General features: G+C 65.0%; 48 protein-coding genes, 1 tRNA gene and 1 pseudogene (2 of these 50 cut by a window edge). 22 read left to right on the top strand and 28 right to left on the bottom strand.

What is annotated here, in order from left to right; all coding sequences use genetic code 11:
• Window positions 1-741, top strand: the 3' portion of a protein-coding gene (soxA, locus tag AABA84_RS33310) for a sulfur oxidation c-type cytochrome SoxA (RefSeq protein ID WP_212247822.1). 39 nt of this gene lie to the left of the window's left edge; only the last 741 of its 780 coding nucleotides appear in the window; its start codon lies off the left edge, out of view; it ends in the stop codon at window positions 739-741.
• A 102-nt stretch (window positions 742-843) separates the two neighbouring features.
• Here soxA and AABA84_RS33305 read toward each other — a convergent pair whose 3' ends face one another.
• Window positions 844-2,406, bottom strand: a complete 1,563-nt coding sequence (locus AABA84_RS33305) for a hypothetical protein (RefSeq protein ID WP_212247820.1) — start codon at window positions 2,404-2,406, stop codon at window positions 844-846.
• Between the two features lie 261 nt (window positions 2,407-2,667).
• Between AABA84_RS33305 and AABA84_RS33300 the strand changes: the two genes are divergently transcribed.
• A complete protein-coding gene (locus AABA84_RS33300) occupies window positions 2,668-3,672 on the top strand; it encodes a helix-turn-helix domain-containing protein (RefSeq protein WP_338314240.1) in 1,005 nt (334 codons plus the stop codon).
• Between the two features lie 78 nt (window positions 3,673-3,750).
• On the opposite strand, the gene AABA84_RS33295 is transcribed toward AABA84_RS33300, so the two are convergent.
• Together AABA84_RS33295 and AABA84_RS33290 are read right to left on the bottom strand one after the other, a co-directional pair.
• Entirely contained in the window at window positions 3,751-5,433 is a 1,683-nt protein-coding gene (locus tag AABA84_RS33295; RefSeq protein WP_338314239.1) for a regulator, read from the bottom strand.
• Between the two features lie 10 nt (window positions 5,434-5,443).
• Window positions 5,444-6,142: a cysteine hydrolase family protein gene (locus tag AABA84_RS33290; RefSeq protein ID WP_338308401.1), complete on the bottom strand. Its 699-nt coding sequence runs from the start codon at window positions 6,140-6,142 to the stop codon at window positions 5,444-5,446.
• 417 nt (window positions 6,143-6,559) lie between these two features.
• On the opposite strand from AABA84_RS33290, the gene AABA84_RS33285 reads away from it, so the two are divergent.
• The gene (locus AABA84_RS33285) at window positions 6,560-7,840 is read left to right on the top strand and encodes a glycoside hydrolase family 75 protein (RefSeq protein WP_338314238.1); all 1,281 of its coding nucleotides are present in this window, start codon (window positions 6,560-6,562) and stop codon (window positions 7,838-7,840) included.
• Window positions 7,841-7,846: 6 nt separating this feature from the next.
• On the opposite strand, the gene AABA84_RS33280 is transcribed toward AABA84_RS33285, so the two are convergent.
• Window positions 7,847-8,800: a hypothetical protein gene (locus tag AABA84_RS33280; protein WP_338314237.1), complete on the bottom strand. Its 954-nt coding sequence runs from the start codon at window positions 8,798-8,800 to the stop codon at window positions 7,847-7,849.
• A gap of 166 nt (window positions 8,801-8,966) precedes the next feature.
• Between AABA84_RS33280 and AABA84_RS33275 the strand changes: the two genes are divergently transcribed.
• Window positions 8,967-12,443 (top strand): indolepyruvate ferredoxin oxidoreductase family protein, encoded by a 3,477-nt coding sequence (locus AABA84_RS33275; RefSeq protein WP_338314236.1) that lies wholly within the window; start codon window positions 8,967-8,969, stop codon window positions 12,441-12,443.
• Between the two features lie 146 nt (window positions 12,444-12,589).
• Here the strand turns inward: AABA84_RS33275 and AABA84_RS33270 are convergent, their stop codons facing one another.
• The 4 genes from AABA84_RS33270 to AABA84_RS33255 form a co-directional block, all read right to left on the bottom strand.
• The gene (locus AABA84_RS33270; RefSeq protein WP_338314235.1) at window positions 12,590-14,311 is read right to left on the bottom strand and encodes an FAD-dependent oxidoreductase; all 1,722 of its coding nucleotides are present in this window, start codon (window positions 14,309-14,311) and stop codon (window positions 12,590-12,592) included.
• Between the two features lie 59 nt (window positions 14,312-14,370).
• Window positions 14,371-15,390 (bottom strand): S1C family serine protease, encoded by a 1,020-nt coding sequence (locus AABA84_RS33265; RefSeq protein ID WP_212247802.1) that lies wholly within the window; start codon window positions 15,388-15,390, stop codon window positions 14,371-14,373.
• A gap of 91 nt (window positions 15,391-15,481) precedes the next feature.
• Window positions 15,482-15,928: a hypothetical protein gene (locus AABA84_RS33260; RefSeq protein WP_338314234.1), complete on the bottom strand. Its 447-nt coding sequence runs from the start codon at window positions 15,926-15,928 to the stop codon at window positions 15,482-15,484.
• Between the two features lie 7 nt (window positions 15,929-15,935).
• Entirely contained in the window at window positions 15,936-17,534 is a 1,599-nt protein-coding gene (locus AABA84_RS33255; RefSeq protein ID WP_338308407.1) for a GMC family oxidoreductase, read from the bottom strand.
• A 200-nt stretch (window positions 17,535-17,734) separates the two neighbouring features.
• Here AABA84_RS33255 and AABA84_RS33250 point away from each other — a divergent pair, with 200 nt between their 5' ends.
• A complete protein-coding gene (locus tag AABA84_RS33250) occupies window positions 17,735-18,523 on the top strand; it encodes a thermonuclease family protein (protein ID WP_338314233.1) in 789 nt (262 codons plus the stop codon).
• Between the two features lie 218 nt (window positions 18,524-18,741).
• Here the strand turns inward: AABA84_RS33250 and cyoD are convergent, their stop codons facing one another.
• From cyoD to AABA84_RS33230, 4 genes are read right to left on the bottom strand one after another with little or no spacing between them, the layout of a single operon-like run.
• Entirely contained in the window at window positions 18,742-19,128 is a 387-nt protein-coding gene (gene cyoD, locus AABA84_RS33245) for a cytochrome o ubiquinol oxidase subunit IV (RefSeq protein ID WP_212247795.1), read from the bottom strand.
• Window positions 19,125-19,766 (bottom strand): cytochrome (ubi)quinol oxidase subunit III, encoded by a 642-nt coding sequence (locus tag AABA84_RS33240; RefSeq protein ID WP_212247793.1) that lies wholly within the window; start codon window positions 19,764-19,766, stop codon window positions 19,125-19,127. Before AABA84_RS33240 ends, cyoD begins: the two co-directional genes overlap by 4 nt.
• Entirely contained in the window at window positions 19,766-21,766 is a 2,001-nt protein-coding gene (gene cyoB, locus AABA84_RS33235; RefSeq protein WP_338314232.1) for a cytochrome o ubiquinol oxidase subunit I, read from the bottom strand. The genes AABA84_RS33240 and cyoB overlap by 1 nt, the downstream gene beginning before the upstream one ends.
• Window positions 21,756-22,562 (bottom strand): cytochrome ubiquinol oxidase subunit II, encoded by an 807-nt coding sequence (locus AABA84_RS33230; RefSeq protein ID WP_338314231.1) that lies wholly within the window; start codon window positions 22,560-22,562, stop codon window positions 21,756-21,758. Before AABA84_RS33230 ends, cyoB begins: the two co-directional genes overlap by 11 nt.
• 276 nt (window positions 22,563-22,838) lie before the next feature.
• Here AABA84_RS33230 and AABA84_RS33225 point away from each other — a divergent pair, with 276 nt between their 5' ends.
• Window positions 22,839-23,639, top strand: a complete 801-nt coding sequence (locus AABA84_RS33225) for an SDR family NAD(P)-dependent oxidoreductase (protein ID WP_212247788.1) — start codon at window positions 22,839-22,841, stop codon at window positions 23,637-23,639.
• A gap of 60 nt (window positions 23,640-23,699) precedes the next feature.
• Here AABA84_RS33225 and AABA84_RS33220 read toward each other — a convergent pair whose 3' ends face one another.
• Window positions 23,700-25,064: a PQQ-dependent sugar dehydrogenase gene (locus AABA84_RS33220; RefSeq protein ID WP_338314230.1), complete on the bottom strand. Its 1,365-nt coding sequence runs from the start codon at window positions 25,062-25,064 to the stop codon at window positions 23,700-23,702.
• Between the two features lie 179 nt (window positions 25,065-25,243).
• On the opposite strand from AABA84_RS33220, the gene AABA84_RS33215 reads away from it, so the two are divergent.
• From AABA84_RS33215 to AABA84_RS33205, 3 genes are all read left to right on the top strand, one after another.
• Window positions 25,244-26,434, top strand: coding sequence for a urate hydroxylase PuuD (locus tag AABA84_RS33215; RefSeq protein ID WP_212247786.1), 1,191 nt, complete (start codon window positions 25,244-25,246; stop codon window positions 26,432-26,434).
• Window positions 26,435-26,575: 141 nt separating this feature from the next.
• The gene (locus tag AABA84_RS33210; protein WP_212247784.1) at window positions 26,576-27,433 is read left to right on the top strand and encodes a VOC family protein; all 858 of its coding nucleotides are present in this window, start codon (window positions 26,576-26,578) and stop codon (window positions 27,431-27,433) included.
• Window positions 27,434-27,510: 77 nt separating this feature from the next.
• Window positions 27,511-27,786, top strand: coding sequence for a hypothetical protein (locus AABA84_RS33205; RefSeq protein WP_212247782.1), 276 nt, complete (start codon window positions 27,511-27,513; stop codon window positions 27,784-27,786).
• Between the two features lie 4 nt (window positions 27,787-27,790).
• Here AABA84_RS33205 and AABA84_RS33200 read toward each other — a convergent pair.
• A pseudogene (locus AABA84_RS33200) lies at window positions 27,791-28,824 on the bottom strand (L,D-transpeptidase family protein).
• A gap of 184 nt (window positions 28,825-29,008) precedes the next feature.
• On the opposite strand from AABA84_RS33200, the gene AABA84_RS33190 reads away from it, so the two are divergent.
• Window positions 29,009-29,968 carry a lytic transglycosylase domain-containing protein gene (locus AABA84_RS33190; RefSeq protein WP_212247779.1) on the top strand — a complete coding sequence of 320 codons (960 nt, stop codon included), beginning with the start codon at window positions 29,009-29,011 and terminating at the stop codon, window positions 29,966-29,968.
• Between the two features lie 48 nt (window positions 29,969-30,016).
• On the opposite strand, the gene AABA84_RS33185 is transcribed toward AABA84_RS33190, so the two are convergent.
• Window positions 30,017-31,102 carry a DUF1236 domain-containing protein gene (locus AABA84_RS33185; RefSeq protein WP_338314227.1) on the bottom strand — a complete coding sequence of 362 codons (1,086 nt, stop codon included), beginning with the start codon at window positions 31,100-31,102 and terminating at the stop codon, window positions 30,017-30,019.
• Window positions 31,103-31,208: 106 nt separating this feature from the next.
• Between AABA84_RS33185 and AABA84_RS33180 the strand changes: the two genes are divergently transcribed.
• Window positions 31,209-31,670 (top strand): NUDIX domain-containing protein, encoded by a 462-nt coding sequence (locus AABA84_RS33180; protein WP_212248134.1) that lies wholly within the window; start codon window positions 31,209-31,211, stop codon window positions 31,668-31,670.
• A gap of 21 nt (window positions 31,671-31,691) precedes the next feature.
• On the opposite strand, the gene AABA84_RS33175 is transcribed toward AABA84_RS33180, so the two are convergent.
• Window positions 31,692-32,675: a Bug family tripartite tricarboxylate transporter substrate binding protein gene (locus tag AABA84_RS33175; protein WP_212247774.1), complete on the bottom strand. Its 984-nt coding sequence runs from the start codon at window positions 32,673-32,675 to the stop codon at window positions 31,692-31,694.
• Window positions 32,676-33,126: 451 nt separating this feature from the next.
• On the opposite strand from AABA84_RS33175, the gene AABA84_RS33170 reads away from it, so the two are divergent.
• Window positions 33,127-33,774, top strand: coding sequence for a hypothetical protein (locus tag AABA84_RS33170; protein ID WP_212247772.1), 648 nt, complete (start codon window positions 33,127-33,129; stop codon window positions 33,772-33,774).
• Window positions 33,771-34,046 carry an HGGxSTG domain-containing protein gene (locus tag AABA84_RS33165; RefSeq protein WP_338314226.1) on the top strand — a complete coding sequence of 92 codons (276 nt, stop codon included), beginning with the start codon at window positions 33,771-33,773 and terminating at the stop codon, window positions 34,044-34,046. Before AABA84_RS33170 ends, AABA84_RS33165 begins: the two co-directional genes overlap by 4 nt.
• 158 nt (window positions 34,047-34,204) lie before the next feature.
• Here the strand turns inward: AABA84_RS33165 and AABA84_RS33160 are convergent, their stop codons facing one another.
• From AABA84_RS33160 to AABA84_RS33150, 3 genes are all read right to left on the bottom strand, one after another.
• Window positions 34,205-34,387: a hypothetical protein gene (locus tag AABA84_RS33160; RefSeq protein ID WP_212247769.1), complete on the bottom strand. Its 183-nt coding sequence runs from the start codon at window positions 34,385-34,387 to the stop codon at window positions 34,205-34,207.
• A gap of 177 nt (window positions 34,388-34,564) precedes the next feature.
• Window positions 34,565-34,792, bottom strand: a complete 228-nt coding sequence (locus AABA84_RS33155) for a hypothetical protein (RefSeq protein WP_212247768.1) — start codon at window positions 34,790-34,792, stop codon at window positions 34,565-34,567.
• Between the two features lie 252 nt (window positions 34,793-35,044).
• Window positions 35,045-36,463, bottom strand: a complete 1,419-nt coding sequence (locus AABA84_RS33150) for a TAXI family TRAP transporter solute-binding subunit (RefSeq protein WP_338314225.1) — start codon at window positions 36,461-36,463, stop codon at window positions 35,045-35,047.
• Window positions 36,464-36,738: 275 nt separating this feature from the next.
• Between AABA84_RS33150 and AABA84_RS33145 the strand changes: the two genes are divergently transcribed.
• The 5 genes from AABA84_RS33145 (at window position 36,739) to AABA84_RS33125 (ending at window position 42,658) form a co-directional block, all read left to right on the top strand.
• A complete protein-coding gene (locus tag AABA84_RS33145; protein ID WP_338314224.1) occupies window positions 36,739-37,980 on the top strand; it encodes an MFS transporter in 1,242 nt (413 codons plus the stop codon).
• A 32-nt stretch (window positions 37,981-38,012) separates the two neighbouring features.
• Window positions 38,013-39,206, top strand: coding sequence for a M20/M25/M40 family metallo-hydrolase (locus tag AABA84_RS33140; RefSeq protein ID WP_338314223.1), 1,194 nt, complete (start codon window positions 38,013-38,015; stop codon window positions 39,204-39,206).
• A 163-nt stretch (window positions 39,207-39,369) separates the two neighbouring features.
• Window positions 39,370-40,455 (top strand): mandelate racemase/muconate lactonizing enzyme family protein, encoded by a 1,086-nt coding sequence (locus AABA84_RS33135; RefSeq protein WP_338314222.1) that lies wholly within the window; start codon window positions 39,370-39,372, stop codon window positions 40,453-40,455.
• A gap of 228 nt (window positions 40,456-40,683) precedes the next feature.
• On the top strand, window positions 40,684-41,832 hold the full coding sequence (locus tag AABA84_RS33130; RefSeq protein WP_338314221.1) for an amidohydrolase: 1,149 nt from the start codon (window positions 40,684-40,686) through the stop codon (window positions 41,830-41,832).
• Window positions 41,833-41,935: 103 nt separating this feature from the next.
• The gene (locus AABA84_RS33125) at window positions 41,936-42,658 is read left to right on the top strand and encodes a DUF72 domain-containing protein (protein WP_338314220.1); all 723 of its coding nucleotides are present in this window, start codon (window positions 41,936-41,938) and stop codon (window positions 42,656-42,658) included.
• Here the strand turns inward: AABA84_RS33125 and AABA84_RS33120 are convergent.
• Both AABA84_RS33120 and AABA84_RS33115 read right to left on the bottom strand, forming a co-directional pair.
• Entirely contained in the window at window positions 42,655-43,842 is a 1,188-nt protein-coding gene (locus tag AABA84_RS33120) for a CaiB/BaiF CoA transferase family protein (RefSeq protein ID WP_338308427.1), read from the bottom strand. The two genes, AABA84_RS33125 and AABA84_RS33120, sit on opposite strands and share 4 nt — an antisense overlap.
• A 97-nt stretch (window positions 43,843-43,939) precedes the next feature.
• Entirely contained in the window at window positions 43,940-45,292 is a 1,353-nt protein-coding gene (locus AABA84_RS33115) for a ferredoxin reductase family protein (protein ID WP_338314219.1), read from the bottom strand.
• Between the two features lie 272 nt (window positions 45,293-45,564).
• Here AABA84_RS33115 and AABA84_RS33110 point away from each other — a divergent pair, with 272 nt between their 5' ends.
• Window positions 45,565-46,041: a hypothetical protein gene (locus AABA84_RS33110; RefSeq protein ID WP_338314218.1), complete on the top strand. Its 477-nt coding sequence runs from the start codon at window positions 45,565-45,567 to the stop codon at window positions 46,039-46,041.
• Window positions 46,042-46,060: 19 nt separating this feature from the next.
• On the opposite strand, the gene AABA84_RS33105 is transcribed toward AABA84_RS33110, so the two are convergent.
• From AABA84_RS33105 to AABA84_RS33085, 5 genes are all read right to left on the bottom strand, one after another.
• A complete protein-coding gene (locus tag AABA84_RS33105; protein WP_338314217.1) occupies window positions 46,061-48,346 on the bottom strand; it encodes a heavy metal translocating P-type ATPase in 2,286 nt (761 codons plus the stop codon).
• A gap of 33 nt (window positions 48,347-48,379) precedes the next feature.
• Entirely contained in the window at window positions 48,380-48,793 is a 414-nt protein-coding gene (locus tag AABA84_RS33100; RefSeq protein WP_433960972.1) for an EF-hand domain-containing protein, read from the bottom strand.
• Window positions 48,794-48,979: 186 nt separating this feature from the next.
• Window positions 48,980-49,174, bottom strand: a complete 195-nt coding sequence (locus AABA84_RS33095; protein ID WP_094892235.1) for a DUF2783 domain-containing protein — start codon at window positions 49,172-49,174, stop codon at window positions 48,980-48,982.
• A complete protein-coding gene (locus AABA84_RS33090) occupies window positions 49,171-50,808 on the bottom strand; it encodes an FAD-dependent oxidoreductase (protein WP_338314216.1) in 1,638 nt (545 codons plus the stop codon). The genes AABA84_RS33095 and AABA84_RS33090 overlap by 4 nt, the downstream gene beginning before the upstream one ends.
• Before the next feature lie 28 nt (window positions 50,809-50,836).
• Entirely contained in the window at window positions 50,837-51,379 is a 543-nt protein-coding gene (locus tag AABA84_RS33085) for a VOC family protein (RefSeq protein ID WP_338314215.1), read from the bottom strand.
• 139 nt (window positions 51,380-51,518) lie between these two features.
• On the opposite strand from AABA84_RS33085, the gene AABA84_RS33080 reads away from it, so the two are divergent.
• Both AABA84_RS33080 and AABA84_RS33075 read left to right on the top strand, forming a co-directional pair.
• On the top strand, window positions 51,519-51,992 hold the full coding sequence (locus AABA84_RS33080; protein ID WP_212248132.1) for a MarR family winged helix-turn-helix transcriptional regulator: 474 nt from the start codon (window positions 51,519-51,521) through the stop codon (window positions 51,990-51,992).
• 145 nt (window positions 51,993-52,137) lie between these two features.
• Complete coding sequence (locus AABA84_RS33075; RefSeq protein WP_338314214.1) at window positions 52,138-53,319, top strand: APC family permease; 1,182 nt, start codon at window positions 52,138-52,140, stop codon at window positions 53,317-53,319.
• A gap of 198 nt (window positions 53,320-53,517) precedes the next feature.
• Here AABA84_RS33075 and AABA84_RS33070 read toward each other — a convergent pair whose 3' ends face one another.
• Window positions 53,518-54,789 carry a hypothetical protein gene (locus AABA84_RS33070; protein WP_338314213.1) on the bottom strand — a complete coding sequence of 424 codons (1,272 nt, stop codon included), beginning with the start codon at window positions 54,787-54,789 and terminating at the stop codon, window positions 53,518-53,520.
• 286 nt (window positions 54,790-55,075) lie between these two features.
• A tRNA-Gln gene (locus AABA84_RS33065) sits at window positions 55,076-55,150 on the bottom strand.
• A 256-nt stretch (window positions 55,151-55,406) separates the two neighbouring features.
• On the opposite strand from AABA84_RS33065, the gene AABA84_RS33060 reads away from it, so the two are divergent.
• A protein-coding gene (locus AABA84_RS33060) for an acyl-CoA dehydrogenase (protein WP_212247738.1) crosses the window boundary here: on the top strand, window positions 55,407-56,858 show its 5' portion. Its footprint extends 327 nt past the window's final position; the window shows 1,452 of its 1,779 coding nt (coding positions 1-1,452); it begins with the start codon at window positions 55,407-55,409; the stop codon falls past the right edge of the window.

The raw sequence follows: 56,858 nt of genomic DNA, 5'->3' as shown, positions 1-56,858 counted from the left end.
GCCGCGGCCCCTGCCCTGCTCGCCGGCGAAATCCCGCCCGATGCGCGCCGGTCCGGCTATTCCTTCATGGGCCCGGACACGCGCGCGATGCAGGATGACGACACCTCCAATCCCGGCATGCTGTTCGTGCTCGACGGCGAGGCGTTATGGGCGAAGAAGACCGGCAGCACGGAGAAGTCCTGCGCCGACTGCCATGGCGAGGCGCGCAGCAGCATGAAGGGCGTCGCCGCACGCTATCCCGCCATCGACAAGACGCTCGGTCACCCCGTCACGCTCGACCAGCGCATCAATCTCTGCCGTGCCAATCATCAGCAGGCCTCACCACTACCCTACGAGAGCCGCGACCTCCTGGCGCTGTCCGCTTTCGTCGCCCACCAATCGCGCGGTATCGCGATCACCGCTGGCGACGATCCGCAAGCAAAGCCCTTCGTGGAGCAAGGCCGCGAACTCTTCATGCAGCGCGAGGGCCAGCTCAACCTCGCCTGCACCAATTGCCACGACGACAATTTCGACAGACGCCTCGCGGGTGCGCCGATCACGCAAGCGCAGCCGACCGGCTATCCACTCTACCGCCTGGAATGGCAGACGCTGGGTTCGCTGGAGCGGCGGCTGCGCAGCTGCATGAGCGGCGTCCGTGCCCAGGCCTATGATTACGGCTCGCCCGAGCTGGTCGCGCTCGAGCTCTATCTGATGTCGCGGGCGCGCGGCCTGCCGATGGAGACGCCGGCCGTGCGGCCCTGATCCGATCCGCGAAGCCGAGGGCGATGGTTGCGCCTCCGCGCGCACGGGCGCGCAAGCTACGATGAGAAGCATACCTACGGTCAATCGTGGGATACCATGCACTCACCATCCCACGCGCAGGCCAACGCGTCCGCCGGCGACCCGCTGGTCGGGTCCATAGCCGATTCCACCGTTGAACTGCATGTTCCGATTGAGGCGGAGTGCCGCATTGAGCGCAAGACCATTGGCCCGCTCGAAGGTGCCGTAGTTCATCGTCACGGCGAAGGTCTCGTCCGGTAGCAGCGTCGGCGCGCCGGCCATGGCAAAGGCCATGGCGACGCCGCTGGTCGCCTTGCTGGTCCGGCTGCTGAGGTCGTCGAGACGGCCGTTGATGCTGGCGAGCTGTGCATTGATGGCGCTGAGATCACCCGTCGAAGCCAGGCCGAGATTGGCGAGCGTGGTGGTCGCGAGATTGCCGGCGCCGTCGGACGTCACGAGCTGCGTCGCGCCACTTTGCGCGGCCTTGCTCGCAGACGAGGTGACGCCGGCCATGGTGTAGGTGTTGCCCGCCGTGCCGAACGTCTGCTGATTGGCGCGCGTCGCCGTGGCGCCGTTGCCGAAGGCGGCAGAATTGGCGAAGCCGGCGCTGGTATTGTTGCCGACGGCGACGGCGTTCGCGCCCGCGACCGATACGCTGTTGCCGATCGCGACGGCGCCTGTCCCGGTCACGGTCGCCGTGTTCGCCATCACCAGCGCATTGGGCGCGTTGACGGCGTTGCCGGAGCCGAACACCGAGGAGCCTGCTGCGCTCGCGGTGCCGGCCACCGCGTTGTTGGAGCCGACCACGTTGACGTTGTCGCCCCGGCCGGTCTGGTTGGTGCCGTTGATCGTGTTGTTGTCGCCCAGCACGAAGCTGCCATTGCCGTTCAGCGTATTGGGGTCGCCGATGGCGTAGCTGCCATTGCCGCGCACGGTCTGACCGGTGCCGAACGCACCGCTGCTCGTGCCGGTGACGTTGTTGAGCGCACCGACCGCGGTGCTGTTCGCGCCGGTCACCACGCTGTTGGTGCCGACGGCCGTTCCATTCGCGCTGCCCGCATTGACGACCGCCCACGAGCCGACCGCCACCGAACTGTCGGCATACGCATAGCTGTCCATACCGTAGGCCGAGCTGGACAGGCCGGTCGCCGTGCTCCGGCCACCGGACGCGGTTGCGAAGTCCCCCGAGGCCTGGGAGCTGGCCCCCACCGCTGTGGAGAACCAGCCCCCTGCACTGCTGTTTGAGCCAACGGCTACGGCTTGATCGCCGCTCGCGCTGCTCACATAGCCGTATGCGGCGCTCTGGTAGCCACTTGCCGCGCTCTGCGCCCCGATGGCGGAGGTGTACTGACCGAGCGCGTGGGCGCCATACCCCACCGCGGTTGTTTGCACGCTGGTCGCCTGGCTCGAGGCGCCGACGGCGACGCCGAAATCGCCAGAGGCATTGCTGGACGCACCATAGGCGGAGCTGGATACGCCGCCGGCCGCACTGCCGCTGCCGCACGCCGTACTTGTGGCAGAGCCTGCGCCTGCGCCGCCGGTGCTGTTGCTGGCATCGACGCAGACGAACTGCGCTTGTGCGGACGGCATATCGAGCAAGGCGCCGAGCACGATCGCCGCGACCGCACAGATCGAGGCTGGCAGCATTCGGCGCCGCGCCGCACCTCTCCCCGTTCGTCCCGCCCTCTCGCTGGCCCGCCCATCGGCCAACCGCGCCACAAAACCCGTCCCCCGCGCCTTCATCGCCCTACCTTCACGTCATTGCAAATTGTCCGGGCCGCGAAACACGCACGGCTGGCCCGCGCGCGATAATATGAATATTCATGTCCGGAGACTGCGGTTCGACGGCGTGGAAACTTGCCTGATCGTCCCAATTTGCAGACCAACTGCCGAAGGGAGCGGCCTGGCATGACGAAAATTCCGTATCTGCGCTTCGACACCGCGGAGCTGCCGGCCGCCGAGCGGCTCGACCGCTACCGCGCGATTCTCACGCATTACGAGGTGTCGGTCCCCGAGGGCACGGCCGGCGACGATTTCGAGGTTCTGGCCGAGGCCTGGCTGCTGGGCGGCCTGGTGGCCGCATCCACGCGGATGGGGCCGGTGCGCTTCACCCGCTCCGCCGCGCTGGCGAAGGCCGATGGCCGCAACTCATTCGCGCTGCTGCTGCTCAGGCGGGGGGCCTGGAGCGGCGAGGTCGACGGCGAGCCGATCTCGGCCGGCCCCGGCCAGGTGCTGGTGCTCGACCTGACCCGGCCCTTCGATGGCATCGCCACGGCGACCGACACGATCAGCCTCGACGTCGAGCGCGATGCAATCGTCAGCGCTGCGCCCGATGGGCTCGACCTGCACGGGCTCGTCCTCGACGGCGCCGCCGGCCGGGTGCTGGCCGATCAGATGGGGCTGCTGCGACGACGGCTTCCGGCGATGAGCGAGAACGAGGCGCCCGAGGCGGTCCGGACGACGCTTGGACTGCTGCGCGGATGTTTTGGCATGGCCGCGCGGCCGCGCGAGCAAGGGCTCGCCCGGCGCGACATCGCCATCCTTCATCGCGCCAGCCGTTTCATCGACCAAAATCTCGGTCATCCCGATCTCTCGGTGGCAACCATCTGCCGCGAGATCGGCGTGTCCCGCTCGGTGCTCTATCGCGTCTTCACGCCGCTGGCGGGCGTCGCCGATTACATCCGCGGGCGACGGCTCGAAGCGATCCACGTACTGCTCGAAGACGCAGGCGAAGAGCGCTGGAATGCAGAGATCGCCGCTGAATTCGGCTTCGTGAGCCAGGCCCATTTCAGCCGCAGCTTCCGGCAACGCTTCGGCTACTCGCCGCGCACAGCGCGTGACTCCCGCGATCTTGCAGCCGCCGTCGCAGCCGGCCCGGAACTCTTCCGCGAGTGGATCAACCAGCTGGGTTGACTTGCCCTGGCGTGCGGTTCGAAAGGAAACGGCCGGTCAGCATGACGCCGCCCGGCCGCAGTCTCTGCTTTCCTTCTCCTACTCCGCCGGCGCGGCCAACATCTCCGGATGCGCGGCATAGTGTTCGCTGGCGCCGAGCTTGCTGGCCGCGAACAGGCCGGCGGCCATCGCGGCATAGGCCAGCGCGACGGCGGGCGTGACACCGAATCCGCCGCCGATGCCGACGGCCTCGCCATGCATGAAGCCGAAATAGGTCAGGACCGCACCGACCAGTGCGAAGCCTGATGCCTTCTCGAAGTCGCGCTCGATGATGAAGACGCCGATCGCGCCCAGGATGAGGCCACCGAGGATCGAGCCGCCGCCCATCACCTCCAGCCCGTGGTAGAACACGCCCTGCTGCGGCAGCGCGGCGATCGCGGCAGCCTTCACCGCGTCCGCCTTGTCGGCGGCCATGCCGCCGACGGTTGCTGCCGCATTCATGGTCGAGCCGAGCATCGTGTCGATCTGCAGCTTGGCCCAGGCGGCCAGATGCGGCGTCAGCGCCAGCACGATCGCGGGGGCGTGCTTGACCGGCGTGGTCTGGAACGCCTGCGCGCCGATCAGCATGCCGATATAGAGCAGGATGGGCGAGATCGCGACCACAGGCACCAGCGCCAGCAGCACCGAGATGATGCCGAACCAGGCCAGCACGATCACCATGATGCCGGTTGCCGCCGAGTAGCCGATGCGGCCGCCCATCGCCTTCCAGCCGGGATGGCCGATATAGACGGCGTTGATGAAGGGATTGCCCATCAGGCAACCGATCAGGCTGACGACGCCATCGGCCGTGAGCACCCGCGTGGTCGGATATTCGTCGCCGGCGGCTTCCGCGCTCTCGACATTGTCCATGGCTTCGACGAGGTCATAGATGCCGAACGGAATGGCGGTGACCAGGATGATGCCGAGGAATTCGAAGCCGGAGAAGACGTAGCCCACGGCGGGAAGCGGCACCGAGAAGCCGAAATTGGCGAAGGCATCGCCGACACCCTTGACGCTTAGTCCACCGAGACCGAGCCCGAACAGGTTCGAGCCCCAAGCGATGATCATGCCGACGGCGATGGCGACGAGGCCTGCGGGAATGCCGCGCGGATATTTCACGCCGCCGAACCAGCTCACCAGGATGATGGCGAAGCAGACGAGGCCGATCTGCGGCGTCATGTACATTTCCAGCGCCGGCCGCATCGAGATGAAGGTGACGGAGACACCGGCAAGGGTGCCGAGCAGCGCCGCGCGCGGCGTGATCTTGCGAATGAACGGCGCAATGAAGCCGCCGATCATGAGAATGAAGCTCTGGAAGAACACCCAGACCAGGCCGGCCGACCAGCCCTTGAGCGGATCACCGGTTTTCAGCGTGATCGGCAGCATGATCACGAAGGTGACGATGAACATGTGCGGCACGCTGACGCCCGAGGGCAGCGCGCAGACGTCGTTGCGGCCGGTCTTCTGCGCCAGACGGTAGGCGAGGTAGGCGTAGTAGAAGGTCGAGAGGCACATCATCAGCCCGAGCGCGGGCAGGATGCGGCCGAACACCAGACTGTCCGGCATCTTCAAGACGAAGCGCAGCAGGCCCGTGAGCACCAGCATGTTGACGAGGATGTTGGTGCCGAAGCCGAAAAACGCGTTCCAGTCGCCCGATGTCCATAGTGCCGGCTTGAACTCAGACGTATTGAACTCAGACGTATTGAACTCAGACTTGCCGGTCGTCCCCGTCAATGTGCTCATGACAATACCCCTATGTGGTCGAAACCTTCATTGCCTCCAGAACCGCGGCCGAGGTTGCGACCCAGCCGAAGATGCCGCCCTGGGCCTTGATCATCTTCAGGCCCATCTCGTGAAACTCGGGGAAGTAGGACGCGCAGCCGTCCGACATGACGACGCAGCGGTAGCCGCGGTCATTGGCCTCGCGCACCGTGGTGTTGACGCACACTTCGGTGGTGACGCCGCACACCAGCAGATTCTCGATGCCGTATTTCTCCAGCACGTCACCGAGCTCGGTGGCGTAGAACGCGCCCTTGCCGGGCTTGTCGATCACGATCTCGCTGTCGAGCGGATAGAGTTCGGGAATGATGTCGTGGCCCGCTTCGCCGCGGATGAGGATGCGCCCCATCGGGCCGGGATCGCCGATGCGAAGGCTCGGCGCGCCGCGCTCGACTTTCGCCGGCGGCGCGTCGGAGAGATCGGGCAGATGGCCCTCGCGGGTGTGGATCACCAGCATGCCGGTGTCGCGCGCCGCCGCCAACATCGCGCCGATCGGCTTCACCGCGCGCGCAAGCTGGCTGACGTCGTTGCCGAGCGTCTCGCCGAAGCCGCCGGGCTCCATGAAGTCGCGCTGCATGTCGATGATGAGAAGCGCGGTGCTCGGCCAGTCGAGCTTGATCGGCTCGGGCTCGGCGTTGATGACGCCCAATGTCGGCTTGCTCGAGTCCAGCATGACGCCCGCCCCTCGCGAGAACTTCTTTGCCGGAGTTCTGCAAGCGGCGTGCCATTGTGTACAATTTCAGTCGCGCGCAGGTTGCGAGCGAATTCGCTGCATGCTCAGAAGGTTAGGAAGAGAACCGACGCCTGCTTATTCCCTGTGCGACGGCTTTGCGAGGTGCATTTGCTCAAAGGATGAGCGGCGCGACCTCTCCCGCCGCCATGCCGGGGCTGACGGCACGCTTTGGCCTTCGCGCTTGGGCGGGCACGTCGTCTCCCCCGGAATGACGGGACGATAAGGCCGAGACCTGACCTCGCACTTCGCCACTTGGCAGATTTGTCCGTCCCACTTTTTCTTCATCCTGATCTTGCACCGTCCTGCAGATCCGGTAGCATTTTCGGATTGCGCAACATTTGATTGTGGAGTTTTCCGATGGCCATTTCGCTGGGCGACCTCGTTCCGGAATTCCGCTCGCTGGTCAGCGAGCTGCTTCAAGCCTGTGCCGCAAACGACGTCACCATGGTTCCGACCGAAAGCGTCAGAACCCCCGCGCAGCAGGCGCGTTATTGGCGGCAATCGCGTTCGATCATTGAGATCAACAACGCGATCGCGATGCTCCGGCAAAGCGGCGCCTCGTATCTTGCGGACGTGCTGGAATCGGTCGGCCCTCAGAACGGAGACGAGGTGACCAAGGTCCTTCCGGGCAACAGTTGGCATCAATGGGGGGAGGCCATCGACTGCTTCTGGGAGGTCGACGGGAGAGCCGAGTGGTCGACGACCAGGAAGATCAACGGCGTCAACGGCTATCAGGTCTATGCCCAGGAAGCGAAGAGGCTTGGCCTGACGGCGGGCCTGCTTTGGCCGCGGTTCAAGGATGCGCCGCATGTTCAACTTCGTTCCGATGACAATCCCATCTCGTCCGGCCTGACCTGGCCGAAGATCGATCAAACCATGCGCGAGCGCTTTGGCGGCGCGCCGGCCGTCGCCAATTTTGGCGTCGAAATGCAGGGGATCGTGCCAGCGCATGACCCCATACGGCTCGCCTATAGCGCGCCCGAAGGCTGGCAGGTCTACGAGACGACCGATGTTTGCGCCGCCGTCTTCCGCGGCAGGTTCGCGGTCGATGCAGATGGCGCGCCGAAGGCCTATCACCAGAACAACGCCGTCGCGCTCGATTTCCTCGCGAACGCGGGACGGCCTGGAAATTGGTGGGCGCTCGTGACCGATGCGCGCGGCGCTCCCAGGATTCAGGACAATGCGGATCCGGCGCCCGGCTATTTTGTCTCAACGACATCGCTGACCAACCCGGGCTTCCCTGCCGATCGGCCCAGCCATTACGTCGATGCAAGCACCATCCCGTTCCTGGTCCTGCCCGGTGGCCGCTTCCGGCAATTCACCTCAGTCAAGGTGTTGCGGCTTGGCGATCTCGGGGTCGCCTACAACAAGCTGAACGGCAAGCTCTGCTTCTGTCAATTTGCCGAGACGGGCCCAGCCGACAAGATCGGCGAAGGCTCGATCGCGCTGGCTTCCAGCCTCGGCATCACTGCCGACCCCAAACGGGGCGGCCTCGGGACCAGGGACGTGATCTGGGCGGCGTTCGCCGGTTCAGGCGTGGGCCGGGGATTGTCCGTGGCGGAGATCAATGCGGCGGCACAGCCCATCTTCGAACAATGGGGCGGAATGGCGCGCATGCGGTCTTACGAACAGCTCTGACGTAACCTAGCGCCCGGCCCCATACAGCTGCCGATACTCTTCCGCGTACGGCGCATAGGAGTCCTTCATCGTCGCCATGTTCAGCAGCATGGTGGCGACCACCGTATTCGCCTTGTCGAACACACGCGTCCTGGCCCAGGCGCTTTCGGTGCGGCGGCTGCCGGAGAGGGCGACCACCTCGCGCTCGACCGCGTACTCCTCGTCCACGAAGAGCGGCCCCTTCGCCAGCCGGATCTCCTGATCGGCAAACAGGCCGACGGCCGGGCCCTTGGTGGGTAGCGGATCGTCCTTCGAGCGATACTGAAAAAGCACGCTCAGCATCTCCATCGGGATGATCGGTCTGCCCCAGGGGTTGTCGGCGCCGGAATAGTATGGCGAGTTTTCGGTGATGACGGCGAGCTTCTGCCGCAGCGAGAAGGGATAAAGGTCGCCCATGGTCTGATCGAACGCCATGCGGACCGTCTGCCGCTTGCCGGTCTGCGCCACCTTGACGTCGCGCAGAATGACGGGATCGGCGAGCGGCTTGAGCTCGGCGAGGCGCGCCTCCAGCGCAGTCGCTGCGTGCGGTTCGCCGACGGAGGCCGTGCCGCGCAGCACCTCGGTGCCATCGCGCTTGACCATTTGGATTTGGCACTGGCTTGTCCCGGGCAGTGGCTTCGACAGGATCGCCTGCACCTCCTCGCCCTCATAGCAGACGCTGCGATAATGCGCGGAGAGGCAGCCGGTCTCGAACCAGGCGCGTCCCCACAGCTGCGCGCCGAGCGGGGCGAACTGGCTGAAATGCGTTGGGCCTTCGATGGTGCCGCCCTTGAAGCCGAGCTTCTGCGCGGTGGCGTCGTCGTGAATGGACGCGTGCGCGTCGTAGGTTTGCGCTTGCAGCATCTGACGCGGCTGGCGCCACGGTCCGATCAGGGCCTCGGCCGTCTCGGTGATTTCGGTCTCGAACACGTTTGCAGCCATTGGTCTCCTCCACAGACAGCCATGACTAGCAGGAGCGCCACGGATGCGGCCAGCGATATTGACTTCGCCGGCCCATGCTCTTGACTGCGAACTTCCGCTTCGCAAAGCCGCGAGCCTCCCGCGGCGCAAAATCCCTCGCCGGACCAGGACAACAAGGATCCCCGACATGACGCTGTTGCAGGTCGAGCTGGACGATAAATACCGGCTCGAATCGAAGCGGATCTTCCTGTCCGGCACACAGGCTCTGGTTCGCTTGCCGATGTTGCAGCGCGAACGCGACCGGCTCCAGGGACTCAACACCGGCGGATTCATCTCCGGGTATCGCGGCTCCCCGCTCGGCATGTACGACCACGCGTTGTGGCGCGCGAAGTCACACCTTCAGCAGCACGACATCGCCTTCGTCCCAGGCCTGAACGAAGATCTGGCGGCGACCGCGGTCTGGGGCAGCCAGCAGGTCGGCCTGTTTCCCGGCGCCAAGGTCGATGGCGTGTTCGGCATCTGGTACGGCAAGGGCCCCGGCGTCGACCGCTCGGTCGATGCGCTCAAGCATGCCAATGCCGCCGGCACCTCGCTCAATGGCGGCGTGCTGGCGCTGGCCGGTGACGACCATGGGTGCCAGTCCTCGACGCTGGCGCATCAGAGCGAGCAGGTGTTCGCGGCGGCGCTGATCCCCGTGATCAATCCCGCGACGCTGCAGGACTACCTCGATCTCGGCCTCTACGGCTTCGCGCTGTCGCGCTTCTCCGGCTGCTGGGTCGGATTCAAGGCGATCAGCGAGACCGTGGAAAGTTCGGCGTCGATCGACAGCGACCCTGAACGCATCAAGATCGTGCTGCCCGAGGATTTCGAGATGCCGCCCGGCGGCCTCAACATCCGCTGGCCCGATCCGCCGCTGGATGCCGAGAGGCGCCTGTTCGGCCCGAAGATGGCCGCGGTGCAGGCCTTTGCCCGCGCCAACCAGCTCGACCGCATCGTGCTCGATTCCAAACCGGCGCGGCTCGGCATCGTCGCCACCGGCAAAGCCTATCTCGATCTGCGCCAGGCATTGGCCGATCTCGGCATGACCGACAAGGACGCGCAGGATCTCGGTCTGCGCATCTACAAGGTCGCACTGACCTGGCCGCTGGAGGAAACCGGCGCGAAGCGTTTCGCCGAAGGCCTTCAGGATATTCTCGTGGTCGAGGAGAAGCGCGGCTTCATCGAAGACCAGCTGATGCGCATCCTCTACAACATCGATGCCTCCAGGCGCCCGACGATCACGGGCAAGCGCGACGAGCGCGGCGCGCCGCTGTTGCCAAGCGAGGGCGAGCTGACGCCGACCATCGTCGCCGCCGCGCTGGTGGCACGCTTGCGCAAGCTCGGCCATCACAGCCCGGTGCTGGAGCAGCGCCTCGCCCGGCTCGAGGCGTTCGACCATCCGGTCACCACCGGCACGCAGATCAAGCTCGCACGCACGCCGTTCTTCTGCTCGGGCTGCCCGCACAACACCTCGACCCGCGTGCCCGAGGGCAGCCGCGCCATGGCCGGCATCGGCTGCCACGGCATGGCCCTGAGCATGCCGACCCGCCGCACCGATCTGATCTCGCATATGGGCGCCGAGGGCGTGAACTGGATCGGCCAGTCGCCCTTCACGAGCGAGAAGCACATCTTCCAGAATCTCGGCGACGGCACCTACACCCATTCCGGGCTTCTCGCCCTTCGCGCGGCATCGGCCGCCGGCATCAACATCACCTACAAGATCCTCTACAACGACGCCGTCGCGATGACCGGCGGCCAGCCCGCCGAAGGCGCCTTCAATGTCGCGCAGATCGCGCATCAGGTCTGGGCCGAGGGCGTCAAGCGTCTTGCAATCGTCTCGGACGATCCGAGCAAGTACCCGCAAGGAAACTACTTCCCGCAAGGCGCGACCATCCACCATCGCCGCGAGCTCGATGCCGTCCAGCGCGAGCTGCGCGACATCAAGGGCCTCACGGTCGTGATCTACGACCAGACCTGCGCCGCGGAAAAGCGCCGCCGCCGCAAGCGCGGGCTCTATCCCGATCCGGCCAAGCGCGCCTTCATCAACGAGCTGGTCTGCGAGGGCTGCGGCGATTGCTCGCAGGCCTCCAACTGCGTCTCCGTGCAGCCGCTGGAGACCGAGTTCGGCCGCAAGCGCCAGATCGACCAGTCGAACTGCAACAAGGACTTTTCCTGCGTCGAGGGTTTTTGCCCGAGTTTCGTGACCGTGCACGGCGGCACCCTGAAGCGCATGAAGACTTCGGCCGTCGATTCAGGCCAGCTGTTCGCCGATTTGCCGCTGCCGCCCGCGCGCGAGCTGGACGTGCCCTACAACATCCTCGTCACCGGCATCGGCGGGACCGGCGTCATCACCATCGGCGCGCTGCTCGGCATGGCCGCCCATGTCGACGGCCGCGGCTGCTCGGCGCTCGACTTCACCGGCCTGTCGCAAAAGAACGGTGCCGTGATGAGCCATGTCCGCATCGCACGGAGACCCGAAGACATCTCCGCGGTCCGCATCACCACCGGCGGCGCCGACGTCATTCTCGGCTGCGACATGATCGTCTCGGCCGGCCCCTCCGCGCTCAGCCGCGCCGAACGTGGCGTGACCAGAGCCTACATCAACGCCGATTTGCAGCCGACCGCGAGCTTCGTGCAAAATCCCGATCTCGACTTCGAGATGGGCACGATGCAGACCGTGCTGCGCGACGCCGTCGGCGACAACAACCTCGATATCATCGATGCCACCGGCATTGCCGCCGCGCTGTTGGGCGACAGCATCGCGACCAACCCCTTCATGCTCGGCTTCGCCTTCCAGAAGGGCGCAATCCCGCTGTCGCTGGAAGCGCTGCTGCGCGCCATCGAAATCAACGGCGCCGCGATCGAGATGAACAAGCTCGCCTTCACCTGGGGACGCCTGGCCGCCCACGACATGTCGCGGGTGCGCAGCGTGCTCCAGTTCAAGAGCCGCGCCGCCGCTCCGACCAAGTCCCTCGACGACATCATCGCGACCCGCGCCGAGTTTTTGACGGGCTATCAGGACAAGGCGTACGCGGATCGCTATCTCGCGGCCGTCGCCAAGGTGCGCAAGGCGGAAACCTCCGCCTCTGCCGTGTCAATCGAGCTGACCGAAGCCGTCGCGAAGAACCTGTTCAAGCTGATGTCCTACAAGGATGAGTACGAGGTCGCGCGGCTCTACACCGACGGCAGCTTCGCGAAGAAGGTGTCGGAGAAGTTCGACGGCGACTTCAACCTGAAATACCACCTCGCTCCGCCGATCTTCGCAAAGCGCGACAAGACCACCGGACATCTGCAGAAGCAGGAGTTCGGCGGCTGGATGATCCATGCCTTCCGCGTTCTCGCCAAGCTCAAGTTCCTGCGCGGCGGTGCCTTCGATCCGTTCGGCCGCACCGAGGAGCGCCGGACGGAGCGGAAGTTGATGGCGGATTATCTCAGCATGATCGATCAGCGGATCGCCGGGCTGAAAGCGGAGCAGATCCCGCTGCTGGCAAGGCTCGCGAGAGTGCCGGAGACGATCCGCGGATTCGGCCATGTCAAGGAAGCCAATATCAAGCGGGCGGCAGCCGAGACGGCGCGGCTGGAAGCGGAGCTGGAGAACAGCCGATTTGCGGCGGCTGCGGAGTGACGGAGGAGGCAGGCGCGAGCCTCACACTTGCTGTCATCGCCCGGCTTGACCGGGCGATCCAGTACTCCGAGACGGCAGTGAAATACGGATAGGCCGCGGCGTACTGGATGCCCCGCCTTCGCGGGGCATGACAGCGGTGGGGGTGGCTAGACCGACGCCAACAGGCTGGCAGCGGTCTCACGCGCCACACTCCCCTCCGCCAGATGCCGTCCTGCAATATACCCGAACGTCAGCGCCGGCCCCAGCGTGATGCCCGGCGCCGGATAATTGCCGTTCATGATCGAGCCCATGTCATTGCCGCAGGCATAGAGGCCCGCGATCGGCGTACCGTCCTCGCGTAGCACTCGGGCTTGCGGATCGACCCTCATGCCGATGGCCGTGCCGAGATCGGCCGGATGGATGCGCATCGCGAAGAACGGGGCGCGGAGGATCGGCGCGACGCAGGGGTTGGGCTTGTGGCTGATATCACCGAGACGGCGCTGGTAGATGGTGCTGCCGCGGCCGAATTCGCCATCGCGCCCCTCTTTCGCGCCTTCGTTGTAGCTCGCGATCGTCGCCGTGAGCACCGGCGGCTTGACGCCGATCCTCGCCGCAAGCTGGGCAACGTCAGGAGCCTCGACCAGCTCGCCGCTCACCACATAGCGCCGATAGCTGCGCGTGAACGGCTTGATGCGGCCGAGGCCGTAGGCCCACAGGAACCGGCGATCGCAAATCAGATAGAACGGCTCGCCATTGCCATGACGGAGCATGGCGAGCACGAATTCATGGTGGGACAGCGCCTCGTTGACGAAGCGCCGGCCCGCCGCGTTGACGGCGATCACACCGGGCTTGGCGCGGTCGGTCACAATGTGCGGGAACACGCCGCGGCTGCCGTCGTCGCGGCGGAACAGCGAGGACGGGACCCAATAGGCCGGGCTGGTCGCGTCCGCGTTGAGCGCGGCACCTGTCGTCGCAGCGAGCCGAAGTCCGCCGCCGGTGCCCGAGGTGTTGGTCGCCGAGACAAATCCGGCCGCCGCCGGGAAGAAGCGCTTGCGCAAGCTCGCGTCGTGCGAGAAGCCGCCGGTTGCCAGCACCACGCCGCGGCGCGCTGCGATCGGCCGATCGCGCGAGCCATGACGGATCACCACGCCGCTGACGCGGTCGCCCTGCAGCGAGAGGTCTTCGACGTCGGCGCTGAAGAGAACTTCAACCTGCCGCGCCAGCAGCGAAGCATAGAGCTGCGCGGCAAGTGCGTTGCCGAGATGCAGCGACGTTCCGCGCGAGCTGCGCAGCCGCTGCAGCGCATATCGAGAGACCAGCCGCGCCGCACGCATGGTCGAGCGCAGCGATTTTCCAACGCTGCGCAGGTGCGGAACGTCGAGAGGATTGACCATCATCCCGCCGAACAGCATGAACTCCGGCAGCGGTGGCCGCAATCGCGCAAAAGCGGCGCCGAGCCGCGTGCCATCGAAACCGACCGGCTCCAGCACGCGGCCGCCAGCCGTTGCCCCCAGCCGCTCCGGATAACAATCCGGACAGGCCTTCACCGGCTGGAGGCGAACTTCCGTGTTGGCTTCGAGATAGGCGATCGCCTCGGGCCCGCGCGCGAGGAAGGCGGCGCGCAGACCGGCATTGGCAGGCTCGGGCACCGTGCTCGACAGATATTGGACCGCATCCGCGACGCTGTCGGAGAGCCCGGCCGCCTTCATCTTGGCATTGGCAGGGATCCAGACCATGCCGGCGGACCACGCGGTGGTGCCGCCGACGAACGCGGTCTTCTCGATCACCAGCACGCGCAGGCCCTGCGCAGCGGCAACGGCCGCCGCCGCCATACCGCCGGCACCGGCGCCGATGACAATGACGTCGTAGGTCTCATGCGCCGGCATCATGCGGCGGGGTTCCGGGGACGGGGCATGACACCGTCATACCTCGCCTGGAGGGGCCGACGCTAGCGCGCAGGCTTCCGCTCGATCGGATCGATGTCGATCGCCCGCAGGCGGCCGAGCCGCAGCACGTCCATGGCGAGCCGCCGGCCGATCCGGTCGCGATCGAGCACGCGGATCAGATCGTCGACGCCGTTGATCTCGACGCCATCGAGCCTGATCACCACGTCGCCGGGCAACAGTCCCGCCTTCGCCGCCGGACCGTCCGGCTCGATTTGCGCGAGCAGCGCGCCCATCTTGTTTTCGATGCCGGCCAGCACCGCATGCCGCCGCGGCACCGGCGCGGTCTGTCCGGCGACGCCGATATAGGCGCGGCGGACATAGCCGTGGCGGATGATCTCCGCCAGCACGAATTGCGCGGTGTTGCTGGCAACCGCGAAGCAGATGCCCTGCGCGCCGTTGATGATGGCGGTGTTGATGCCGATCACCTCGGCATTCGACGACAGCAGCGGGCCGCCGGAATTGCCGGGGTTGAGCGCGGCATCGGTCTGGATCACGTCCTCGATGGTGCGGCCGCTGACTGAGCGGATCGAGCGGCCGAGCGCCGAGACCACGCCGGCGGTCACGGTCGATTCGAAGCCGAGCGGATTGCCGATCGCGATCACGAGCTGGCCGCGGCGCAAGGTCTTGGAGTTGCCGAGCGCGGCATAGGGCAAGTCGCGCACGCCATTGGCGCGCAGCAACGCGAGGTCGGTGTCGGGATCGACGCCGAGCACCTGGGCCTCGCCGACATGGCCCTCGACGTCGCGCAGCCGGATCTCCTTCGACGTGCCAACCACGTGGCTGTTGGTGAGGACAAGCCCGTCCGGTGAGATCACGATGCCCGAGCCGAGCCCGCCGCGCTCACGGCCGTTCGGCACTTTTGGCCCGGTCTCGACACGCACGACCGCGGGGCCGACGCGGTCGGTCACATCGATCACGGCATTGGAATAGGCGTCCAGCAACGCCCGGTCATCGGCCGGCGCAGATGCCGTCGTTCGCGATGACGCGGCGTCATCGACGATATCTGAGGTGAAATCCAACATGGCAAGAGTCCTTGAGGCTCACACAGATGGTGGCCTGCTCGCTGCCGCGCAAGGTGCCCGCCAGGAGTGCAGGGCTCGACTGCCCAGATGGCTAGGGCGCGCGCCGCAGCGTGCCTGCCCTCGCCTTGACGGGGTCGAGCAGCGACCAGTCCCCGTCCGGAAGCACATGGCCGTTCGGGAATGGCGCCCGCGGCTCGATCCCCAACGAGCCCAGCACGCGGTCGTCGCGGTAGTAGCATTGCAGCACGACACGGACGAGCGTTGCGGCGGCCGCACCGCCGGCACTGCGGAACTCCTGCGCCACCGCATCGCGCCTGGCGGCATCGAGCTCGGCAAGCGGCTGACCTGCCAGCCGCGCCAGATGATCCAGCGCCGCCGCCACCAATTTGGTATCGCGGCCGAGCGTTGCCAGCATGTCGGCCTGGATCGCGAGGTCGTCTGCGCCGGGCACCTTGTACTCGCCGCTGGCGGGAACGATCATCGCGGCGATGGTACGGAGGTCGTCGCGCTGGGTGCGCGTGAGATTGTCTGCGGACATGGCGGCCTCAATCGAACAAATTGGCAAGGCGCTGCTTCATCTGGTCGGCGATGTAGAGCGCGAGGGCCTGGATGGTGGAGGTCGGGTTCACGCCGCCCGAGGTGACGAAGATGCTGCCGTCGACGATGAAGAGGTTCTTCACGTCGTGCGTGCGGCCCCATTCGTTGACGACGGAGCTCTTGGGATCGGTGCCCATCCGCGCGGTGCCGAGCAGGTGCCAGCCGCCCCAGGGGATCGGTGAGTTGACGCAGATGTCGGTGGCGCCTGCGGTCTCGAGGACCTCCCGACCGCGCGCCAACGCATGTTCCATCATCTTCCGGCTGTTCTCGCTGATGGTGTAGTCGATCTTCGGTGCGGGAATGCCGTGACTGTCCTTCAGGACGGGATCGAGCGTGACGCGATTATGCTCCTCCGGCAGATCCTCGCAGATCGCAGAGAAGCCCAGCCGGTGGCCGTTCAGCTTGCGGAAGACGCGGTGATGATCGGCGCCCCAGGGCAGAATGCCCTTCTGCTCGCTGACGACGGCCTCGAACACCGGCCCTGCCCCGCGCACGAACTGAACGCCATAGCCGCGCACGAAGCCGCGCGACAGGTCGGTGTCGTACCACTCCTTGCTCCACAGGCAGGTCGGCGGCGCGCGGTTAGAGTCGGTCGGCTCTTTTACATAGCCGTAGATCTGCGCGTAGGGATGGAACATCAAATTCTTGCCGACGAGGCCGGACGAATTGGCAAGGCCGTTCGGAAAGCGCAAGGACGCCGAGTTCAGCAATAGCCGCGGGGTGCCGACGCCGTTGCAGGCGATGATGACGACATGCGCGGGCTGGAACTGCTCGATGCCGTCCTTGTCGTAATAAACCACGCCGGAGGCCATGCCGTTCTCGTCGGTGGCGATCTCGCGCACCCGGCAATGGGTGCGCAGCTCGACGCCGGCACGGATCGCCTGCGGCCAATAGGTGATGTCGGTGGAGGACTTGGCGCCCTGCGCGCAGGCCGGCGTGCAATGGCCGAGATTGATGCAGCGCGCCCGGCCCTCATAATCCATCGTCGCGACCGTCGTATCCGACGGCCACCAGTGCCAGCCGAGCTTGTTCATGGCCTTGCCGATGATGGCGCCGGACAATCCGAGCGGCTGTTGCGGCATCGGCGGATGCGTCAGCGGCGAGCGCGGATCGCCTGACAAGCCCGACGTGCCCATGATCCGGTCGTTCTCCTCGAAGAACGGGGTCAGCGTGTCGTAATCGATCGGCCAGTCGTCGGCGACGCCGTCCAGCGTCCGCACCTTGAAATCGGAGGGATGCAGCCGCGGCCAGTGCGCGGTGTACATCACCGTGGAGCCGCCAACCGCATTGTAGTTCACGACCTTGATCGGCGAATTGTCGTCGTTGATCGGATAGTCCTCGGGACGGCCGCGCACGTTCGGGCTCGACGACCACTCGCCGTAGAACTTGGCCTCCCAGTCGCGGCCGGTGCTGGGATATTCCGCCGGGTTCATCCAGCCGCCCTGCTCCAGGCAGAGGATATGCATCTTGGTCTCGGCTAGCGACCACGCCACCGCCGCGCCCGAAGCGCCGGCGCCGATGATCAGGACGTCCACGGGGTCTTTCATCGCAACCTTTTCCTCCCGCCCTCGCCGCTTCCCGGGCGATTCGGCCTGCACGGTCCGCAAGGCCTGCGAACGATAGGGTCAGAGCGGGCGGGGAGTAAAGCCGCGGGGCCGGAATGTCGCACTTCGCAGGGTGCAGACCATTGGTATCGCCACATCCGGATGCTAGGAACAGGCGCACGAGCAATCGATAGCGAGACCGTATGTCCTTCCGAAATGTCTTTGCCGCCGCCCGCGCTTTTGCGCTCATTTGGTTCTTCGCCTTGTCCGGATTTCTGGCGTCTTCCGAGCCGGCTTCCGCGCTGACCGCCGCCGCGACAGTCCGCGACGGCAACTCCATCCAGCTTGGCGACGTCACCTATCGGCTCGACGGCGTCGACGCGCCCGAACTCGACCAGGTCTGCATCGACGACCACGCCGATCCCTGGACCTGTGGCATCGAGGCCCGCGATCAGCTGGCGAAGCTGATCAACAAGCGCTCCGTGCGTTGTGACGATGTCGGGCCGGAGAAGAGTTTTGGCAAGCGGCACCGGGCGATCTGCACGGCCGAGGGCGACAAGGCGACCTTGAACGAGCAGCTGGTCAAGCTCGGTTTTGCCATCGCCCGCGAGCCGATCAAGGCGAACGTCAAGCCGGCGGCGGGCGAAGCCAAGACGGCCTCGGCCGGAATTTGGAAGGGGTGCTTTGTTGCGCCGCAAGACTTCCGTGCCGGCAAAAAGGACGGCGCCCTGCTGGGCGCCGCCTGCCGCCCGGACCGCGACAAGGAAATTCGCGCCGTGCTGTTTCCGGAGGAGCTGACGATGCCGCCGAGTTGCAGCATCAAGGGCAAGCTCGCGGTGCGCGCACGCGTCACCGGCAATATCGGCATCTATCATTTGCGGGGTTGCCCGAGCTACCCGGCGACCACCAAGCCGGACCGCTGGTTCTGCTCGGAGGACGACGCCCAGGCGGCCGGCTTCCGCAAGGCCTATAACTGCCGTCGGCCGAAGTGAATAATTCCCTCACGCATCCGTGAGTAGTAGTCCGGCACCGTATTGATCCGGAATTGAACTCCTTCGCGAGTCGCTGCACTCATAGAGGTACGCAAGCGCTTGCGCGGGCGTTTCCTTGGCAGCAATCCGGCTCCGGCCCGATTGCCCTGCTTGGGCGTTTCCTCCCTAGACTTGGGCCGCTTGTCACAACAAGCGGCTCTTCTTTTTGGACGGCTCTATCACTGCATCCGCATGATCTGGTCCATCGGCGGCATGTTCGCATTCAGATGCGCCATGATCCAGACCGTGCCGCCCACCACCAGGAAGACCACCAGCAGGCCGAAGGCCAGCGCCAGCACGTTGTTGGTGTTGTCGGGGCCCGTCGTGATGTGCAGGAAGAACACCAGATGCACCCCCATCTGCGCGATCGCCAGCACGATCAGCGCGACGGGGATGGAGGGCTGCCAGACCAGATCGGTGCCGGCGATGAAGAACGACGTCGCCGTCAGCAGCAGCGCCAGGACAAGGCCGACGACGTAGCCGAGAATGCGGGTGCCGACACTGTGCTGCTCTTCCTCGCCCGGCGCGAGGTCATGGTCGGTCCGTGCATGGGTCTGATCGCTCATGCCGCACTCCCAAGCAGGTAGACCACGGAGAACACCGCGACCCAGATGATGTCGAGCGCGTGCCAGAACAGCGCAAAACACATCATCCGGCGCAATATATCGGCACGGAAGCCCTTGGCGAACACCTGGGCCATCATGGTGAGCAGCCACAGCACGCCGGCGGAAACATGCAGGCCGTGGCAGCCGACCAGCGAGAAGAACGCGGTCAGGAACGCGCTGCGCGACGGGCCATAGCCGCGCGCGACGAGGTCGGCGAATTCGCGGAATTCGATCGCCAGGAATATGAGTCCCAACAGACAAGTCACGGCCATGCCGAGATAGAACCAGAACCGGTTGCGCACATCGGCGGCAATGCTGGCCATGCCGCAGGTAAAACTCGACAACAGCAGGCAGACCGTCTCGATCGCGACGTTCCTCTGCTCGAAGATCTCCGAGCCCTTCGGGCCGCCGGCCGTCTGGCCAGACAGCACCGCATAGGCCGCGAAGAAGCAGGAGAACATCACGATGTCGGAGAGCAGGAAGACCCAGAAACCGTAGGCGGTCACGATCCGCTTCGAAGCGGGTCCGGGATGCTCGATGACGATCCCGATGTGATGGGGATCGGCATGCGCATGGCCGGCGGTCGCGGTCATCGCCATCAGACCGCCCCCGCCATGCTGACGAGGCTGCGCCGCTCCTCGAGATTGACGCGGTCGATCGCGGCGACCTCGTCGGCCGGAATGACGTATTCGTCGTGATCGCGCCAGGCGAACACGACGAAGGTCGCGAACGCGCCGAGGCCGCCCAGAATCACCATCCACCAGATGTGCCAGATCAGCGCAAAGCCCATGATGGTAGCGAAGAACGCGCAGACGAAGCCGGTCGGGGAATTCCGGGGCATCTCGATGTCCTGATAGTCCGGCCTGTCGCGTTCGAGCGATTGCTGCTGGGCACGGACCTTCATGTCCCAATAGGCGTCCTCGCCGCGCACATCGGGATTGAAGGCGAAGTTGAAAACGGGCGGCGGCGACGAGGTCGCCCATTCCAGCGAGCGGCCGTCCCAGGGATCGCCGGTGCGGTCGCGCAGCACATCGCGGTTGCGGATGCTGACCACGAGCTGCACGATCTGACAGATCACCCCGATCGTCAGCACGGCTATGCCAATCGCTGCAACGATCATCCAGGGCCGCCACGCCGCGACGTCATAGTGCTGCATGCGCCTGGTCATGCCGAGCATGCCGGCAATATAGAGCGGGATGAAGGTGATGAAGAAGCCGAGGAAGGTGAACCAGAACGCCAGCTTGCCCCAGCGTTCGTCGAGGCGGAAACCAAACGCCTTCGGAAACCAATATTCGAAGCCGGCGAAGGCGCCGAACAGCACGCCGCCGATGATGACGTTGTGGAAATGCGCCACCAGGAACATGCTGTTGTGAAGCATGAAGTCAGCCGGCGGCACCGCGAGCAGGACGCCCGTCAATCCGCCGACGATGAAGGTCACCATGAAGCCGACCGACCACAGCATCGGCGTCGCAAAGCGGATGCGGCCGCCATACATCGTGAACAGCCAATTGTAGATCTTCACGCCCGTCGGCACCGCGATGATCATGCTGGCGATGCCGAAGATGGCATTGACGTCCGGCCCCGCCCCCATCGTGAAGAAATGATGCAGCCAGACCATGAAGGAGATGACGCAGATCGCCATGGTCGCAAGCACCATCGAGCGATAGCCGAACAGCCCCTTGCCGGAGAAGGTCGAGACCACCTCGGAGAAGATGCCGAACGCCGGCAGCACCAGAATGTAGACCTCCGGATGGCCCCAGGCCCAGATCAGATTCATGAACATCATGACGTTGCCGCCGGCCTCGTTGGTGAAGAAATGGAAGCCGAGGTAACGGTCGAGCAGCAGCATCGCGAGCGTGGCGGTGAGGATCGGAAAGGCTGCAACGATGAGGAGGTTCGAGGCCAGCGTGGTCCAGCAGAACATCGGCATGCGCAGATAATTCATGCCCTTGGTGCGCAGCTTCAGGACCGTCGTGACGAGATTGATGCCGGCCACCAGCGTGCCGACGCCGGAGATCTGCAGCGACCAGGCGTAATAGTCGACGCCGACGCCGGGCGAATAGGACAGCTCCGACAGCGGCGGAAAGGCGAGCCAGCCGGTGCGCGCGAACTCGCCGACCACGAGCGAGAGATTGACCAGCAGCGCACCGGTCGCGGTCAGCCAGAATCCGACCGAATTGAGCGTCGGGAAAGCGACGTCGCGCACGCCGAGCTGGAGCGGCACGATCAGGTTCATCAGCCCGATCACGAACGGCATCGCCACGAAGAAGATCATGATGGTGCCGTGCGCCGAGAAGATCTGGTTGTAGTGCTCCGGCGGCAGATAGCCCTGCGACTGGTAGGCGACGGCCTGCTGAATCCGCATCATGATGGCGTCGCTGCCACCGCGCAGCAGCATCACCGAGGCCAGCAGAATGTACATGACGCCGATGCGCTTGTGATCGACGCTGGTGATCCATTCGCTCCAGAGATAGGGCAGATGTCCCTTCACCACGACCCAGGTCAGCACGCCCAGGATCGCGACCAGCACCACTGCGCCCGCGACCAGCGGGATGGGCTGATCGAACGGAATGGCCGACCAATCGAGCTTACCGAGCATCGTGGCCTCCACTGTGCGGCCGGCCTGCATCGGAGAGCAGTTCCGGCCCGGGTCCCGGCGGAATGTGCTGGGTCGCGATCAAATCAAACAGGCGGGGATCTTCCAGGCGATAGATCGGCCTGCCCTTCTCGACGCCCTGCTGCATCAGCTTCTTGTAGCTGTCCTCATTCAGCACGGCATCGGTCTTCGCCGTGGTCGCCACCCATTCCGGAAAGGCGAGCGGCGAGACCACGTTGACGTCGAACATCATGTCGGGAAAGCCGTCGCCGGAGAAATGCGCGGACAACCCCTGCAGCTTGCCTTCGTTGTCGGCGCGCAGGTTCAGCTTCGTCACCATGCCGTTCATGGTGTAGATCATGCTGCCGAGCTGCGGGATGAAGAACGTGTTCATCACGCTCGACGACGTCAGCTGAAAGTTCAGCTCGGCGCCGGCCGGCACGGTCAGCGTGTTGACGGTGGCGATGCGCTGGTCCGGATAGAGGAACAGCCATTTCCAGTCGAGCGAAACCGCTTGGATCCGCACCGGGCTTCCAGTCCCCGGCACCGGTGCTGCGGGATCGAGTTGATGCGAGCCGATCCAGGCGACGCCGCCGAGCAGGATGACGGTGAGCGCAGGGATCGCCCACACCACCATCTCGACGCGGCCGGAATAGACGAAGTCAGGCTGGTAGCGCGCTTTTGGATTCGAGGCGCGAAACCAGAACGCGAAGCCGAGAATCGCGAAAATGGTGGGCACCACGATCACGAGCATGATGAAGACGGAATCGACCAGAATGGTGCTGTTGGCCGCAGCCACGGGCCCTTGTGGGTCGAGCAGATTCATCGGCAAGCCACTGGCGGTTGGGAAGCCCCCGGACAGAGCCTAGCGCGGGAAAGGCTCCGCAACAAACGCGGCGACCTCGGAACGGTTCCTGGACCGCAAGGGCCAGCCATGCGCATTGAGCCGGCGCAACATGCAAATCCATGCGATGTCAATGACATGAACGCAGAAGCCGCGCCCTTCTCTCCGGTCGGGGCGATTGCTAATCTGCACGAAAATAATGGGAAGTACGGGATCAGGGAGTGAATCGAGATGCGCTTGAAGGACAAGGTCGCCATCGTCGTCGGAGCCGGACAAAGTCCCGGCGAAGGCATGGGCAACGGCCGCGCCACCGCGCTGACCTTCGCGCGCGAGGGCGCAAAGGTCCTGTGCGTCGATCATCATCTGGAATCGGCGCAGGAAACGGTGGCGATGATCACCGCGAAACATGGCACTGCCGCAGCCTTCAAGGCCGACGTCACGAAGTCGGCCGACATCATGGCGATGGTTAAGGACGCGCAGTCGCGCTGGGGCCGGATCGACGTGCTGCACAACAATGTCGGCGTCAGCCTGTCCGGCGGCGATGCCGAGCTGCTGCAACTGACCGAGGAGGCGTTCGACCGTGTCGTCGCGATCAATCTGAAGAGCTGCATTCTCGCAGCGAAAGAGGTGATCCCGATCATGCGCGCGCAAGGCAGCGGCGCCATCATCAACATCTCCTCGATGGCGGCGATCACGACTTATCCCTATGTCGCCTACAAGGCGACGAAGTCGGCGATGATCGCCTTCACCGAACAGCTCGCCTACCAGAACGCCGAATACGGCATCCGCGCCAACGTCATCTTGCCCGGCCTGATGAACACGCCGATGGCCGTCGACACCCGCGCCCGCGAATGGCACAAGACCCGCGCCGAGGTCGAAGCCGAGCGCGACAGCAAGGTGCCGCTGCGCAAGAAAATGGGGACCGGCTGGGACGTCGCCAACGCCGCGCTGTTTCTGGCGTCGGATGAGGCGAATTTCATTACGGGCGTGACGCTGCCGGTGGATGGCGGAGCGAGCGTGAGACGGGGGTAGGTCAGGCGAGCGCCTTTCTTACTCTCCCCTGGAGGGTCCATTCCAGGGGAGGGTGAAGCGTCAGCGCGGCGCGCTTATCACCCGCCAGATCGTGCCGTTGCCGTCCTCCGACACCAGCAGCGATCCGTCCTTCGCCACGGCGACTCCCACCGGCCGCCCCCACACTTCCGTGTCACTGACGACAAAACCCGTGACGAAATCCTCGTACTCGCCCGTCGGCTTGCCGTCCTTCATCCTAATGCGGATCACCTTGTAGCCGGTGCGCTTCGACCGGTTCCAGGAGCCGTGCTCGGCGGCGAAGGCGTCGCTCTGATACTCGGGCGGAAACTGCGTGCCCTGATAGAAGGCCATGCCGAGCGAGGCCGAGTGCGGCTGCACCAGCACGTCGGGGACCGTCACCTTGTCCTTGATATCAGGCCGCGCACCGGCATGGCGCGGGTCCTCGTTGGCGCCGATATAGAACCAGGGCCAGCCGTAGAATGCGCCTTCCTTCACGCTGGTCACATAGTCGGGGACGAGATCGTCACCGAGGCCGTCCCGCTCGTTGGTCGAACACCAGGGCAGACCGGTTTGCGGCTGAATTGCGAGACCAACGCAATTGCGGATGCCGGTGGCGTAGATCTTCCGCTCCTTGCCATCAGGATTGAACGCCAGCACCGCGGCGCGTTCGGTCTCACTGGCCCAGGCCGCGCCGAGCGGTTGCGTTTTCGACCACGCCTCCATCCCGCCCGGCGGCGTGCCCAAACCTTCCGCAACGTTGCTGAGCGAGCCGACGGAGACCAGCATGCGCTTGTTGTCAGGCGTGAAGACGATGTCGCGGGTGGAATGGCCGCCGTCATGCGGCAGGCTCGGCACGATCGTCTCGGCCTTGCCGCGCGCCTTGAGATCGCCTGCCTGATAGGGAAAGCGGACGACGCTGTCGGTGTTGGCGACATAGACCCATTGCGGATTGTCGCCGTTCGGAAAGAAGGCGATGCCGAACGGCTGTCGCAGGCCGCTGGCGAACACTTCATTGGTCGCGACCTTCCCGCTGTCCCCGGTGCGCAGCACGCGAATGGTGCCGGCCCGCGTCTCCGCGACAAAGACGTCACCGTTCGGCGCGACCCTGATGATGCGCGGCGCGCGCAGACCTTCGGCGAACAGCTCGATCTTGAATCCGGCCGGCACCTGGAGTGCGGCGTCCGGCGGACGCGGCACCACGCGCGACGAGCTCGCAACCGAGCGTGTGGCGCCTGGCCTGACCAGATCCTGCGGCCGGATCAGCCTGACCGTGCCCGGCTTGTCGGCCTGCCAATCGCCATAAGCATCCCTGCCCTGCAGCACCGGCTCGGCCTGCGCGCCGGTAGCAACCAGCAGCCCCGCGGATATCGCAACGGACAAAATTCTGCTCTTCAAATTGTCCTCCCGGCCTGCAATCTCGAACATCGACATCACCGCGACAGGTCGAAGCTCTGCCGCATCCCACGTCAACCGATGCCCGCACGATGTGCATCAGCTGCAACCCATCGTACTGGAAAACACCGCGGATAGGTGCGACACATTGTAAGGGCGGGGGTTGCGGTCATCAAAGCTGCGGCATCGCTGTCGCAATTGACGGGATGATCATGTGGGGATCCATCATATCGGAATGGGCGAGCCTGCTGCTGCGCTGGCTCCACGTGGTGGCGGCGATCGCCTGGATCGGCAGTTCCTTCTATTTCATCGCCCTCGACCTCAGTCTCAAACCCAGGAGCGATCTGCCTGACGGCGTGCAGGGCGAGGCCTGGCAGGTCCATGGCGGCGGCTTCTACCGGATCATGAAATATCTGGTCGCGCCTTCCCAGATGCCGGACGAGCTGACCTGGTTCAAATGGGAGGCTTACACCACCTGGCTGTCCGGCTTCGCGCTGATGGTGGTGGTGTATTATCTCGAGGCGGATTTGTTCCTGGTCGACAAGTCGATCCTCGACCTCACGCCGTTCCAGGCCGGCCTGTTCAGCCTCGCGAGCCTCGCGCTGGCGTGGCTGCTCTATGAAGCCGCCTGCCGCACCGGGCTTGCGCAGCGCGAGCTGCCCTTCGCCATCGGCGGCTATCTGTTCCTGGTCGCGCTGACCTATGCCTTCACCCACGTGCTGAGTGGCCGTGGCGCCTTCAACCAGATCGGCGCCATCATCGGCACCATCATGGTGGCCAATGTCTTCGCGCTGATCATCCCCAACCAGAAGAGGATCGTGGCCAGCCTGATCGCGGGACAGGCGCCCGATCCGAAGCTCGGCAAGGCCAGCAAGGAGCGCTCGGTCCACAACAACTATCTGACGCTGCCCGTGGTCGTGCTGATGATCAGCAACCACTATCCCCTGCTCTACGCCACGCGCTTCAACTGGGTCATCGTCGCGATCATCCTGGCGCTCGGCCCCGTGATCCGCCACTTCTTCAACGAGCGCCACGCGGGGCGCAAATCGCCGTGGTGGGTGTGGGGCGTCGCGGCAATCAGCGTGATCGCGATCCTCCTCCTCTCCGCGGCCGGCCCACGCACGGTAAAGACCGGCGCGCTGCCGGCGCAGCCGACGCTCGCCGCGGTCGAGGAGATCGTGATGTCCCGCTGCAGCATGTGCCATGCGGCAGAACCAGTCTGGGCCGGCATCGTCACCGCGCCGAAGGGCTTCCTGCTCGACGCGCCCGAACACATCCATCGCAACATCCGCATGATCGGCCGTGTGGCGGCCTGGTCCAATGCGATGCCGCCGGGCAACATCACCGAGATGACCAGCCAGGAGCGCGCGATCCTTGCCGCCTATCTCGAGCAGGCTCGCTGAGCTCCGCGCATGCCGCATTTCGCGGAATGAAATTCCGCATGTCCCACCGAATTGAAAATGACTTGACCGCCTATCCGGCGTAGACAGGACCGGCCGCCGCCGGCGCGGCCTCAAGTCAGTTTGCATTCGGGGATAAGAACAGTGGCCCTCAAGAACGTCATAGGTATCGACCACGCCGTGGTCATGGTGAAGGACCTCGACAAGGCTGCCGAGAACTATCGGCGCCTCGGCTTCACCGTGTCGCCGCGCGGCACCCACAGCGCGCATATGGGCACCGGCAATTACACCATCATGTTCGACCCTGATTATATGGAGCTGCTCGGCGTGCTCGCCGCGACCGAGCACAACGCGCCGGCGCGCGCCTTCCTCGACAAGCGCGGCGAAGGCATCGAGCGCATCGCCTTCACCGCGATCGATTCCGCCGAAGGCGCGGAGGAGATCCGCGCACGAGGCTTCACGCCGATCGGCCCGACCGATTTCGAGCGCCCGGTGACCTTGCCCAACGGCACGGTCTCGGCGGCCAAGTTCCGCACCTTCATGTGGCCAACCGCGGAAGCGCCCGGCGGCGTGCGCATCTTCGCCTGCCAGCACAAGACGCGCGAGACGGTTTGGATTCCCGAGCTGATGCAGCACGCCAATGCGGCCAAGCGCATCAGGCAGACGCTGATCGCAACGCCCGAACCCGCGAACGAAGCGGCACATCTCGGCCGGCTGATCGACCGCGAGCCGAAGGCGGAGGCCGACGGCGCGGTCACGGTGCCCTCTGGCGGCGATCGTGCCGACTTCGTCTATCTGACGCTGGACCAGCTCGCCAAGCGCTATCCCGGCGTGCCGCTCGCCGGCCTCTCCGAACGCGGCGGCGCAGCGCTGGTGCTCGTCAGCGGCGATCTCGCAGCGACGGAGAAGGCGCTGGGGTCTGCTGCCATGCGCAGCGGGACCGCGATCTGCGTGCCGCCGGCCAAGGCCAACGGCACCCTGCTCGCCTTCATTGCCGGCTGATTTGAGCTAATTCTTTAACGCGTGTTTACCCGGCGGCTCTAGGATTCCCCGCAATCCAAGCCACCGGGGCCAAGTGCATGTTCAAAGAGGGATCGCCGATCGCCTATGACGAGCCGGCCGAATTGAAGAAGTGGCCGTCGCTGAAGGGCGAAAGGCAGAAGGACAGAGGTCCGCCCTATCTCGTCTACAACGGCACGCTCGCCGACTGCGTCCGCGAGCTCATGGGCAAGCCGATCAAGGGCATCTCGCTCTATGACATCATGACGAAGCCGCAGGCGGCCTTCGATCAGACCGTGCTGTCGCCCGGCGATGCCGCCGAGATGGCGATGCGCAAGGATTTCCCCAAGGACTAAAGGACTAATTCGCGGCGCGCTTGCCGGTCGGCTTGCTCTTCTGCTTCGAGGAGGATTCCGTCGGCGCATCGAGGAAGACGACGGGCGTGCCGCGCTTGATGTTGTCGCCGAGCGTACGGGCGTCCCAATTGGTGAGCCTGACACAGCCGTGCGAGGCGGACTTGCTGACCTTGTCGGGCTCTGCCGTTCCATGGATGCCGTAACCCTGCGCGGACAAGCCGATCCAGTACGCCCCCACCGGATTGTTCGGGCCAGGATTGATGTCGAATGGCTCCCTGGATTTAACGCTCTTGAACTTGTACTCGGGATTGTAGTGGTAGGTCGGCTTCTCGTCGGTGCTTGTGACCTTGAGTGTGCCACTCGGCGTCGGACGATCCGGGCTCCCGATTGAAGCCGGGTAGAACGCGAGCAGAGCACCACTCCCGTCGAATGCTCTGAGCGTTCCCATTTTCTTGTCGACCTCGAGCCGTGCAATGCGCGGCAACTCCTTTCGCGCAGGAACATTCGCAACGACAATCGTCTCGCCGGCCCTGTCAAAGGATTTTCCAGAATTGAGCGCCTTGAGCAGATCCGCGCTCATGTGGAATTTCTCGGCGAGCCCCTCGAGCGCGCTGGTGTAGCTCAGCGCTTTCAGCGACCTCATCTGCTCGAGCCTGGCCGGCAGCTCCTTCAGGAAAGGCCCTTTTACATCGGCCTCCTCGATCTTGTAGTCGACGACAATGGCTCCCTCGCTCGCTGTCGTCAGTTTGTCCAAAGCTCCGGCGCGATTGCCTTGTCGGATGCGATACCGTTGTGCTCGGCAAATGCCTTCAGCGCCTTCTGCGCGTTCTCGCCGAGCTTGCCGTCGATCTCGCCGGGCGAGAATTGCGCACGATCGAGCAGGACCTGAAGCTTCACCACCGATGGGTTGAGCCTGTCGGTGGCTGGCTGCCTTGCAGGACGCGCAGCATCATTCACCGCTTTCACATCGAGATTGCCCGCGAGCACCGGGCAGATGAACCACAGCGACATCGCCGCGCCAAGCATCCATCGCGTCATGATCGCTCGTCCCAATTCGCAAATGAAGATCCGCAAAACCGCGGGACGTTTCTGTTTGGGAACACCGTAGTAACACCGAAGGAACCGCCGAGATCGCAGCTTTGCCGCAATCGGACGGTTAAGAACTCCTTATCGCCGGCGCATCGCTGGCCGTTCATCCCACAGTTCGAGGTTGTCTCCGCAAATGCGATTTGTCATCGCGGCTTGCGCCGCGTTCTTGATTCTGATGTGCGACCTCGATCCGTCGGCGTCCCGGCCAGCATCAACTTTCGACCACGCCGTTATTCAGAACAATCGGGCCTCCCCACTTGTTCCGGTGGTCGATCTCTTCCTCGCAAGTGTGCAGGCCATCGAGCTTGCCAACGCGCGTGCCGCCTATGAGCAGGTGATCGAGCCGTCCCTCGCGGCCGAGCCCGCCGTGCAGGCGCCGGTTTCGCCGACCGAACGATTTTGCCACGCGCTGCGCGAGGCCGCCGAGGCCAGCGGCATTCCCGTGCCATTCTTCGCCCGCCTGCTCTGGCAGGAGAGCCGCTTCAAGTCGAACGAGGTGAGCCAGGCCGGCGCCCAGGGCGTGGCGCAGTTCATGCCCGAGACGGCCGCCGAAGTCGGGCTCGACGATCCCTTCGATCCCATGAAGGCGCTGCCCGCATCGGCAAAATTCCTGCGCAAGCTTCGCGACGATTTCGGCAATCTCGGCCTCGCTGCGGCTGCGTATAATGCCGGTCCCGGCCGCGTTCAGAAGTGGCTCGCCAAGGAAAGCGAGCTGCCGCGTGAGACGCGCGATTATGTCCGCATCATCACCGGCACCAAGGCCGAGGACTGGACCGAGCGGTCGGAGGCGCTCGCGATCAGGATCGACCTGCCGCGCGAGGCGCCGTGCGAAGGCATCGGCAGCCTCTCCAAGGCCAGGGATATCGCCTGGGTCCCGGTGAACCTGACGCCGTCAGTCGTCACCATCAAGCGCAAGGCCGAGCAGCTGGCCGCGCGCCTGTCGACAAACCGGGCGCGCATGCGGTTCGTATCCCTGCTCCACAAGAACGCCCCGGCCCGTGGCAAGGCGAGGAGCATGATTGCAGCGCGTGCGGCGAAAGGCACCAAGGCTCGCGCCATCCGCCTCGCAGCGCGCGAACGGTCGGCGATCTGACGCACAAATCGGGAAGCCGCCCGATGGGCGGCTTCCGGCGGCTGTGAACTAATCGATCTCCTCGATCACGCGTCGTTCGCGAGGCTCGATGACATAAGTCCGGGTATCGCGATGGATGTAGCGGTACTCGCGCAGATCGGGCGCATCACGGTAGACCGTGCTGGGAAATTCCTCGACCTCGACACTGTCAGGAACGCGATCGCCGACATGGATCTCGGTGCGTGCGGTGCTTCCGGTGGTCTGCCGTTCGCTCTGGCCTTCGGGACGAGCTTTCGCATGCTTGCGGATCGCATCACGATCGCGGTCGGAGAACTTGCTGGCGCTGCGCTCGCGGGTGGTCGACGTCGTCGTTGCCGTGGATTTCCCCGAATACGGCAGCACCGTCACGATCTTGTAGGTCGCAGGATCGACCACGACGATCTCATCCTTCACCAGCGCGAAGCTGTAGCCGCGATACTGCGGCACGATCTCCACGACATCAGGCGGAAGGGTCGAGAGGTGCACATCGCGCGGCACCACGGTTCCGACAGTCAGCGAGAAATTGACGTTGGTCACGGGCCGAACGTTTAGGCGCGAGATCGAGGTGCTGATCTTGGTCTCCTGCTGCCGATTGAGATTGACGTCGCTCTGCGCGGCGGCTTGGGAACCGGTGCTGGACCGCTCACCCTGGGCCTGATTGCTGGCTGGCGCATTCGGCGCCTGCTGAGCCTGGTTGGTCCCGGATGCAGCGGGCGCCTGCTGGGCCTGATTGCTATTGGCCGGCGGCGGGTTGGCGCCCTGCTGGGTCGCGGGCTGGTTGCCGGTCGTGTTCGAGCTTGCCGTGCCGCTCTGCGGCCGCGAGGTGTCCGTGCTGTTCGCAGCATTGGACGTGCCCGATCCGGAATTGGCAGCCCCGGATGGCGGCGCGGTGGTCTGGGTATTCTGTGTCGAGGTTCCTGCCGCCGGTGATTGCTGCGGCTGCGATGTGGTCTGCTGCTTATCAGCCGCATTAGATGGCGCGGTGGTGGACGGCGCTGTGGAATTTGATTGGGATTGCGGCGTCTGCTCGGACTTCGTGGTCGTGCTTGGCGATTGCGCGAAGGCGGCGTTTGCCAGCACCAGCCCCAGTGCGGTGGTTGCCAACAGGCGGATCATGGTTCACTCCCTTTTATCAAATGAACGTTGGCTACTAACCTGCGCTAAAACGGCCGGTTCCACTTTTTCCCGATACAAAGCGGACCGCTTCTGCACGGAACCTGCGATGCCATCGAAGAGTGCCGGGATCATCGCCTATCGAAAGCGCCGGAAGCTCGAGGTTCTCCTCGTTCATCCCGGAGGGCCGTTCTGGCGCAACAAGGATCTCGGCGCGTGGTCGATCCCCAAGGGCGAGTATGCGGACGAAGACGATGCGGAGGCCGCCGCGCGACGGGAATTTGCCGAGGAGCTGGGCTTCGAGCTGTCCGTGCCGCTGATCGCGCTTGGCGAGGTCAAGCAGCGCGGCGGCAAGCTCGTCACCGCGTTCGCCGCCGAGCTCGACATCGATGTGCGCAGCATTCGCAGCAACGGGTTCGAGATGGAATGGCCACCTCGCAGCGGCAAACGGCAAGTCTTCCCGGAGGTCGATCGTGCCGAATGGTTCACGCTCGAAGAGGCGCGGGAGAAGATCAACGCAGGACAACGCCCGCTGCTCGATCGGCTGGCGCAGCTGGCCGGCGGTGAATAGCGATGGAAGCAGATGCGCTCCCTACTCCGCCTTGATGTCCGCGGCAGCGACGACCTCGGCGAGGTCCTTCGTCTCCTTCGCGATCTTCGCGGCGTACTCGGCCGGGGTCAGCATGCTCACGACGCCCTGCGAGCCGAGCTTCTCCGCGGCCCCCGGATCCTTGGCCGCCGCGACGATCTCCCGGTGCAGCGTCTCCAGGATCGGCGCCGGCGTCGACTTCGGCATGAAGAAGCCGACCCAGAACGAGATGTCGAAGCCGGGATAACCGGCTTCCGCAACGGTCGGCACATCCGGCAGTGCCGGCAGCCGCTCGGCCGACGACACCGCGAGCGCGCGCAGCTTTCCGGCCTTGACCAGCGGCACGGCGGAGAGCGGATCGAACACCGCCAGCACCTCCTGGGCGAGGATGCCGACCTCGGAAGCCGCGCCGCCGCGATAGGGCACGTGGATCAGCTTGATGCCGGCCTTCTGGCTGAGCAGCTCCATGGCGAGATGGGCAAGATTGCCGTTGCCGCCCGAGCCATAAGCGAGCGCACCCGGTGCGGCCTTCGCCGCCGCGACGAGATCGGCCACGGTCTTGATATCAGCCGTCTTGGGATTCTCCGGATTGACCACGAGCACGAGCGGCGCCGACACGACGGTCGTGAGCGGCGCGAAGTCGCCCTGAGGATCGTAGCGGATATCCTTGAATAGCGTCTTGTTGAGCGTGATGGTGGAGGAGTTGCAGGCGAGCATGGTGTAACCGTCGCCGTCCGCATGCGCGACGCCCTCGGCGGCGATCATGCCGTTGGCGCCGGCGCGGTTCTCCACCACGAAGGGCTGCCCGAGCTTGTTGCCGAGGCGATCGCCGATGATGCGCGCGACGACGTCGACCGGCCCACCGGCGCTGAAGCCGACCATGATTTTGACCGGCCGCACCGGATATTTCTGCGCCGAGGCCTCCGTCGACAGCGCAGCGGCGCACAATCCGGCGATGACGGCCAGCAGGCGGGCGGTTCGTTGCATTGGTTCTCTCCCCAGACCTCATTGCGCCGCTTGTGCAGGCTTGTTGGTGCGACGCATCCGACAATCATGAATAGCGGCCATCCCGGATTTCGCAATCGCGTTCGATCGCCGGCATTCCGCCGCACGGCACGTGCGCGCCGCCTCCAAGCAAAAAATGCGAAAACAACCCCATGCACAGTAGACGGCCCCTGTCGAAACAAGGACTTATGCCAGGCCGCGAGCTTCGGATGTTACGAAACGATTTTGACTCGTCGGGCAAAACAGGGGCATAATGCCATCATCGCGATCCGCGTCAGCAACCCGGCCTGCACGATCATGTTGGCCTCGCTTCGATCGCGCACAAGCCCAGCATCGACATTTCAAAACGCAATCGCCGCACGGCAACCGAGAGGGTCGGCTCGCACCAGAGGGGCCGGCTCGCGCGTGCCGTGGGCTCGAAGGAGACATCGACATGACAACAGCCATGACACGCAACAGCACGACGCCAATCGTCAGGTACGGCAGCAGGCCCACCCCGCGGGTCAAGCTCACCGGACAACGGATCGCAATTCAGCATCCGAACGCGGAGACCGGCGAGCACTTGATGGGCGAGGCGCTCGGTGCCGTCGATCAAGACGCTCTGCATGGTATCCTCAAGCAATTGATGAAAGCCAGCGTGATCCTGCAGAAGCCCGATGAGGACAATCTCGCCTTCATGATCTCGATGATGAAAGGCATCGCGCCGCGGGATTCTCTCGAGACCATGCTGACCGCGCAGATGGTGTCCGTCCACGTCGCGACCATGCGCTTTGCCTGCCGCCTCGCCTTCGCCGAAGGCATCCCGCAGCAGGAGGGCATTTCGCGCACATTGACCCGGCTGGCCCGCACCTTCGCAGCCCAGATGGAGGCCCTCAACCGCCACCGCGGCAACGGCGAGCGTCCGATCACGGTGCAGAACCTGTCGGTACAGGACGGCGGCAGCGCGATCGTGGGGAATGTCGCGCAGCATGCGCATCTCATCGCTCCCGAGCCGGGCACCGCGATCGACGCGGGGCCGGTGCCGTCCGGCAACGCCGGCGAGCGCGAACGGGCCGAGGCCATGCAAGGCGGCACCGCATGAGGGCCGGTCACATTCGCGATACGCGCGCGATGGCGGCGAGCCCGCGCTGCGGCGCCGGCACGCGCGGCGGCCTCGCCTGCCGCGCGCCGGCGGTGCGCGGAAGGCTCCGCTGCCGCATGCACGGCGGCGCGCCCGGATCGGGCGCGCCATGGGGAAACCGCAATGCCCAGAAGCATGGCGCCTTCACGCAGGAGCGGATCTCGGAACGAAGGGCGATCCGGGAGCTGTTGGACGAGGCGGGCAAGCTGCTGGGGGAGCTGGATCCGGACTAAAAGGAAAGCAGCTAGATCGGAAGCGTCGCGGCGATCAGATCGTTCAGAAGGACACGAGCGACATCGCCGCGCCCCTTGCCCACGACAATTCCAGGACGCATTCGCCCGCGCGAAGTGCTGCAGCGTCGGGCCGTATCACCGGCTCGCCGGCCGAAAGCTCAGTGCGGCGTGTTCGCCGGATTGACGGCAGAAATCTGCAGACCGGCCTCATCCAGCGCCTGGGCAATCTGCTTCGCCAGCAGCTTGGCCTCTTCGGCCCCGATTTGTGCGTCTGGATGGTCTTTGAAGAACGCGCAAATGGTCGTGGCGATGATGGTATTCACCTGGTGCAAATCAACCATTTGATGCACACGAAGTTGCGAACTGCTTCACCCGAAGGGGCGGCGCGTCGGCGCGCAGAAGGAAGAGCGGTCAACGTAAGCCAAAGAATGACAGAATGGCCGCGATCACAACGACTAGTCCAACGAGGTAAATCAGGCCGTTCATCGTAGTTCTCCTTTTCGATGGGATGACTGAATCTATCCGGGGGGCATGAGTCCGTCTTTGGCGCTGCCCTGCTCAACGAGCTGAAGCTTTTCGAGCTGAACTTCCTTTTCTATGGCGGTCAGAGAATTACCGATCCTATCGACGATCCTGACCAGATCGGCATCGGAGATCTTGAGGCGCTTTCGAACGGACTTGACCTGCTTTGCGTTCGCAAGATCAAGCGTCGTGCGAATGACCCGTGGCGGCTTTGAGCACAGCATGAGCAGGTCTCCTGACCAAGGTAAGAGCGGTGACGTCTCTTTTGTTCCGAATCTTCGTCAGACCACGCGTACTGAATGACGGAATAGACGAGACGACGACGATAGGAGGCGCGATAGACAAGGGATGCGTGTCGGCGCAGAGAACTTCGACCGCGTCGACAGCGGGTCTCACAAGCGTAAGTTGATCTTCCCGGCTACGCCCTCGGTCCGGCCTTGGCATTGTAGACGAATTGCGTCGCAGCGCCGGTCGTCTCAACCTCGCGGCGCGCTCGCCGCGCCTCGAACGGTTTCGAAGTTGGCGGGCTGCAGCGCGGCTCGTCTTTCCGTGATGGCGTTGCTCAACAGGCCGAGCACCAGACCGAATGCTGCGAGCTCCTCTTCCTCGATAGCGCCGTCGTCGTAGCATTCGAGCGTTTCAGCTATGATGGCGTCGGCCTCGCGCTGCAGAACCAGAAGCTCCTGGCTCGATCCCGCGGTTCGCGCGCTGGACACCATGGCCAGGATTCTCTTGCGGTGGTCGGTGGTCTCCTCTCTTTCGTCGCGATTCAAATAGCGACGCAACCAGGCGGCGGCCGAGCCGATCCCGGAAAGAAGCAGCAGCCCGAACCAGAAGTAATCGCCGTATCGGTCGAGGAAAGTACGTTCGTTTCCGTCGATGACAGCCGCCGCTCCCCGATGCACCGGTAGCTCCGTGTCCTTGTCGACGTCGGGCTTGGCAATGTGCGCGCCGCCCGGAACCTGCCTTGCAATCGCTTGGCGAACGGCAAAGAGCTGGCGGAAAAAGGCGGCGACTGTCGTTTCAGCCAGGGACTTTCTCGCGACGATCAGGTGACTGACGCTGACCGTCTCAACCTTGTCAGCCGGCCGAGCCGGGTCCGCATTGAAGACGCTGGGTGGGATTTCCTCCGATTCATACCGGGGGTGCTTCAAGGCGATCGCTTCCGATGTCTCGATGGCGAGAAACTTCGGCTCACCGCGCACCCGCGCCGTCGCAGCAACGGCGTCGGATGTGATCTTGCTGTCGAGCGGCCCGACCGCCATGAACGCATCGATGGCGGGATCCCGCGCCAGCTCCTCGGTCTGGTCCGTGCCAAAGTGCGTCACGATGACCTTGTCCGCTTCGACTCCGGAGGCGCTCAGGATGACGCGTAGCAACGTCGCGTTCACCGGGGTCCGGCCGATCATGCCGACGCGGCGCCCTGCGAGATCGGCGACCTCCTTGATCTTCGGGGAGAGCTTTCTTTTCGAGCCCTTGCCCGCAGGTCCAGACGGAGCCCACAGCACGACGAAGTTCTTGCGCACGACAGCGACGGTCTGCGCCTCGGCAGGCATGTCCAGGTCGCCCCGGCCGACGGCGAGGTCGGTCTTGCCAGCCCCAAGCAGGGCAAGAGCCTCCACCGCTCCGTTGGTCTCGATCGGAAGCAGCCTGATTGTCCGACTTTCGTCGCCGAACGCATCGGCCATCGCCTGAATGACTTTGTAGTCGTCGCTGCCTGGTGGTCCAACGGCAATGCGGAGGGTGTCCGGCCGCAACGTATAATAGAGAGCGCCCGCCGCGGCGCCAAAGACAAGGAATCCCACGGCGAGAACCAAGAGCAAGGAATTGCTCCTCCTCCGCTCTCGGCGGGCCGCCTCGCTGGTCGTTTGACTTGTACTCTCGGATGAAGACATTGCCGCCGCTGGCTGCAGGTGAAGGCGCGTCCTGCCTGGCAGGATGCCACGTTTTCCCCAAGGACAACGTCTGGCGGCCATCCTGGTTCATAACCGCCGCCTGAGGCCGGCAATACGATCAGGCGCGTCGTCGTGACGGCCCGCAGACAGGCGGCAAACGCCGTGCTGATTGCCGGCTGAAGCCACAATCCGGAATGAGGGGGGCGCGCTGCCGCCATTGGCGCCCGCCCCGCCATCATGTATCCCCACCCGAAACCCCTCGGGACGGGACGCCCATGGCCACCAACGACGACGCGGGCACCGCCACCCGCGCGCTGATCTTCGCGCTGCTCGCCCTCGCCTGCGGCCACATGCTCTCCACCTTGCTGCGCACCATTCCGGCGGTCAGCCTCGACCTCATGGCGGCCGATTTCCATATCGAGCCGCAGGCGCTGGCGAGCCTCACCTCGATCTATCCCTTCGCCTTTGCCGCGGCGCAGATCCCGGTCGGGGCGGCGATGGATCGGTTCGGCGTGCGGCCGGTCTCGCTGAGCCTGCTCGCGGGGACCGTGTTCGGCGCGGTGGCGTCGGGCTTTGCCACGGGGGCTGCGAGCTTTGCGGTCGGGCAGTTCATGCTGGGCGTTGCCACGTCGGGCATGCTGATGTGCCCGATGACGCTGGCGGCCAAGCAATTGTCGGCGGCGCGCTTCGGCCTGTGGTCGGGCGCGATCCTCTCGATCGGCAATATCGGCATGCTGCTGTCGTCGAGCCCGCTCGCCTTCGTCGTCGACGCCTACGGCTGGCGCGCGGGATTCTGGATGTCCGCTCTCGGCGGCGTTGCGGTCGCGCTCGCCGTGTTCGCGCTGGTGCCGCAGCAGCCGGCCGAGCACAAGGACGATTCCTCGCCGTTGTCGCAGATGATCGAAGTGCTCAGGCTCGGCCTCTCGCGTCCCTTGCGCGGGCTGATCGCGCTGGCGCTGGTGTCGCTGGCGACCTCGCTGGTACTGCGCGGCCTGTGGGGCGGACCGTGGCTGATGGACATCAAGGGCTTGTCGCGGGTCGAGGCCGGCAACCAGCTCGGCGCGTTCACGCTGGCGATGATCGCAGGGCCCCTGTGCATCGGCATGATCGACCGCAGGCTCGGCCGCCGCCGCGCGCTGGTGGCCGGCACGCATATGGTCGGGGCGTTGCTGCTGGCGCTGATGGCGCTCGGGGCGCCGCATTACGCGGTGTCCGTTTTGTTCGGCGTGCCCGTGATGCCGCCGCAATACGACCTCGTTCTGTTCGTGCTGATCGGCCTTGCGACCTCCGCCCAGCCGCTGCTGTTCGGCATGTCGCGGCAGCTGGTCGACGCGCAAGTGGCGGGCAAAGCGCTCGCCGCGATCAACCTCGCCTTCTTCCTCGGCGCGGCGCTGATGCAGTCGGTGACGGGCGCGGTGGCGGCACTCGCCGGGCTGCCTGCGGTGCTGCTGTTCATGGCTGCCATGCTGGCATTCGGTGTGCTGATCTTTTTGACTTACACCTCGCCGCGTTCGTAGGATGGCGGGCCGGTCTGCCAAAGGAAATAATTATGCCCGTCGACACCAAAGCCGCCACCGACCGCCTCATGCGCTTCCTCTCCGTCGAGGGCGTGACCGGACAGGAGGCGGCGATCGGGCGTGAACTCACGGCCGCGCTGAAGGAGGCCGGCGTGCCGGCGAAGGCGATCCGGCTCGACGACGCCAACACCCGCATTCCCGTGCCGACCGAGACCGGCAACCTCATCGTCGACCTGCCCGGTCGCGGCGCGCTGCACAACCAGCCGCGCATCATGTTCATGACCCACATGGACACCGTGCCGCTCTGCGCCGGCGCCAGGCCGAAGAAGTCGGGACGCAAGATCGTCAACTCCGCCAAGACCGCGCTTGGCGGCGACAATCGCTGCGGCTGCGGCGTGCTGGTGACGCTGGCGGCCGAGCTCGCCAAGCAGAAGCTCGATCATCCGCCGATCACGCTGCTGTTCTGCGTGCGCGAGGAGAGCGGGCTCTACGGAGCGCGTCACGTCAAGCTGGACGAGCTCGGCTCGCCGGTGATGGCCTTCAATTATGACGGCGGCTCGGCCTCCAACGTCATCATCGGCGCGGTCGGCGCCGACCGCTGGACCGTCGAGATCCATGGCCGCGCCTCGCATGCCGGCGTTGCGCCGGAGCGCGGAATCTCCTCGACCATGATCATGGCGCTGGCGCTCGCCGAGGTGAAGGCCGGCGGCTGGTTCGGCAAGGTGGTGAAGGGCAAGCTTCAGGGCACCAGCAATGTCGGCCCCGTCACCGGCGGCGAGGGTCGCCCGGCGGGCGATGCCACCAACGTCGTCACCGACTACGTGCATGTGCGCGGCGAAAGCCGCAGCCATGACGGAAAGTTCTTCAAGGAGATCACCAAGGCCTACAAGGCCGCGTTCGAGAAGGCCGCCAAGAAGGTGACGAACGCGCAAGGCAAGTCCGGCAAGGTCAAGTTCCAGGCCCAGACCGACTATTATCCGTTCCGCATGAAGGAGAACCTTCCGGTCGTCACACGCGCGATCGAGGCGGTGTCTGCCGTGGGTGGAACTCCGAACGTGCGCGCCGCCAATGGCGGCCTCGACGCCAACTGGATGGTTCGCCACGGCATTCCGACCGTGACCTTCGGCGCCGGCCAGAACGAGGCGCACACGGTGGACGAATGGATCAATCTCGACGAATACGACCGCGCCTGCGCGCTGGCGCTGCAGGTTGCGACGATGCGGTGAGGCGGGTTCGTAGGGTCGGTTAGCTGGCGGCAGCCCGCCGGCGTAACCCACCGCTGCTCGTCTCCCCGGACATAGAAGAGGTGGGCTACACCGAGCGCATGCGCTTTGCGCATTGGCTCGGGCTAACCCACCCTACGAAACAAAAACAAGAAAGGGAGGCACCATGCCGCACATCGCAAATATCGAGACCGGATTTTACCGGATCCCCCTCCCCGTCACGCTCTCCGACTCCACGCATGGCGAGATCGCGGCGTTCGAGCTGATCACCTGCCGCATCCGAGATGCCGATGGCGCCGAGGGCGTCGGCTACACCTACACCGTGGGACGCAATGGCGGAGCCGTTGCCGACATTCTCAAGCGCGAGATCCCGCCGCTCGTCGAAGGACACGAGGCCGACGATACCGAGGCGATCTGGCATCACGTCTGGTGGGCGCTGCATTATGGCGGGCGCGGAGGACCTGCGGTGCTGGCGCTCTCGGCGCTCGACATCGCGTTGTGGGACCTGAAGGCGCGGCGCGCCAAGCTGCCGCTGTTCCGGCTGCTCGGTGGCTTCGACGCGCGCGTGCCGTGCTATGCCGGCGGCATCGACCTCGATCTCTCCGTGGAGGCGCTGCTGAAGCAGACCGACGGCAATCTCGCCAAGGGCTTTCGCGCCATCAAGATGAAGGTCGGTCGGCCCGACCTGAAGTCCGACGTCGCGAAGGTCTCCGCGATGCGACAGCACCTCGGCGACGGTTTTCCGCTGATGGTGGACGCCAACATGAAATGGACGGTCGAAGAGGCGATCCGCGCCGCCCGGGCCTTCGTGCCCTACGACCTGACCTGGCTCGAGGAGCCGATCATCCCCGACGACGTCGCCGGCCACGCGCGCATCATGCAAGCGGGCGGCGTGCCGATCGCAGCCGGCGAGAATTTGCGCTCGCTGTGGGAGTTCAAAAGCTACATCGCCAGTGGCGCGGTGTCCTATCCGGAGCCCGACGTCACCAATTGCGGCGGCGTTTCCGCCTTCATGAAGATCGCGCGGCTGGCGGAGGCGTTCAACCTGCCCGTCACCAGCCACGGCGCGCACGACATCACCGTGCATCTGCTCGCAGCCTGCCCGAACCGCTCCTATCTGGAGGCGCACGGCTTCGGGCTGGACAAGTATATCGAGCACCCGCTGGTGCTTCAGGACGGCAAGGCGCTGGCGCCGGACCGGCCCGGGCACGGCATCAGCTTCGACTGGGCGGGGCTGGCGAAGCTGGCGTGACACCCATTGGCCGTCATTCCGGGGCGCGACGAAGTCGCGAGCCCGGAATCCATCGGCCCCAGAGGTTGCTGCACGATGGATTCCGGGTTCGCGCCAAGAGGCGCGCCCCGGAATGACGAGGGAGAGACGGCGCGCTGCTGCACGAGAGGCATTCCAAGGCGCTTGATGCGGGGCGTGGATAATCCGCTATGGTGGCGGCAACCGACACCATTCGAAAGATTCCCTGCCTTGACACCCGAGCTGCACCAGAAACTGACCGCGTGGCGCCGGCACCTGCATGCGCACCCGGAGCTGTCGCTCCAGGAGAGGGAGACCGCCGCCTTCGTGCAGGACAAGCTCACCGAGCTCGGGATTCCCTTCGAGGCGGGCATCGGCGGCCACGGCATCGTCGCGACCTTGACGCGCGGGCACGCGCGCACCCGCGTCGGCTTGCGCGCCGACATGGATGCGCTGCCGATCACCGAAGATACCGGGCTTGCCTACGCCTCCGGGACATCAGGCGTGATGCATGCCTGCGGCCATGACGGGCACACCGCCTCGCTGCTCGGCGCCGCTGCGCTGCTCGCCGCCGACAGCAGCTGGAGCGGCACGGTCGATTTCATCTTCCAGCCGGCCGAGGAAGGTTTTGGCGGCTCGCGCGCGATGGTCGCGGCCGGGCTGTTCGACCGCTTCCCGATGGAACGGGTGTTCGGCTTTCACAATTGGCCGGGCCTTGCCGCCGGCACCATCGCCGTGCATGACGGCGTCGTCATGGCCTCCGGCGGACGCATCACCATCACCATCGAGGGCCATGCCGGTCACGCCGGCATGCCGCATCTGACGCGCGATCCGGTGATGGCGGCGGGCCATCTGATCGTGGCGCTGCAATCGATCGCCTCGCGCGGCGTCGATCCGCTCGACACCGCCGTGCTGTCGCTCTGCACCATTGAGGGCGGCACCGCGCCGAACCAGATCGCCGGACGCGTGACCATCCGCGGCACGCTGCGGTACCACCGCGAGGCGGTCAAGACCGTCATCCTCGACGGCATCGAACGGACCTGCGCCGGCATCGCGACCAGCTTTGGCGTCAAGGTGACGCCCGAGATCGTGATGGGCGTCGGCGTCGTGATCAACACGCCTGATGAGGCCGCCCTTGCTCGGATCGCCGCCGAGAAGGTGCAGGCCGAGGTGCGGCGCGACCTCGCGCCCAGCATGGCCGGCGAGGATTTTGCCCACTATCTCCAGCAGCGGCCGGGCGCCTTCGTGTGGATCGGCAATGGCGAGCTTCGCGAGGGCGCCGAGCTGCACGGCCCGCGCTACGATTTCAACGATGCGATCCTGCCGGTGGCATCGAGCTGGATGGCTGAAGTGGCCAAGACGGCGCTGGCGTCGAACTGATGTGGCGCGCGCTCCGCCGTGCCGACAGCAACATATTCTCTCCGCGAACGTTGCCTCTCTCAAGGCGCGGCAGCTCCCGCCGCGTCCAAGGGATCGCATCTCGATGGCGCGCGTTCTGATCGGAACTTCGGGCTGGCATTACGATTCCTGGCGCGGCCCGTTCTTTCCCGAGGGCGTGACGCTGAAAGAGCAGCTGCGCTACTACGCCGGACAGTTCGACACCACGGAGCTGAACGGCGTGTTCTACCGCACGCCGACGCCTGAAGCCGTGAACGGCTGGCGCGAGCAGACCGGCTGCGATTTCGTCTTCGCCTGGAAGGCGTCGAAGTTCATCACGCACTGGAAGCGCCTGTCGGACCGCTCCGTCAACAGCCTCGAGCTGCTGGAGGAGCGCATCTCGCGGCTCGGCGGGAAGGCTGGTCCGATCCTGTTCCAGCTGCCGCCGCAATTCCAGGCGGATGCGGACCGCCTCGCATCCTTCTTCAAGCTGTTGTCGCGGAAACGGCGATACAGCTTCGAATTCCGTCATCCGAGCTGGTATCAGCCGCGCATCCTCAAAATGCTGGCGGACGAGAACATCTCGCTGTGCCTGTCCGACCATCACGATGCGCCCGCGCCATGGAAGCGCACGGCGGATTTCGTCTATGTGCGCGGACACGGGCCGGGCGGGCGCTATCACGGGCACTATACCAAGGCCGCGCTGGCGCAATGGGCGAAGCGCATCAAGTCATGGAAGCGGCAGGGCTGCGACGTCTATGTCTATTTCGACAACGACCAGAAGAGCGCGGCGCCCGCGGACGCCAAGGCGCTGAAGCAGTTGCTCTAGATGACACCGCCTTGCCGAAGCGCCGCGATCGCAGCCTCGTCATAGCCGAGCTCGGCGAGGACGCGATCAGTGTGCTCACCAAGCGTCGGTGGGCGGGTCGCGATCTCGCCCGGCGTTTCCGACAGCCGGACGGCCGCGCGCGTCACCGGCGCGGGCTTGGGCAGGCCGGGATAATCGACGTCCTGCATGAAGCCGGCGGCGCGGATGTGCGGATGATCCAGCGCCTGTTGCGGTGAGAGCACGGGCCCCGTCGGGATCATGGCCTCGCCCAGCGCGTCGACGGCCTCCTGCGTGGTGCGCTCGGCGCACCAGCGCGCCATCCGCTCGCTGATGACGGGTCCGTTGTTGCCGCGGCTGATATCGTCGGCAAAACGCGGATCCTTCAACCACAGCTCCTCCTCGCCCATCAGCCGCGCCCAGCGCTTGAACAGCGGATGTCCGGTGACCTGGCACAGCACCCAGCCGTCCCGGGTGCGGTAGATGTCGGCGGGCGCTGCGGTCTGGCCGAGATTGCCTGTCGGCACGCGATTGACGTTGATCACGGCCTGCTCGATCAGCGTCGCGTTGGTGAAGGACAGCGCGGTTGCGAGCAGCGCGCCCTCGACGACCTGCCCGCGCCCGGATTTGCCGCGCTCGATCAGCGCGGCGAGCGTGCCGAACGCGCAGTGCAGCGCGGTGCCGAAATCGACCCAGTTCACCGCGGCGCGGTACGGCGGATCGCCGGCGCCCGTCATGTAGACCGACCCCGACATGACCTGCCCGACGCCGTCGAAGCCGACCCGGTCGGACCACGGTCCCGGGCCGCCGAACGCGGTTGCGGTCGTCAGGATGATGTCGGGCTTGATCGCCTTCAAGGACTCATAGTCGAGCTTCATCGCGCGCAGGGTCTGCGGCGGCAGATTGGCGACGACGACGTCCGCGGTCGCAACCAGCCGGCGCATCACCTCCTGCCCCTCCGGCTTCATCGGATCGAGCGTGATGCACTTCTTGTTGCGGTTGACCTGGAGAAACAGCGCGCCCTCGCCGCCTTCGCCGACCGGCGCCACGAACCGATCCTCGCTGCCCTCGCGCTTCTCCACGCGAATGACCTCGGCGCCGAATTCGGCCAGCAAGGTCGCGCAATAGGGCCCGGCGATATAGCGCCCGAAATCGAGCACGCGCACACCCTCCAGAACTCCTCCCATCGATCCCTTCCCTGCGCCTCTTGCCCGTTGTTTTCCGCAGATTACAGGGACTGGCTGCGAGGGCAAGTTGGGAAGCGGGATGGACGTGCGGCTTTCATCATCGCATCGCGAACAGCTCCTGATGAAACCGCTGTTCGACGGGGAAGCCGTGCGCGCTGAGGTCTCGTCTGAGCGCTTCCCCGAAACCCGCCGGACCACAGAACCAGATGCTCGCCTCGCGCCATTGCGGCACGGCTTCGCGAATGCGTTCGCCGGTCAGTCGTCCGTGACGGGCGTCGATGAGGACGTGGAGACGAACATTTGCCGAGCGCGCATCTGCTGCGAGCTTGCCGAGGGCTTCCTCATCCACATCGGCGGTGGTGTGAAAGAGATCAACCGCCTGCGCGACCGAGCAATCTGGAATATCCTTCGGCATGGCCATCTGTTTCATGCGGGCAACGAAGGGCGTGATGCCGATGCCACCGCCGATCCAGATCTGGTGCGCGCAATCGTCGTCGAAAGTGAAGCAGCCATAGGGACCTTCCACCTTCACCTCCTGCCCGACACGGAGCTTCTCCCGCAGCCGGCTGGTGTGGTCCCCGAGTTCCTTGGTGATGAAGACGATCCTGGGGTCTGTAGCATTCCAGCACGAGGCGATCGTGTAGGGATGCGCGCCCTCGGAGACATCCGACGTGGCGAAGGCGAACTGGCCCGGCCTATGCCCCGGCCAGCCGTGGGGCACTTCGATCTCGGTCTCGATGGCCCTGACGCCGGGATAATATTTGAGCGAGGTGATCCTGCCCTGGACCTGGCGACGGGCGCCAATGCGCCGTAACAGCGCGACAGCCGCCGCCCATGTCCCGAACGCAAGCAGCGCCCCCACGATCCAGCCGAGCGGCGAAATCCAGTAGCTGAACTTCATCAGCGTGACGGCGTGAAACACCAATACCAGATACGCGACGGCGAGGAGCCGATGCGTCTTGTAGAAGAGCCGATAGGGGAACATTTGAACGAGCGCCAAGGCAATCAGCACGACAGCGCCGTAGAAGGCCCACTCGCCCAGCCCCTCCGCCGGTCCATGCAGGCCGTCAAAGAAGGCCTCGATCGGATTTTCGATGGCAGGCCTTGCCCCACGCTGCGGTCGGGTCAGCAACCCCCAGCCGACCGCCCATTTCGGGGCATTGGCCCAGAGCCAATGGATAATGGCAGTCACGAGGGCAGCGATACCGAGCCATTTGTGCAAGCGGTACATCTTGTCGAGGCCGCCCAGCCACGCCTCCGGCCAACGTGGTCGCAGCGCGAGGATCATCGCCATGCTCATGCAAACGATTGCCAGGACGCCGCTCAGCTGCACCATCCTCTCGCGAAGTGGGAAGAAGGAGCCCGGCCCAAATGGCTGGGGCTCCGCAACCAGCCACAGCAGGACGAGAACCGCCAGACTGCCCCAAAATACCCGTTTGAGATTCCGCATGCCGTCCTTGCCTCACAACGTTACGGCGCCAGCTTGATCTGATCGCGCCGCGTTGCATTGAGCTGACTCAAGCCTGATCGTGATGAGCTGCAGGGGCTGGTCGAGGCAGAGCGTGAAGGATTCTCTTTCAGCTCGTCGCCTGACGACCGCCCCGCGACGCGTCCTGCGTCGCGGGGCCGCAGCTCATTCCGTTCAAGACTTTGCTCCAGCGCAAACTCCTGAATGCCGCAAACTCCCACCTGAGAGCAAAGAAGCCCTTTGGAGGAAATCCCGTGATCATCTCAACCAAATCGCTCATACCCGCAGCCCTCGCGCTCTGTCTCGTCCTGGGGCAGTCTGCTCTCGCCGCCGGACCACACACGCATGAAGGACCAACCACGACCGCCGGGCCGGTGCTCGACCACGGCAAGAAGTGGCCGACCGATGACGTCTTGCGCCGCGGCATGGACGACATCGGTCTCGCGATGAGACAATCGCTGGCACCCATTCACAGTAATGTGTTTACGCCTGCGCAATACGAGGCTCTGGCGACGCGAATCCAGGCGCAGGTCGATGACGTCGTGGCAAACTGCAAGCTGCCCGAGCAGGCCGATCAGCAACTTCACCTTGTCCTCGAGCAGATCATCGACGGCGCGGCCAAGATGAAGACCGGGACCAGCCGCGATCAGGGAGCCGTGACGATCGTGCGGGCGCTCGCTCAGTATGGCAAGTATTTTGACCATGCCGGCTGGCAACCGCTGGAGCATTGAGGTCGATTGCCGCTGCCGCCTATGCGGCCACGGCCTCGTAGATGTCCTCCTCCTGGGCCGTGTGCATGCGCACCAGCGTTTCGATCGCCTCGATCACGCGCTGAGCGTCGCGAATAAGGTAGCGGTCGATCTTCTCTGACGGCAGATCCTCCGCGATCCGGGCGAGCAGCCGCGCGAGATGCAGTATCTCGCGATGCGCACGGCTCATGGCGGAGAGCCCGTGGCGGTCGCGCAGCACCTCGGTGAGCTTCGGATAGACGCTGTCTTCATCCTCGCGTTCGTGCATCACGACGCTGCCCTGGACCAGTCGGTGGGCCTCGCCAATCAAAGTCGCGGCGGATTCGAGCACCGCATCGTCCAGCGCATCGACGATCTGCCGCAGGCGGTCGAGATCCCTAAGCAGGGCCTGATGATCGTGATGCAACGTCAGCCCCTGCTCCGCGGTGAGGCGCGGACCGCTCCTGACGAGGGGCGGATTGAGCGCTCGCAACGCGTTCAGGATGACGGCAACATCGATCACTTCCTGAACGATCGCGGCGGGTACGGGATCGAGCCAGCCAAGGCTGGCCGCGACCATGGCTACCAATGACAGCCCCATCCCGACGAAGATGCTTTGCAGGGCAATGTGCCGCGCGCGCTGGGCGATGATGATCGCTTCGCCGACCCGATCGAGCCGATCCGTGAGGATCACCACATCTGCCGCCTCGGAGGAAGCGCTTGCACCGCGCGCACCGAGCGCGATCCCCGTGTCAGCCACGGCCAGCGCCGGGGCGTCATTGATGCCATCGCCGACCATGATGGTCGGATGCAGCCGCTGTTCGCTACGCACCGCTTCGACCTTGTCCGAGGGAACGCGATCGGCCAGCACGGCATCGAGATCGAGCGCCGCTCCGATGGCCTGCGCCGCTGCGGCGCGATCACCCGTGACCATCACCATGCGCGCAATGCCGGCATCGCGCAGCAGCCGGATCGCGCGTGGCGTATCGGCTCGCAATTCGTCTGCCAGCAGCAACGCGCCGATCAGACGGCCGTCCACCGCGACGAAGACGATCAGCGCCGAGCGCCACGAGGCACGTCGAATCGCCCGCAACTCCCATGGCGACAGCTCGGCACGCGAGAGAAGCATCTCTCGCGAGCCCGCCACGACCTGGCGTCCGTCGATCTGGCCGCTGAGGCCGGAACCCATGGTCTCCTTGACATGTTCCGGCGGCTTCAGCTTGAGCCCCTGGGCGAGGGCCGCAGCGACGACGGCCTTCGCAAGCACGTGATGCGAAGCTTGCTCGAGCGACGCCCCGAGCGTGAGGACCTCATCCGGATCCTCGCCCGGCGCAACCTCTACGGACAGCAACCGCGCTCCGCCCACGGTCAGGGTACCGGTCTTGTCGAAGAGCACGGTGTGCGCATGGGCCAACGCCTCCAGCGCCTTCCCGCCCTTGACCAGGATGCCGCGGCGGGCCGCTTGCGCCACCCCGGCGATGAAGGCGACAGGTGCGGCCAGAATCAAGGGACACGGCGTCGCCGCCACCAGCACGGCAAGACTGCGGGTCACGTCGCCGGAGATGTGCCATGCCACGAAGGAGATGACGAGTGTCACCGGCAGGAAGATCAGCGCATACCGGTCGGCCAACCGCACAAAGGGAGCTCTCGCTGTTTGCGCCACAGTCACCATGCGCACGATGCCCGCATAGGTACTCTCGCTGGCCGCCGCGGTCACGGTCAATTGGAAGGTCTCGCCCGCATTCAGAGAGCCGGAAAGAACGGCGCTTCCGCGGGTCTTCTCTACCGGAATCGGCTCGCCCGTCACCGCGGACTCGTCGATCGCAGCGAAGGCCGACGCAACGACACCGTCGACCGGCACGATCTCGCCGGCTTTAACCAGAAGCTCTTCGCCGACCGCGACGTCCTCGATCGGAACATCCTCGATCCGCTCATCGGACTTGCGATGGACCTGCCGGGGCGCCCGATCAACCAGGGATCGCAGATCGTGCTCCGCCCGTGCGATCGCGATCTCCTCCAGAACATTGCCGCCGGAATACATCAGCGCGACCACGGCGCCTGCGAGCGGCTGTCCGAGCGCCAACGCCGCACTCATCGACAGCAGCGCGATCGCGTCCACTCCGACGCGGCCCCGCAGCAGGTCCTGGACGATCGAGACCGCCAATCCTGCAATCACGGGCGCCGTGCCGAGCGCCCACGCGACATCGGCCAGATCAGGCCGGCCCGCGGCCCGCGCCAGAGTACCCGCAGTCAATCCTGCGATTGCGATCGCAACCAGAGCCCATCGCAAGACCCGATCATACGACATGGCTTGGCGCGCCCGCCCTTCGGTTTCCGCTCGCTATTGCTGCGGGACGGAGCTCTTGTTCCTGTGCATGAACGCCATCATCTCGTCGAAGGTCAGCTTCCCGTCCTTGTCGCGGTCCATTGCCTTGAAAATTCGTTCGTGCGCGACCTGAAACTCGGGCAACGAGACGGTCCCGTCGCCATCGGCATCTATCAGCGCGAAGATGATGCGGAAGGGGACCGGCGGCTCCATGGCGTCACCGCCTGTCGCGCCATGCCCCTTCATTCCTTGTCCCATCATTCCGCGCCCCATCATGTCTCCACCGCGCGTCGGGCTCTGCCGCTCGGCGGACGGGCTGGCAGGAGAGCTCGACTGCGGCGACGCCGGCGTCTGCTCCTGTCCGGGATGATGACCTTGATGGTCCGCCGCCGATTGAGCCAAAGCTGGCTGGCCCAGGATGGCGAACAACAACGCTGCAACAACGGTTCGACCTAGCATGGCGCTTCCTCCGGCCTTGGTGTGTGCCTGACGAGGTTGTCGAACTTCACCGAATTTACCTTGAGCCAGGTCAAGAAAGCGGCGAGATCGCGCAAGTGGGCCCCCCGCCGGCGCAGCCAGCGGCCTCCTCTGCCGATGAAGCGATGTTCCCGTGTGTCAGCCACCTCCGGTGCGGGCGCAGCCAATCGCCTCCGTCAGGACCTTGCGGTCGCCGATGTGATTGGCGAGCAGCAGGATCAGCCGGGCGTTCATCCGCAGCGCCTGCTCCTCGTCGAGGTCGCGCTGGCTGTTGATCAGCTCGGCGTAGAAGTCGTCGGGATCGGCGATGTTCGGTGACAAATTGAGCGTCATGCTGCCAGCTCCTTCCGTCCGGCGGTGTCGTGCCCGGAGGCCCGCAACATCGCATCCGCGATCTTTGCCTCGTCGAATCCGGTCCAGCGTGCCGCGACATATTGATCGGGGCGGAACAGGTAGCTAGTCCCGGGCGAAGCGCCGTAGCGCTCGGCAAGCAGGCCGGAGGGATCGGCGATGTCGCGGCCGACGACAATGAGCTTCGCTTTGAGGGGACCCACCGCGATCTCGGTCTTGTCGGTCTCCTTGCCAAAGGCCACGACCGTGAAGCCATCGCCGAGACAATGGAGGAACCAGCCGGGTTTGCCATCCACCGTGATCGGCGCATCGGCCGCATTGGTGCCGGGCCGCACGCCGCCCATCATCGCGTCGTCATCGGAGGTATTGAGCGCCGACGTCACGTAGGGCGTCGGCGTGGAGAGACGGCCGCTGTTGACCAGCGGCCGCGCAAAGCCGTGATGCCGGGCGAGCTCCAGCACCGCGTCACGGAAATAGCGGCTCGGCTTCGTCTTCGGCGTGATGAAGTCGGTGGCGCGCGTCGAGTTCAGGATGTTGTCGTCGGCGGCATAGGCGCGCTCTTCATGATAGCTGTCGAGCAGCGCTTCCGAGGCTTCGCCGCGCAGCACCATCGCGAGCTTCCAGGCGAGATTGTCGATGTCCTGGACGCCGGTGTTGGCGCCGCGCGCGCCGAACGGCGAGACTTGATGCGCGGCGTCGCCGGCGAACAGCACCCGGCCCTGGCGGAAATTGTCGATGCGCCGGCAGGCGAACTGATAGATCGAGACCCATTCCAGCGCGAACTCGGTCTCCTCGCCGAGCATGGCGCGGATGCGCGGGATCACCCGCTCCGGCCTCTTTTCCTCATCGGGATCGGCGTCCCAGCCGAGCTGGAAGTCGATGCGCCAGATCTTGTCCGCCTGCCGGTGCAGCAGCACGGACTGGCCGCGGTGGAACGGCGGATCGAACCAGAACCAGCGCTCGGTCGGGAAATCCGCCTTCATGGCGACGTCGGCGATCAGGAAGCGGTCCTGGAAGAACTGTCCCGTGAACTCGGCGCCGACCATCTTGCGCACGTCAGAATTGGCCCCGTCGCAGGCGATCACCCATTGCGCCTCCATGGTGAAGATGCCGTCGGGCGTTTCCACCACCAGCGTCGCATGGTCGGCGGCCTGCTTCAGGCTGATCAGCCGGTGCTTCCAGCGCAGCTCGATCAGCGGATTGGCCCTGCATTTGGCGACCAGGATCTCCTCCAGATGATATTGCTGCAGATTGATCATGGCCGGCCATTGGTGGTCGGTCTCGGGCAACAAATCGAACTGGTAGGACAGCTGGTCCTGGAAGAAGACCCTCCCGACATTCCAGCTCACCCCGCGGTCGACCATGGGCGCCGCGCAGTCGAGGCGGTCCCAGATCTCGAGCGGACGCTTGGCGTAGCAGACCGCGCGCGAGCCGATCGAGACGGTGTCGTTGTCGTCGAGCACCACGACCGGCTGGCCGCGCGCCGCGCAGTCGAGCGCTGCGGTCAGGCCGATGGGACCCGCGCCGACCACCACGATTGGATGCCGCTTCACGATGCCTTCGGCCTGCTCCACGGAGCGCCGGTAACCGAACTTCGGATAGATGTAGCTCGTCATGTTCGCTTCCTGATGCGCGTGCCGGGGATCAATGCGCGTCCGCGAATTCCTTCTCGTGCATCCAGGCGGTGTGACGCGGCGGGCGCTTGGTGCGCGACCATTCCTCGACCATCTCGTGGGCGACCGACTTCATGCGGTCGATCTGCTCGGGCGTCGCGGTCCAGGCCGCGATCTCCAGGCGATGGCCGCTCGGGTCGCGGAAATAGATCGATTTGAAGATGGTGTGGTCGGTGACGCCGACGACGTCGAGGCCGGCGGCCTCCGCGCGCGCCTTGGCCTCTTCGAGCTCGCCGAGGTCCTTGACCTGGAAGGCGATGTGCTGGGTCCACTCCGGCGTGTTGGGATCGCGGCCCATCGGCGGCGAGTTCGGCAGCTCGAAGAAGGCGAGGATGTTGCCGTTCCCGGCGTCGAGGAAGATGTGCATGTAGGGATCGGACGCCTTGGTCGAAGGCACCCGATCCTCGGCAATGGCGCCGAGAAGATCCATGTTCATGACGGTCTTGTAGAACTCGACGGTCGCCTTGGCGTCGACGCAGCGATAGGCGACGTGATGGATCTTCTCGATTTTCATGGCGTTTCGCTCCCTGGATTTGCGGTTGCGAAATTGGTATCAGATGTTACTATTTATTGAGTTTGATCTGGATCAATCCGCTCCGAAGAATTTTTCGGGTGGACCGGCGAAGGGGACTCGCGTGACGGGACGTTCGAGCGTGGCGCGCGGGGAAGCGGCCAAAGCCGCAACGGCGCAGGACGGCGTCGAGCTGGACCTGCAGCGATATTTTCCGTATCGGCTGGCCCGCCTTGCCGAGCAGGTGTCGCTGGCGGTTGCCGAGGTCTATTCCGAGCGCTTTGCGTTGACACGGCAGGAATGGCGCGTGCTCGCCATTCTCGGCATGCGCCCGGAGATTGCGACCAAGGAGATCGGCCCGCTGACGACGCTCGACAAGATGCAGGTCAGCCGCGCGGTGCAGGGCCTGGAGTCGCGCGGCATCGCCAGCCGCAAGCACCATCCCGACGACCGGCGCGAGCTGATCGTCTCACTGACCCCAGCCGGTCGCGCGCTTTATCGCAAGATCGTGCCTTTCGCGCTGGCGCGGGAGACGAAGCTGCTTGGGGCGCTGACCGCCGAGGAGGTGGCAGTGCTCGACCGGGTGATGCGCAAATTGTCGGCCGCGCTGAGCTAGCCGGCGGCCATCCCTGCATTTGATCGGCCTCAAGCGCTGCGCGGAGACAGGTGGCAAACAGTTGCTATATTCGCCCCTGCGCATCTCAGCTCTCGGATAGATAATGACGCCTCGGAACACGCCGAAGCTTGTTCGATCCCTCACGTTGACTCATGCGGTCCTCTATGGGCTCGGCGTCACGATCGGTGCAGGGATTTACGTTCTGGTCGGAGCGGCGGCCGCGCGGAGCGGCATGCACGCGCCGTTGGCGTTTCTTGCCGCGGCATTCGTGATGGGGATGACCGCGGGAACGTTTGCGGAATTGGGCACACGGATGCCGGTTGCGGCAAGCGAGGCAGCCTACGTCCAGACCGCCTTCCATCGAAAATGGCTTGGCGGCGCCACTGGGCTGCTGGTGGTCGCGGCGGCGACGATTTCCGGCGCCACCATCAGCGTGGGAAGCGCCGGCTATCTCGGCGTCTTCCTTCCACTCCCGTCTCCCTGGATCATTGCCGGCGTCGTGCTGGCGATGGGGGCCGTCGCCTGCCTCTCTGCGGTCCAGTCCATCAGCTTCGCCGGCGTGATGACGGTCGTGGAAATCGGAGGATTGCTTCTCATCGTCGCGGCTGGCTTGGTCGAGGGCGGCTCGCTGGTGTCGCGGCTGCCCGAAGTGTGGCCCGCGACCGGCGATCTGGGAGCCTGGACCGGGATCGCCCAGACCTCGCTGCTGGCCGTATTCGCCTTCATCGGCTTCGAGCACCTCGTCAACATCTCGGAGGAGATGAAAAATCCTCGCCGGACCTTGCCGTGGGCGCTCTTCATCACGCTGGGTGCGACGGCGATTCTCTACGCAGCGGTGGTCTGGATCGCCGTCACCGCTGTGCCGCCAACCGAGCTCGCCCGCTCGTCTGCTCCGCTGGCATTGGTTTTTCAGCGGCTGACGGGACTTCCTCCGCAGATTCTTGGTGCGATTGCGATCGTGGCCACGGTCAATGGCATCATCGTCCACATGATCATGATCGGCCGTGTGCTGTATGGTTTGGCCGACCAAGGCAATCTTCCGCCGATCCTCGCCAAGGTGAGCCCCCGAACCGGCACGCCCATCATCGCGACCCTGTGTGGCGTCGCGGCCATCCTGATCCTCGCACTCGCCGTTCCGCTCACGGGACTGGCCGAGTGGACCTCGCGATTGACACTCGCAATCTTCGTCCTGGTCAATTTGGCGCTTCTTCGCATCAAGCTGACGGAGCCGAAGGCGCCGTCTGGCGTGTTCGTCGTGCCGGCATGGGTGCCTGTCGCGGGACTGCTCACGAGCGCCTCTGTGCTTCTGATCGATCTCATCGGGTGAGGCTTGCTGGCCGTCTCACCTGGGACAGACCAGCATGCCCGTCACTGGGACGGCATGGAGGGCCGAGCAATGGGCAAAACGGGGGGCACCGCGGGCCAGTCGGAGACGGCTGGCGACGCAGCTCCAGCTGGGCCGATAGCTTAGCAATTTCGAACATATGTGCGGTCTCGCACATGGAAGCGCGTCGACGAGGCGGTGCTAGACAATGAAGACCGGCGCGAACCCACCGCCCGGCGTTCGAAAATTGGTTGTCTGCCCCTGATAGAGGCGAGCCGCCATCAGCAAGACCTGACCGTCATAGACGTAGAGCCGAACGTCCATCTTGCGAGGCTCGTCGCTGCCGCCAAGCCTGACGATGCGTTCGCTGGGCGCTGCAAACTCCTGGGCGACGTATCCGCTTTGGACGATTTCCGCCCACACCCCCTTGGTCACTTTTGCTCCTCGATAGACCGCCTTGCTGCCGTAGCCGCTCGCCGGTTTGAAGAACCAATTCTTGCGCGTCGTCCAGAGCTGCTCTGCGTTGTCCGATGTAACGAGCACGGTGCGTGGCACCCCCGAGAGATCCTGCACTATCGGCGCCGGAACGCCCCATGAGCGCAACCGTTCGCGATCCGACAATAGCGCGAGGTTACGCTTATCGGCGAGCAAGGCATGGACATGAGGGTTGGGCGTCACAACGACCGCACCATCCATATAGGCCGACCGCAAAGCTGCGTGTTCTGGCCTGTCGAGCGAGAAATCGACGACGCGATTATAGACGAGGTCGATCGTCCGTTCGCCAAGGCAAAGCTGATCGTTTACGTATGTGAGAGCGCTCGCGTCAGCGATCACCGCATCGATGCCATGCCTCAGAAAGAGCTGCCTTGCCAGCAGGAACTCCGGATAGAGATATTGCGCCTCCGGCTTATCATCGACAATCGCGATCCGTCTTGGCCTGCCCTTGCCTCGCTGACTGATCCACTCCTGTTCGAACATGCGCAAGACGGCCGGCTCGAATTCATCCACGTGAGATCTCATCAATCCGACTTCGACCTCGCGACAGCATGCACGCTGCGCCTTGGCCAACAACGCGTTGAGGAAAGCGCCTCCGGCATTCGTATTCACTTCGATCAATTTGGGGCCGTCGGAACTCACATGGAAGTCGTATCCCATGAACGCTCCTCGCGGTCCGAAATGTTTCGAGGCGATCGGAGGGGCCCACGCCAATGAGGCCTGTTGATATGCCGGCAACTCCGCCACACTCTCGATCGCACGCACGATGCGGGTCATCCCGTGTGTGACTGCTTCCGAAAGAAACACGGGGGCATTCGAGAAAAGATTTGGGCGCTCTTTGGCAACGCTCGCACAGATTTCGCGATCGCCGGCGACCCTCTCCACCTCCCGACACAACGCGTCGCGATCGAGGGTAATGCAGAAGCATTCGCGATTGAGAAGATCGGATACTGCCGAGGCGGGTAGAACGTCGTTCATCAATCGACCCTCGGTTCAAGGCACGATGCCCTATCCCATGGGAATTTTATCCGCCGACGACGATTCTGATTTGCGATTGATCAATCTCCACCCCGTCGCAGCGCCCTCTCGTGCCAGTGCGATAGTGTTCTCGATCCGAGCGCCGGCGGCCCCAGCAAGAATCCAACCGCGAGGACGGAGATGTCCGACAGAGCTCCCCGTTTGTGCAGCGGGAATGTGTCGCAGCCCTGCGCTTCAGCCCCCGGCCAGGCCGATTCATCAGTCATTCAAACGACGGAGGGCTCGCTGGCTGGGGCGGGAGGGATCGAACCTCCGAATGGCGGAATCAAAATCCGCTGCCTTACCGCTTGGCTACGCCCCAACAGGCGACCTGAGGCCGGCGGAAGAACTGGCTACCGCAGATTCCCTTGGTCGCAGCCGGTCTATAGGGAGCGGCGCAGCATTTCAACCGCCTGGAGGGGCAAAATACCACAGCCCCTGGATCGGCCCCGCCACACTCTCTTTATGGGGCCCGCGACGGCCCAATTCCGGCCGTCACCGTCCCGCCCCTCCCGCCCATTGAGACCTCCCCCATTTCATGGGAATAGGGCGCCAAGACCTGTCCACGGGAGTGAACCATGACCTACCGCGCGCCGATTTCTGACATGCTGCTGTCGCTCAATCACGGCGCCGGCCTCAAGGCCGCCGTGGAGGCCGGTCATTACGGCGATTTCGACGCGGACATCGCCGCGGCCGTGCTGGAGGAAGCCGGCAAGTTCGCAACCGATGTCCTGGCCCCGCTCAACAAGGTCGGCGACGAGCACGGCATCAAGCTCAGCGACGGCAAGGTGACGACCGCGCCGGGCTGGCCGGACGCCTACAAGCGCTGGACCGAGGGCGGCTGGAACGCGGTGTCCGGCCCCGAAGATTTCGGCGGCCAGGGCCTGCCGATCGCGATCAATGCGGCCTGCACCGAGATCTGGAGCGCGGCCAACGTTGCCTTCGGCCTCTGCCCGCTGCTGACGGCCTCGGCGATCGAGGCGCTGGACGCGCATGGCAGCGACGAGCTCAAGAAGATCTATCTCGAGAAACTCGTCTCCGGCGAATGGACCGGCACGATGCAGCTGACCGAGCCGCAGGCCGGTTCCGACGTCGGCGCGCTGCGCACCCGCGCCGAGAAGCAGGCCGACGGCACCTACCGCATCAAGGGGACGAAGATCTTCATCACCTATGGCGAGCACGACATGACCGACAACATCGTGCATTTCGTGCTGGCGCGTCTGCCCGATGCGCCCGCCGGCACCAAGGGGATCTCGCTGTTCCTCGTGCCCAAGTTCATGATCAACGACGACGGTTCGCTGGGGCAGCGCAACGACATCTTTGCCTCAGGCGTCGAGCACAAGCTCGGCATGCATGCCTCCCCCACCTGCACCATGACGATGGGTGATCATGGCGGCGCGATCGGTTTCCTGATCGGCGAAGAGAACCAGGGCATGCGCTGCATGTTCACGATGATGAACCAGGCCCGCCTCGGCGTCGGCCTCGAGGGCGTCGGCGTTGCCGATCGCGCCTATCAGCTGGCTTTGTCGTACGCGCAGGAGCGCAAGCAGGGCCGCGCCGTCGGCAGCAAGAGCGACGGCTCGGAGGCCATCTTCGTGCATCCCGACGTCAAGCGCATGCTGATGCGGATGCGGGCTCAGACCGCCGCCGCGCGCACCATCTGCTATGCGACCGCGGTCGCGCTCGACGTCTCGACGCGCGCCAGGGATCCCAAGGTGCGTGCGGATGCCGCCGCGCGCGCGGCGCTGCTGACCCCGATGGCAAAAGGCTATTCCACCGACATCGGCAACGAGGTCGCCTATCTCGGCGTGCAGGTGCATGGCGGCATGGGCTTCATCGAGGAGACCGGTGCGGCCCAGCATTACCGCGATGCCCGCATCACCGCGATCTACGAAGGCACCAACGGCATCCAGGCGATCGACCTCGTCACGCGCAAGCTCGCGGCCAATGGCGGCGCTGCCGTCTGGGCGCTGCTCGACGAGCTCGCAGCGACGGTCAAGAAAGTCGAAGCGTCGAACGATCCGGCTTTT

This window comes from Bradyrhizobium sp. TM239, assembly GCF_036247985.1.
Taxonomy (GTDB): Bacteria; Pseudomonadota; Alphaproteobacteria; order Rhizobiales; family Xanthobacteraceae; genus Bradyrhizobium; species Bradyrhizobium ottawaense.
This window is presented reverse-complemented; position numbering and strand designations above follow the sequence as displayed.

What these genes read in the sequence shown, in the direction of transcription:
- AABA84_RS33290 (WP_338308401.1), bottom strand. Translation starts at nt 6,142, where the DNA reads ATGCTGGACTCGAGCAAGCCGACATTGGGCGTCATCAACGCCGAGCCC.
- AABA84_RS33105 (WP_338314217.1), bottom strand. Translation starts at nt 48,346, where the DNA reads ATGTCGTATGATCGGGTCTTGCGATGGGCTCTGGTTGCGATCGCAATC.
- AABA84_RS33150 (WP_338314225.1), bottom strand. Translation starts at nt 36,463, where the DNA reads ATGTCTTCATCCGAGAGTACAAGTCAAACGACCAGCGAGGCGGCCCGC.
- AABA84_RS33185 (WP_338314227.1), bottom strand. Translation starts at nt 31,102, where the DNA reads ATGATCCGCCTGTTGGCAACCACCGCACTGGGGCTGGTGCTGGCAAAC.
- AABA84_RS33165 (WP_338314226.1), top strand. Translation starts at nt 33,771, where the DNA reads ATGAGGGCCGGTCACATTCGCGATACGCGCGCGATGGCGGCGAGCCCG.
- AABA84_RS33125 (WP_338314220.1), top strand. Translation starts at nt 41,936, where the DNA reads ATGGCGCGCGTTCTGATCGGAACTTCGGGCTGGCATTACGATTCCTGG.
- AABA84_RS33190 (WP_212247779.1), top strand. Translation starts at nt 29,009, where the DNA reads ATGCGATTTGTCATCGCGGCTTGCGCCGCGTTCTTGATTCTGATGTGC.
- AABA84_RS33160 (WP_212247769.1), bottom strand. Translation starts at nt 34,387, where the DNA reads ATGGTTGATTTGCACCAGGTGAATACCATCATCGCCACGACCATTTGC.
- AABA84_RS33140 (WP_338314223.1), top strand. Translation starts at nt 38,013, where the DNA reads ATGCCCGTCGACACCAAAGCCGCCACCGACCGCCTCATGCGCTTCCTC.
- AABA84_RS33155 (WP_212247768.1), bottom strand. Translation starts at nt 34,792, where the DNA reads ATGCTGTGCTCAAAGCCGCCACGGGTCATTCGCACGACGCTTGATCTT.
- AABA84_RS33300 (WP_338314240.1), top strand. Translation starts at nt 2,668, where the DNA reads ATGACGAAAATTCCGTATCTGCGCTTCGACACCGCGGAGCTGCCGGCC.
- cyoB (WP_338314232.1), bottom strand. Translation starts at nt 21,766, where the DNA reads ATGCTCGGTAAGCTCGATTGGTCGGCCATTCCGTTCGATCAGCCCATC.
- AABA84_RS33255 (WP_338308407.1), bottom strand. Translation starts at nt 17,534, where the DNA reads ATGAAAGACCCCGTGGACGTCCTGATCATCGGCGCCGGCGCTTCGGGC.
- AABA84_RS33205 (WP_212247782.1), top strand. Translation starts at nt 27,511, where the DNA reads ATGTTCAAAGAGGGATCGCCGATCGCCTATGACGAGCCGGCCGAATTG.
- cyoD (WP_212247795.1), bottom strand. Translation starts at nt 19,128, where the DNA reads ATGAGCGATCAGACCCATGCACGGACCGACCATGACCTCGCGCCGGGC.
- AABA84_RS33240 (WP_212247793.1), bottom strand. Translation starts at nt 19,766, where the DNA reads ATGGCGATGACCGCGACCGCCGGCCATGCGCATGCCGATCCCCATCAC.
- AABA84_RS33305 (WP_212247820.1), bottom strand. Translation starts at nt 2,406, where the DNA reads ATGCTGCCAGCCTCGATCTGTGCGGTCGCGGCGATCGTGCTCGGCGCC.
- AABA84_RS33085 (WP_338314215.1), bottom strand. Translation starts at nt 51,379, where the DNA reads ATGAAAATCGAGAAGATCCATCACGTCGCCTATCGCTGCGTCGACGCC.
- AABA84_RS33225 (WP_212247788.1), top strand. Translation starts at nt 22,839, where the DNA reads ATGCGCTTGAAGGACAAGGTCGCCATCGTCGTCGGAGCCGGACAAAGT.
- AABA84_RS33250 (WP_338314233.1), top strand. Translation starts at nt 17,735, where the DNA reads ATGTCCTTCCGAAATGTCTTTGCCGCCGCCCGCGCTTTTGCGCTCATT.
- AABA84_RS33115 (WP_338314219.1), bottom strand. Translation starts at nt 45,292, where the DNA reads ATGCGGAATCTCAAACGGGTATTTTGGGGCAGTCTGGCGGTTCTCGTC.
- AABA84_RS33095 (WP_094892235.1), bottom strand. Translation starts at nt 49,174, where the DNA reads ATGACGCTCAATTTGTCACCGAACATCGCCGATCCCGACGACTTCTAC.
- AABA84_RS33090 (WP_338314216.1), bottom strand. Translation starts at nt 50,808, where the DNA reads ATGACGAGCTACATCTATCCGAAGTTCGGTTACCGGCGCTCCGTGGAG.
- AABA84_RS33280 (WP_338314237.1), bottom strand. Translation starts at nt 8,800, where the DNA reads ATGGCTGCAAACGTGTTCGAGACCGAAATCACCGAGACGGCCGAGGCC.
- AABA84_RS33180 (WP_212248134.1), top strand. Translation starts at nt 31,209, where the DNA reads ATGCCATCGAAGAGTGCCGGGATCATCGCCTATCGAAAGCGCCGGAAG.
- AABA84_RS33275 (WP_338314236.1), top strand. Translation starts at nt 8,967, where the DNA reads ATGACGCTGTTGCAGGTCGAGCTGGACGATAAATACCGGCTCGAATCG.
- AABA84_RS33145 (WP_338314224.1), top strand. Translation starts at nt 36,739, where the DNA reads ATGGCCACCAACGACGACGCGGGCACCGCCACCCGCGCGCTGATCTTC.
- AABA84_RS33285 (WP_338314238.1), top strand. Translation starts at nt 6,560, where the DNA reads ATGGCCATTTCGCTGGGCGACCTCGTTCCGGAATTCCGCTCGCTGGTC.
- AABA84_RS33295 (WP_338314239.1), bottom strand. Translation starts at nt 5,433, where the DNA reads ATGAGCACATTGACGGGGACGACCGGCAAGTCTGAGTTCAATACGTCT.
- AABA84_RS33265 (WP_212247802.1), bottom strand. Translation starts at nt 15,390, where the DNA reads ATGTTGGATTTCACCTCAGATATCGTCGATGACGCCGCGTCATCGCGA.
- AABA84_RS33120 (WP_338308427.1), bottom strand. Translation starts at nt 43,842, where the DNA reads ATGGGAGGAGTTCTGGAGGGTGTGCGCGTGCTCGATTTCGGGCGCTAT.
- AABA84_RS33270 (WP_338314235.1), bottom strand. Translation starts at nt 14,311, where the DNA reads ATGATGCCGGCGCATGAGACCTACGACGTCATTGTCATCGGCGCCGGT.
- AABA84_RS33260 (WP_338314234.1), bottom strand. Translation starts at nt 15,928, where the DNA reads ATGTCCGCAGACAATCTCACGCGCACCCAGCGCGACGACCTCCGTACC.
- AABA84_RS33175 (WP_212247774.1), bottom strand. Translation starts at nt 32,675, where the DNA reads ATGCAACGAACCGCCCGCCTGCTGGCCGTCATCGCCGGATTGTGCGCC.
- AABA84_RS33215 (WP_212247786.1), top strand. Translation starts at nt 25,244, where the DNA reads ATGTGGGGATCCATCATATCGGAATGGGCGAGCCTGCTGCTGCGCTGG.
- AABA84_RS33170 (WP_212247772.1), top strand. Translation starts at nt 33,127, where the DNA reads ATGACAACAGCCATGACACGCAACAGCACGACGCCAATCGTCAGGTAC.
- AABA84_RS33220 (WP_338314230.1), bottom strand. Translation starts at nt 25,064, where the DNA reads ATGTTCGAGATTGCAGGCCGGGAGGACAATTTGAAGAGCAGAATTTTG.
- AABA84_RS33070 (WP_338314213.1), bottom strand. Translation starts at nt 54,789, where the DNA reads ATGAACGACGTTCTACCCGCCTCGGCAGTATCCGATCTTCTCAATCGC.
- AABA84_RS33135 (WP_338314222.1), top strand. Translation starts at nt 39,370, where the DNA reads ATGCCGCACATCGCAAATATCGAGACCGGATTTTACCGGATCCCCCTC.